At 54.5% G+C, this 42564-nt stretch carries 35 protein-coding genes and 1 pseudogene; 11 read left to right on the forward strand and 25 right to left on the reverse strand.

All coding sequences use genetic code 11. The features are described from left to right. Positions 1 to 367: 367 nt before the first annotated feature. From brxL to RT21_RS21380, 14 genes are all read right to left on the reverse strand, one after another. Positions 368 to 2446, reverse strand: coding sequence for a BREX system Lon protease-like protein BrxL (brxL, locus tag RT21_RS21310; protein ID WP_046164310.1), 2079 nt, complete (start codon positions 2444 to 2446; stop codon positions 368 to 370). Positions 2447 to 2458: 12 nt separating this feature from the next. Continuing rightward, positions 2459 to 4966, reverse strand: a complete 2508-nt coding sequence (gene pglZ, locus RT21_RS21315; protein WP_046164311.1) for a BREX-1 system phosphatase PglZ type A — start codon at positions 4964 to 4966, stop codon at positions 2459 to 2461. Beyond that, on the reverse strand, positions 4963 to 6837 hold the full coding sequence (locus RT21_RS21320) for a DUF262 domain-containing protein (RefSeq protein ID WP_046164312.1): 1875 nt from the start codon (positions 6835 to 6837) through the stop codon (positions 4963 to 4965). Before RT21_RS21320 ends, pglZ begins: the two co-directional genes overlap by 4 nt. A gap of 1 nt (position 6838) precedes the next feature. Next, on the reverse strand, positions 6839 to 8617 hold the full coding sequence (pglX, locus tag RT21_RS23700; protein WP_218186920.1) for a BREX-1 system adenine-specific DNA-methyltransferase PglX: 1779 nt from the start codon (positions 8615 to 8617) through the stop codon (positions 6839 to 6841). After that, positions 8610 to 10721 carry an ATP-binding protein gene (locus RT21_RS21330; protein WP_046164313.1) on the reverse strand — a complete coding sequence of 704 codons (2112 nt, stop codon included), beginning with the start codon at positions 10719 to 10721 and terminating at the stop codon, positions 8610 to 8612. Before RT21_RS21330 ends, pglX (RT21_RS23700) begins: the two co-directional genes overlap by 8 nt. Continuing rightward, on the reverse strand, positions 10718 to 12079 hold the full coding sequence (locus RT21_RS21335) for an SIR2 family protein (protein WP_046164314.1): 1362 nt from the start codon (positions 12077 to 12079) through the stop codon (positions 10718 to 10720). Before RT21_RS21335 ends, RT21_RS21330 begins: the two co-directional genes overlap by 4 nt. Positions 12080 to 12114: 35 nt before the next feature. Beyond that, on the reverse strand, positions 12115 to 12627 hold the full coding sequence (locus RT21_RS21340) for a hypothetical protein (protein WP_046164315.1): 513 nt from the start codon (positions 12625 to 12627) through the stop codon (positions 12115 to 12117). Beyond that, positions 12624 to 13766 carry an AAA family ATPase gene (locus tag RT21_RS21345; RefSeq protein ID WP_046164316.1) on the reverse strand — a complete coding sequence of 381 codons (1143 nt, stop codon included), beginning with the start codon at positions 13764 to 13766 and terminating at the stop codon, positions 12624 to 12626. The genes RT21_RS21340 and RT21_RS21345 overlap by 4 nt, the downstream gene beginning before the upstream one ends. Beyond that, entirely contained in the window at positions 13763 to 15571 is a 1809-nt protein-coding gene (gene pglX, locus RT21_RS21350; RefSeq protein WP_046164317.1) for a BREX-1 system adenine-specific DNA-methyltransferase PglX, read from the reverse strand. The genes RT21_RS21345 and pglX (RT21_RS21350) overlap by 4 nt, the downstream gene beginning before the upstream one ends. A 73-nt stretch (positions 15572 to 15644) precedes the next feature. Then, complete coding sequence (gene brxC / locus RT21_RS21355) at positions 15645 to 19205, reverse strand: BREX system P-loop protein BrxC (protein WP_046164318.1); 3561 nt, start codon at positions 19203 to 19205, stop codon at positions 15645 to 15647. Between the two features lie 11 nt (positions 19206 to 19216). After that, entirely contained in the window at positions 19217 to 19873 is a 657-nt protein-coding gene (locus RT21_RS21360; protein WP_046164319.1) for a DUF1788 domain-containing protein, read from the reverse strand. Beyond that, complete coding sequence (locus RT21_RS21365; RefSeq protein WP_046164320.1) at positions 19870 to 20481, reverse strand: DUF1819 family protein; 612 nt, start codon at positions 20479 to 20481, stop codon at positions 19870 to 19872. Before RT21_RS21365 ends, RT21_RS21360 begins: the two co-directional genes overlap by 4 nt. Continuing rightward, positions 20474 to 20677, reverse strand: coding sequence for a methylation-associated defense system helix-turn-helix domain-containing protein MAD1 (locus RT21_RS21370; RefSeq protein ID WP_046164321.1), 204 nt, complete (start codon positions 20675 to 20677; stop codon positions 20474 to 20476). The genes RT21_RS21365 and RT21_RS21370 overlap by 8 nt, the downstream gene beginning before the upstream one ends. 176 nt (positions 20678 to 20853) lie before the next feature. Then, positions 20854 to 21522, reverse strand: a complete 669-nt coding sequence (locus tag RT21_RS21380; RefSeq protein ID WP_046164323.1) for an OB-fold protein — start codon at positions 21520 to 21522, stop codon at positions 20854 to 20856. Between the two features lie 139 nt (positions 21523 to 21661). On the opposite strand from RT21_RS21380, the gene RT21_RS21385 reads away from it, so the two are divergent. The 4 genes from RT21_RS21385 to RT21_RS21400 all read left to right on the forward strand — a co-directional run bounded on the left by RT21_RS21385 (position 21662) and on the right by RT21_RS21400 (position 28866). Further along, positions 21662 to 22537, forward strand: a complete 876-nt coding sequence (locus RT21_RS21385; RefSeq protein WP_046164324.1) for a WYL domain-containing protein — start codon at positions 21662 to 21664, stop codon at positions 22535 to 22537. 641 nt (positions 22538 to 23178) lie between these two features. Beyond that, positions 23179 to 24882 (forward strand): dynamin family protein, encoded by a 1704-nt coding sequence (locus RT21_RS21390; RefSeq protein WP_046164325.1) that lies wholly within the window; start codon positions 23179 to 23181, stop codon positions 24880 to 24882. 13 nt (positions 24883 to 24895) lie between these two features. Next, complete coding sequence (locus RT21_RS21395) at positions 24896 to 27139, forward strand: dynamin family protein (protein WP_046164326.1); 2244 nt, start codon at positions 24896 to 24898, stop codon at positions 27137 to 27139. Further along, positions 27136 to 28866, forward strand: coding sequence for a dynamin family protein (locus tag RT21_RS21400; RefSeq protein WP_156155744.1), 1731 nt, complete (start codon positions 27136 to 27138; stop codon positions 28864 to 28866). Before RT21_RS21395 ends, RT21_RS21400 begins: the two co-directional genes overlap by 4 nt. A 105-nt stretch (positions 28867 to 28971) precedes the next feature. Here the strand turns inward: RT21_RS21400 and RT21_RS23395 are convergent, their stop codons facing one another. The 3 genes from RT21_RS23395 to RT21_RS21405 all read right to left on the reverse strand — a co-directional run bounded on the left by RT21_RS23395 (position 28972) and on the right by RT21_RS21405 (position 30754). Continuing rightward, positions 28972 to 29148, reverse strand: coding sequence for a YagK/YfjJ domain-containing protein (locus RT21_RS23395; RefSeq protein WP_371263637.1), 177 nt, complete (start codon positions 29146 to 29148; stop codon positions 28972 to 28974). Then, positions 29108 to 29245 carry a hypothetical protein gene (locus tag RT21_RS23705; protein ID WP_156155745.1) on the reverse strand — a complete coding sequence of 46 codons (138 nt, stop codon included), beginning with the start codon at positions 29243 to 29245 and terminating at the stop codon, positions 29108 to 29110. The genes RT21_RS23395 and RT21_RS23705 overlap by 41 nt, the downstream gene beginning before the upstream one ends. Before the next feature lie 346 nt (positions 29246 to 29591). Continuing rightward, positions 29592 to 30754 (reverse strand): IS3 family transposase gene (locus RT21_RS21405; RefSeq protein WP_156155746.1). Its coding sequence is split into 2 segments (ribosomal slippage): positions 29592 to 30499 and positions 30499 to 30754, totalling 1164 coding nucleotides; the frame shifts between segments, so codons are not numbered across the junction. A 406-nt stretch (positions 30755 to 31160) separates the two neighbouring features. On the opposite strand from RT21_RS21405, the gene RT21_RS24230 reads away from it, so the two are divergent. From RT21_RS24230 to RT21_RS21420, 3 genes are all read left to right on the forward strand, one after another. Continuing rightward, a complete protein-coding gene (locus RT21_RS24230; RefSeq protein ID WP_255830748.1) occupies positions 31161 to 31343 on the forward strand; it encodes a DUF4113 domain-containing protein in 183 nt (60 codons plus the stop codon). A 223-nt stretch (positions 31344 to 31566) separates the two neighbouring features. After that, entirely contained in the window at positions 31567 to 31776 is a 210-nt protein-coding gene (locus RT21_RS24495; RefSeq protein WP_082082207.1) for a hypothetical protein, read from the forward strand. Positions 31777 to 31840: 64 nt separating this feature from the next. Then, positions 31841 to 32809 carry a DUF932 domain-containing protein gene (locus RT21_RS21420; protein ID WP_046164329.1) on the forward strand — a complete coding sequence of 323 codons (969 nt, stop codon included), beginning with the start codon at positions 31841 to 31843 and terminating at the stop codon, positions 32807 to 32809. 86 nt (positions 32810 to 32895) lie between these two features. Here RT21_RS21420 and vapC read toward each other — a convergent pair whose 3' ends face one another. Further along, positions 32896 to 33300 carry a type II toxin-antitoxin system tRNA(fMet)-specific endonuclease VapC gene (gene vapC, locus RT21_RS21425; RefSeq protein ID WP_046164330.1) on the reverse strand — a complete coding sequence of 135 codons (405 nt, stop codon included), beginning with the start codon at positions 33298 to 33300 and terminating at the stop codon, positions 32896 to 32898. Further along, positions 33300 to 33530, reverse strand: a complete 231-nt coding sequence (gene vapB, locus RT21_RS21430; protein ID WP_046164331.1) for a type II toxin-antitoxin system VapB family antitoxin — start codon at positions 33528 to 33530, stop codon at positions 33300 to 33302. The genes vapC and vapB overlap by 1 nt, the downstream gene beginning before the upstream one ends. Positions 33531 to 33686: 156 nt before the next feature. Between vapB and RT21_RS21435 the strand changes: the two genes are divergently transcribed. The 3 genes from RT21_RS21435 to radC all read left to right on the forward strand — a co-directional run bounded on the left by RT21_RS21435 (position 33687) and on the right by radC (position 36209). Further along, on the forward strand, positions 33687 to 34691 hold the full coding sequence (locus tag RT21_RS21435) for a YqaJ viral recombinase family nuclease (protein ID WP_046164332.1): 1005 nt from the start codon (positions 33687 to 33689) through the stop codon (positions 34689 to 34691). An 88-nt stretch (positions 34692 to 34779) separates the two neighbouring features. Next, entirely contained in the window at positions 34780 to 35682 is a 903-nt protein-coding gene (locus RT21_RS21440; RefSeq protein ID WP_046164333.1) for a recombination directionality factor, read from the forward strand. Between the two features lie 29 nt (positions 35683 to 35711). After that, the gene (radC, locus tag RT21_RS21445) at positions 35712 to 36209 is read left to right on the forward strand and encodes a RadC family protein (RefSeq protein ID WP_046164334.1); all 498 of its coding nucleotides are present in this window, start codon (positions 35712 to 35714) and stop codon (positions 36207 to 36209) included. 406 nt (positions 36210 to 36615) lie between these two features. Here the strand turns inward: radC and RT21_RS21450 are convergent, their stop codons facing one another. Together RT21_RS21450 and RT21_RS23410 are read right to left on the reverse strand one after the other, a co-directional pair. Then, positions 36616 to 37596: an IS5-like element ISPst7 family transposase gene (locus RT21_RS21450; RefSeq protein ID WP_046164335.1), complete on the reverse strand. Its 981-nt coding sequence runs from the start codon at positions 37594 to 37596 to the stop codon at positions 36616 to 36618. 125 nt (positions 37597 to 37721) lie between these two features. Continuing rightward, positions 37722 to 37965: pseudogene (locus RT21_RS23410) on the reverse strand (type II toxin-antitoxin system RelE/ParE family toxin). 86 nt (positions 37966 to 38051) lie between these two features. Between RT21_RS23410 and RT21_RS21455 the strand changes: the two are divergent. Beyond that, positions 38052 to 39122 carry a hypothetical protein gene (locus RT21_RS21455; RefSeq protein ID WP_046164336.1) on the forward strand — a complete coding sequence of 357 codons (1071 nt, stop codon included), beginning with the start codon at positions 38052 to 38054 and terminating at the stop codon, positions 39120 to 39122. On the opposite strand, the gene RT21_RS21460 is transcribed toward RT21_RS21455, so the two are convergent. From RT21_RS21460 to RT21_RS23420, 4 genes are all read right to left on the reverse strand, one after another. Continuing rightward, positions 39111 to 40181 (reverse strand): YagK/YfjJ domain-containing protein, encoded by a 1071-nt coding sequence (locus tag RT21_RS21460; RefSeq protein WP_046164337.1) that lies wholly within the window; start codon positions 40179 to 40181, stop codon positions 39111 to 39113. The two genes, RT21_RS21455 and RT21_RS21460, sit on opposite strands and share 12 nt — an antisense overlap. A 246-nt stretch (positions 40182 to 40427) precedes the next feature. Then, the gene (locus RT21_RS23415; RefSeq protein WP_082082208.1) at positions 40428 to 41414 is read right to left on the reverse strand and encodes a DUF3987 domain-containing protein; all 987 of its coding nucleotides are present in this window, start codon (positions 41412 to 41414) and stop codon (positions 40428 to 40430) included. Beyond that, on the reverse strand, positions 41330 to 41989 hold the full coding sequence (locus RT21_RS23095; protein ID WP_177327116.1) for a DUF3987 domain-containing protein: 660 nt from the start codon (positions 41987 to 41989) through the stop codon (positions 41330 to 41332). The genes RT21_RS23415 and RT21_RS23095 overlap by 85 nt, the downstream gene beginning before the upstream one ends. A gap of 2 nt (positions 41990 to 41991) precedes the next feature. Beyond that, on the reverse strand, positions 41992 to 42282 hold the full coding sequence (locus RT21_RS23420) for a helix-turn-helix transcriptional regulator (RefSeq protein ID WP_313404754.1): 291 nt from the start codon (positions 42280 to 42282) through the stop codon (positions 41992 to 41994). Positions 42283 to 42564 lie beyond the last annotated feature (282 nt).

A 42564-nucleotide genomic window follows, 5' to 3' on the forward strand; every position in this document is an offset into this window, starting at 1 on the left:
GTTTTAGAAAGTCTTTTTCAGACGTTCCCTAAAGCGATCCACATCAAATCTCTCGGCTCTCAACAACCGGACAAAGCACTATGCGCTGAAGCCGTCGGGTACAGCGTGGCCGCGTCCCACTCCCCCGCTGCCCTCGTCCTCCTCCTCGAATGCCTACAGCACAGACCAGCGGGCAGCCAAAAGCTTGCTCACGCTGGTTGTTCAGTCATTTATTTTTTGTTCAATCTCTGTCCCGTTGCCACGCAATCAGAGACTGCTTCGATGACGTTCGTGCGGACATCACCCTCGGTTTGAACTGTCTGGAGTTTCCGGAGAGTTGCCTCTCGCATTAGAGCTTGCTTCAGTCACTCACAATCAGGCACAACATTCAAACCCGCACAAAAGTCACGCTGAACTCCTTGCACTGCCGGTGCTGCTGCAGTCGGTTGGCAAAGCTAAACGCATCATTCAACTCAAAGCGCTGAAAAACATCCAGACCACGACCAAGTACGACTTTCCAACCAGTATCGGTTGTGATGTCTCGATCATGCTTGGTACCGCTGGTGTCGTAAGCCCACGTAAATTGGATACCAACGGCCACACAAGCATCAGCAATTTTTTGTAGGCTTTCGGTCTGACGGTCACCGTTGAATTCATCTTCAACAGTCACAACATGCACAGCCACCTCGTCTTCAGCACCCTGAAGCTTGCTGATGGTTTCCATCAGCTCCATCAGGTTGCGCAACTGGTGGAACATGCGCAGATAGGGGTCGGTGATGATGACGCGTTTAGCCCCGGCCAAATACGGGCCAAACAGCTTATCGAAAGTCAGGCCACGCTGATTCTCATGGAAGACCAAATGCTGCTCTTTCAGTACCGGCTCCACAGACACAGAGCTACTCGGGATTGCAGCTGGCACTTGTGCGGCTGGAACTGCCTCGCTATCCGGTACATCGTCAGCTTGGGGTAAGTCTGCAGTGGAGACCTCGGTCGCTACCCGACGATGGTACTGATTGGGGTACTCATCCTCTTCCAGCGTGCGTACTAAACGCTCCTGGCCATCAGAAGCCTGGTAGGCAAAACGCACAGCAGGATACGTCGCGTCGATTCGTAACAACTGATCCTTCACCCGCTTACGCCCTTCAATTGCAGTGCGCAGCACGTCTTCCACTTCGGCGGCTGTCGCCTCGCCATGCGGGTATAGGATTTTCATCAAACCGGAAAAGGTCTTGTTGATGCCATCGCGGTCGCGGGTGGAAATCTCGTCGGACAGGGTGAATTGGCCCTTGTAGCGATCCGAGTAATCATGGCTACGCAGTGAGCGCAGGATCTCAGCCAGATAGTCCACTACGAAGCCATAGCCACTGGAAAACATCTCACCCCGGATCACATCCACTTCCCAGCCTGGGATGTAACTATGGATACGGTCCAAGAAGGCCGAGTCGTGGAACTTTTCCGGTAGAGGATCGAACAGATCGGAGTGCTTGAGCATGTAAGGCACGGTGTGATCAGTGTTGCCGACAAACACCATGCTGGCCTCTGCTCCCAGGGTTTCCACCCCCCGTGAGAACGACTTGTTGGCCATGTAGTTCTTCATGATGTCCACCAGCGCCTTGTCTACGCGCTTTTGCTTGCCGGCGAACTCATCGAAAGCGACTACATCCCAGTAACCCACCAGGCCCAACTTTCCTGTGCCGTTGTGGACGAACAACTTTGGCACCGTCACTTCACCACCGGAGATCAGAATGCCGTGGGGCGAGAACTCTGAATAAACGTGCGACTTGCCGGTACCCTTCGGCCCCAGTTCGATCAGGTTGTAATTGCGTTCACAGAAAGGAATCAGGCGGATAAGCTGCGCGAGCTTGTTGCGCCTGCCGAACATCTGCGGATTGAATCCGACGCTCTGGATCAGCAGGTCGATCCACTCATCTGTAGTGAACTGCTTGCGCGCGTCCAGATAGCCATCGAAATCAAAGCGGGAGATTTGAATCGGCTTAAGCGAAGCCAAGATCCACGGCGAGGCTGACTTATCCTCGGTGTATTCATACTCCACGTCCGCGATACACCAAACACCGCCTACCAGCAGTTTCTGGTGGGCCTTGACGGTGCTGGAGTCAATCAACACCTTCTTGATGCCCAGGTTGGCGAACTCAGCCTCGTAGACGTCGTCCTTGTCGTTCAATGAGACGCTAATGCGGTCGATGACCTTGTGCCTGCCCTTTTCCTTGATGGTCGAGCGCACCAGCCCCGCTTCGTTTCGGTGGACATAGTGCTTACGCAGGATCTCCTTGACCGTCTCGATACCGGTCTGGATTGTCGCCTCGTCATTGGTCGCGCAGTACTGGCCGAGCAAGTACTCCAGCACATAAGACGGCACAATAGCGTTGCCCTTCACGGCTTTGACCAGGTCTTTGCGCACCACCAGGCCGGCAAAGTACTGATTGATCTTGTCGTCGAGCTGACTCATTGAAGCTCCTGCTTAAAAGTCGAATTCACTGCTGAACGAGCGGCGGATGGTGTATCGCGCAGCCTTATACCGAGTGAAGTGTGAGGTGCCTCCCACGGCCTCCTCAAGGAGCAGCTCCACCTGCTGATTGTTTGCCTCATCAGCCTTGCGGCTGAGGATAAAGCGCACCGGCAACTCCCTTTCACGCGGATTACTGGAGCTGAAATCGAACAACAACTCATGCTGATCGGACACTAACTCGCCGTCCAGCGTGAACAGGCCTGCACGTAGCCGGCGCGACTGCAGTTTCTCGGTCACCGCCTCGGTTTGATAGAGCACCACGGCCAACTGCCCAGTGGTGATTGTCTTGCCGCCGCCACCAATGAACTCGACCTCCACCCGGCCTACATCACTCTGGCGCTTCTTGTTAATGCGAATGACCGGGATCACCACCTCTTGTAGGGTGGCCCCGCCGTGCACGAAGCGGCTACCTGAGCCCTTAAGTCGCAGACGGTTAATGGACTTGGGAATCTGCACCATCAACGTACCCGCAAGCCCAAGCTGCGCAGGGCTAAAGGTTTTAAAGCTGGCCCCCTCGCGCAAACCACGGCCCAGCACAAAACGCCGGTCGCGATAGAGAACCTCGTCGCCCTCTGGCTCACTGCTGAGAAAGTCGCTCTCTTGCAGAGGATGGTTTTGGTAGATAAAACCATGATCGGCAGTGATCAGCAGGTTACTGGCATTGGCGTTGGTTAGCTTCTTCACCAGACGGATCAGCTCACTGAGCGTTTCCTCGGCCGCCGCAAATACACGCTCCTCGGTGTCACGGGTGTCACCGGTTTTATCGATCAGGTTGTGATAGACATAAACCACCTCATTGTCGCGCAGCAACGCACGAGAATCGGCCTGATTCATCGCCAGAAGATCCTTGGCCAATACCACCTGGGATGCCGGCACCGTGGCAGCCAGAATTTTGCCCCGATTGATAGAGCCTTGAGCACTCTGGCCATCCACCAGGGCATCACCACTATCGTTGTCAGCCAATTGCAAATTGCTATTCGGCAGTAACGCCGCCATACCCAACTGGGTGTAGCTCGGCAGCATCGAGAGCATCGCCTCCAACTCAGCCTCGAAGCGATCCTCCTGGCGAATTAGGCTTTGCAGCTCCTCGCCTACCTCATAACGGAAGGCATCGGAAATCAGCACGCATACCTTGGTTTTACGTTCTAGAAAAGGCTTCACATAACGGCTGAAGAAATTGCGCTGCAGCACTACTGGCACGGCGTCCCACTGCTGCGCTGCATCCACGTGCTGCTGCCAGCGGTCGTTAAGCCGGTTCAGGTAGTTGTTGCCATACAGATTCTCTACCTGCATGGCCAAATCACTTAGTAGCGAAGCTTGACCGGATTCGCGCAGGTGAAAGACGAACTTGCGGTAGCGCTGATCCAGCCGGAACCACTGACTAGCGTACTTTTGTACGCCATCCGTTAGGGATTCCATCTGCAGCTGCGTGATATCCAGCATCTGAATGAACTGCGCCGCATACTCCAGCGCCAGGTACACATCCTTGAAGCGCTCAAACCAGTGGCTCTGACGGCGCTGACGGACCCACTGCTCCACTACCTGCGCGGTCACTGTACGGGCAACCACGGCACGTACCAGCTCACTGAGGATCTTGCGGTCAATCAGTTCGAAATAATCCAGTTCCAGCAGGCTCCGCCAGTCCAGGTTTTGCAGCTTGTCGTCGACCTGCAGCACCGCCGCGCACTGCTCTGAAAGTATCTCGAAGCTCTGCTCATGGGAGCGGCTGTCCTTCCAGCGTTTCAGAAACACCAATGCCTCGGCGGACAACTTCGCCTTGTACGCCGGATCGATGCCCAGCATGAAGCACGCCTTAAACAGCTCGATAACAAAATCGTGTAGCCCTGGCTGTTCGGAGCTATAACCATAGGCGCGCTTCACCTGCTCCCACAGATAGGTATTCAAGCCGCTGCTTTCGATCAGTTTGAGCCGCACATCTTTACCTGCAGCCAGATCACTCAGCAGGTTTTCCAGAATCACATCCAGGCGTGGCTCGTTACCGGCACACACGGCGAGCATCTTGCGTTGCAGCAGGTTCTGCGAATCTCCCGGCTCCAGCAATTTACTGAGCGCCTCGCGGCGTTTGGCAGATTCGAAAAACGCCACATGCGCTTCCAGCAGCGGATAGCAATCTGGCCCCAATTCCAGTTCTGCCAGCCACAAGGCAACCTGATCGGTACGGAAGCAATTGCCACTGGCCAGTCGCACATCCAGCAGCCAGTTATCCAGATGCGCGGGTTCCGCTCCTTCGCGGTAGAGCAGAAACTTCTGCTCTGGCTGCTCGCGCAGCACACGGTACTTCACACCGAACTCATTGTTAGCCAGCTCGATCTTCTCGACGCCCGGCAGCTCCAGCGTCTCGAACTCGGTGCGAAACTCCAAGCGCGTGTCATACCAGAAGACGATGCGCTGCTTGTCGAATAGATTGCTAAGAGCTTGGGTAATCTTGGGATTGCTCATGCCATGCTCTCGATTTCTTCTTCTTCGTCTAACACTTCTACATCCACCGAAAGCGTTCCGCTCATCACTACATTGCAGCGCAGCCGTTGCAGCAACGCTTGCCGGCGCTTTTCACAAAACAACTGGAAGTCAGCAAAATGTAGGCTGTCGTTATCACCCAACAGAAGATCAGCCGGCTTAAAGCCTGTGTGTTTCTCAGCCATCCATTCTATCAGCGACATATCTTTCTTTGAGCGATTCTGCGAGGCGTTCAGCAGGTGCAGGTTGGCGATGGAGTTCCAGTTGACGGGGCTCTGATAAAACACCTTCAGTTTGTCGTTTTCTTTGAGGAAGGCTTGCTGCTCGAGGGCTGCCCTGACAAAGGCGCTTTTGGGATGCAGGTGATCGATGTCTAACTGCAGGTTCTCATTGATCTCAGGAAAAAGCAGGCTCAGCACAGAACGGCACCTTGCGTCGTCATGCTGAATATCAAGCAACCCCCTCAGATAAGCCTCATCAAAACGAAGATCCTTGTTGGTTGCGGTGAAGGCCACAATGATCTCATCCAAGGGGAACAGGCCCTTGTCCAAATGCTTGCTCAGCAGCCGCTGCATCTTGGTCAGCACACCATCTGCTTGCCCGCCAAATACCCCTCGCAACAGCACCATGTGCAGCCAGCGGGACAGCTCTAGCCGCTCCTCACGCAGATAATTGATGTTGTTGATGGTTTGATAGAGCGGTTTGTCCCGGAAAGTCTGCTTGTACACATAGAACGCCAGCGGAATGACAGCATTCTTGGCTCTCAAGGACTGGTCGTTAAGGCCGAACTTGCGCAGCAATTTGAAGGTTGCAACCACGCAAGCTCTGATTTCCGGCCACTGTTGCTGGATGACGCTGACCTGATCGGAGTCGAAGTTCCTGACTCGGAACCGCACATCAACGCCAATCAACATCAGACAAGTCTTGAGGACCCAGTCTCGACCAATTGAGAACTGCATCTCTGGGCTTTGCCTAATCTCGGTCACTAGTTCGTCGATGTCTTTCCGGGCATCCCCCTCCCAGTTCGCAATAGCAATCGACATCAACAAATCCGAGAACGCCAGCGGTGTACCGCCACTGTTGGTGCGGATGAATACATCCAGAACGTGATCAATGTCCTGGCTTTCCTCGTTATAAAAGTGAATCACCTCTTCATGCCTGACAAGGTAATAAAGACGGGTCAACGCCTTGCGCGCAAAGCTGTTGGAGGCAAGGCCATTCTTCTCAAGGTAAGGCAGAACCACCTCAAAAGGAATCTCATCTACAGAGCGCACGTCAGGCAGGTTCAATACCTTGCCCACCTCAAACCAGCGCGAAGCCGGGTCATCGCTATACGTCGCCACCTGCTTCTCGGTAAGGAAACGGAAGTGATACTGGGCCATCGACTCGTTGTCATCACCGTCCAGCCCCTTTGCAAGATCCAAATAGAGTCGACGCGGCGGCAGCACTTGGTCGTTACGCGTATTCGGCCACCAGACACGGGGCTGCTTGTAGGCATAGGTTCCTTTTAGACCGATGTAAATCAAGGTCAGCCGCTGTTGCCCATCTATAACCGCCTTGAAGTCTTTGAAGTCCCCCTGGGTCGGGACATAGTCGTTAGACTCCTTGAAGCGCTGGCAGTAGTCGGTCAAAAAGCTGTAAAAGCGGTATTTATTCTTGATCTCGGGGCTCGTCACATCCCACATCATGAATGTGTTGATGGGGTACTCCCGCATCAGTGAGTCGAACAGCACGCAAATCTGCTGGGTCGACCAAACGAAGTTACGCTGAATCGCTGGCAGCAGAAAAGTCCGGTCATCAATGTTGCGTAACGCCTGGCGAATTGTGATCGCCTTTTCAAAACGGCCTGCCATCTCAGTCTTCCTTGGCTTCAAGTCCAACAATTTTCTTTAAAGCCGAGCCGAGTTTGAGGTAGTTGACCTTCACGCCATCGTCCAGATCCAGCGCCACCTGCTCGGTGGCCAGCGGGTACAAGGTTTCACGCTCGTAGTCGTCCAGTTCCAGCAGCTGCTTCTTGACGGTTTCTCCTTCCTTGATGGCCTTGGTCTTTTCGCTCTGGCTTGCAGAGGGATTAATGGCTACTTGCTGCAGATAATCCAGGCGCGAAGCGAGCTTTTTTCGGAAATCGCGCAGGTAGCTGAGCACTACGCTGACGGTGTCCGGACGGTAACGGTGTAGGTAGACCAATGCGCTGAAGGTGCCCTTGGGGCTGCTGAACAGCCAGTAGATGGGACGCTTCTTGTAGCGCTTCACATGGTCGGCATAGAACTCGCCCAGGAAGTAGTCGCGTAGGCTGTAGTTGCGCTTGCCCTTGACGTTGAGCGCCTGCTCGATGAAGGCCAGGTTGTCTTCGTAATGCGCATCGCCAAAGGCCACACGCAGGAACTGGCGGAAACGCAAGGTGATGTCGTCCGGGAACCAGTCGCCATCCAACAGCGGGATCACATTGTCGTCATCGGCCGGGAAGTTGGGCTGTGGTACCTGGGCCAGATAGTCCGCCAGCGTTTCACCCTGGTTCGCAAGGATCAGCCCCGGCTTGCCCAGGCTATAGCGGCCGAACATGCAGCCCACGGCATAGCTAACCAGCTCGCGCATGGTGTCGGCCAGAAGCAGTGCCTCCAGTTCGTCCTCGCTCTTCTCAGTGCCGTAGCGGTAGTGCGGATTGCAGGTAAGCGTGACCTCGTTCAGCGGCACCTCGGGCATTAGCTCGCCCTGAAGACGGTAGGCGTCGATAAAGATGCGATTGTTCTCCTCCTCCAGACGCTGCATTTCCAGCGTTATCTCGCGCCAATAGGCGCGTAGCTTCTGGTAGCTGGACTTGAGTGTGGGCTGGCAGTAGTCGTGGTGCAGCAACGGGAGGTTGGTGAAGCCCCAAGATGTTTCGTACGAGTTCCAATCATTCCGGCCAAGAGCAATAAGCTTATTGGCATTAGCCTCAACTTCTTGCCCACCTACTTCCGGAGAGACAAAAGGAACTCGGGACATATCCCCAACTTGAAACGTAGCTGTCGGATTGAGAATTCTCATAAATCCAAGCATCAGCTTGCTATTCATCAGACCAATTGCGAGATTTAAGACATTTTCGGCCGGGAACCCGGATGAGCCCTTGACATCAAAAATAAAGCCTTTGGGAGAAAATCTTGCAGCAAATGAACTTGTTGTTATATCAGCCCAGGTTATTCCTTCCTTGAAGTAAAAATCTGTATTTTGCGGTCGAGAGCGAACTTTACCATTATCGTCTTTGAAGTTTCGAATACGGCTTCCATCATCTTCCCAATCAACAACATACTCGCAGTTTCCGTACCATTTTCGCCAATCACCGCCTTTGTTATACGGAAACCACTTGAACTCTTCTTTAACTGCCTCTTCACGCGAACCGAGACTAAAGCCTATCTTTTTAATAGACAATTCATGCCAAGCTCTCATGAATTTTTCATTTGAGCCGGTTTGTAATCCAACTTTTGGCCTGATTACCTCGCCAAATGACGGTGCCTTATCAAACGCATCACGAATGGTCTCGCTAGCCCAATACGCAATGGGACTTCCCGGAATTTTCTTAAAATCCGCAGCAGACGCCCGGGAAAAATATCTTCCCACACTTTGTTCGACCTTACTTGTTTGGCTGTTACTCATCGCTGCTCTCCAAATCTTGTTCTTCAACCGGCGCATAGATCTGCTGCCAGTCATCAGTAATCGCTTTCCAATCGACAGTGCGCTCGACCGTATGGCCATCGCTGTCTCGCCCTGACCACACCCCCCAGAAATCCGGGTCGTCCGATTTCGGTCTGTGGTGCTCGGGCAGCGCATTCATCTGTACTAACACCGGCAGTTCGGAAGCCCAACCGAGCAAAATGGCGTGGCGGGAAGGCAGCGACGGCAAGTCACGCAGCAGGCCGCGCAGATTGTCGGGCACCAGCTTGTGCACAAGCTCCTGGTCTCGGTCGTTGCTGATTCGATGTAGCAGGTAGCTGTTGCACTGGGACAGCACGGTCGGCGACAGCTCACTCGGGCGCTGCGAGGACAGCACCAGTCCCAGCCCAAACTTGCGCCCTTCGCGAGCAATCTTTTCGAACACCTGGCAGCAGATGGCGGCCGAGCCCTGGTTTTCTGCGTCGTCCTTGTAGCGTTTGATGAAGGTATGCGCCTCTTCCATCACCAGCACGGTGGGCAGAGTCTTGCCGTGGTTCAGCTTGCGATAGCGCTGCAGGGCCTCTAGTGTCATACGGGCAATCACAGCCGTGATGATGTGCACCACTTCAGCTGGCACCAGCGAGAGGTCGATGACGGTGACGGTGCCATTGGAGGCTTGGTTATCGCCTATGTAGTTGCACAACCAGTCATCCAGTGTGAGATCCGTTGCATCGCCCGAAACAACCTTCATGCGACTGTCCGACAGTATGGTGCGGATGCGCATCTGCATGGTCTCGACGTACTCGGATACCCCAAGCAGCTCAGCTGTGGCTTCGAGGCTTCTCAGCAGTTGGTCACCCGTGAATTGGCGCGGCACATCGGCATCGATGGGCAGGGTATCGGTGTCGCTACCACCGAAGGTGGCGTGCGCTGCACAGATCACCGAAAGCAGCTCATCAGTCTCGCCGCGTGTGAAGTCATAGGTTGGGTATTGACCGCCGCGAGCATTGATCAAGGTCGTGAGTTTGTCCCTGACAGAACCGAGCACCGTCTTTTCATCTTCTGTGAAGGTGTCCTGATCATCCAGTCCTTCCTGCCACTTCTTGAGTTTTTCCAGGAAGTTCTTGGGATGGGGAAATTTCGCCCACGGGCTGCCGGCATTGCGTTCCAACTGCAAGATGCTGACTAAGGTGCGCAGATAACGACGCATCTCATGGCTTGGTGTTGCTGCGCCGGCAAGCACTCCTTCACGAACGGATCTCAACGCCTGCACCAAGGTCGGTCGTTGGGCCTTGGCGCTCGCTTGAGTAAACGCACTCCACTCAGCACTGTTCCAGAACCACAGGGGGATCTGCAATTGCTCCACCCCCTCGCTAGGCTCGACGCCGTACACACGCACCTTGCTCATGTCACGGAAGGTGTTCGCATACTCGCCGTTGGGATCGAGCACAATGAAACGGGCATTCGGGTCTGCTCCACCGCGTGCTTTGCGGGCCTCGTCCATGGACCAGCGAATCAGCCCAGCGACCGAACAGGATTTACCGCTACCCGTATTACCCAACACCGCCAGATGTCGCCCGAACAGGCGGTCGGGGTCGATCTTTACCTCAGCATTGGCGGCAAGCGGGCTGACTCCAATCTTCACGCGACGGTTGTCGCCGGACTCGACAATCGCGCGCAATTGGTTTTGCGTCGGCAGCAGCACAGCATCGCCGACGGTGGGGTAGCTTTCGACACCACGCCGGAAACGGTAGATCTCTTTGCCGTCGGCCCCACAGCCTTCATACATCAAGCAGCCCAATGGATTAAGGCTCATCTTGCGCAGAGGATAGGGTAAGTCCACCAGGCCAAAGTCCTGCATGCCCTTGCGCTTTGGGTATTGCGAGCGCTCGATGGTAATCCATTCGACCTGGGCGACCAGATGCCCCTCATCGCTGGGAATCAGCACATAACCGTTGATGCGCGGGAATGGGCGCGGAGTGCCGGTATTCAGCGCCACGCCGTCGGGGGCCTCGATGTCGATCAGCACCTTGATTTCATCGGGAGAGACGAAGTCGATGATGCCGATGCGCAGGGAGTCGGCATAAGCCAGCGGGGACACGCTCATATCAGATCACTCACATCCACGATGCCGACTTCAGCAGCAGGACTCTCCGCAGAGGTTTGACCTGCTCCCCAACGCTGCTTGAGTAATTCGCTCATGCGGAAGGTGGTCTTGTCGATAGCGGCCTTGGGCAGGTAGTTCTCAGTCAACGTGGTTAGATCAGCCAATGCGGGGCCGATCAGCAAGCTAATCTGCGATGGCCGGCCCATCTCCTCGTAGGTCTGCATGATGCGGCCGAGCGGATCGTCATACGAGATCACAACCAGATGCGTCGAGGGGATAGTGAGCATGTCGCGGATCACGCGATTAATGTGCTCATCGCCAAAGCTGTAGCCGTAGGTCACCAGCGTGCTGTTCGGGCGACACACAGCGGCCGCGAGATCACGAAAAAGCTCCACGTAGGGATAGTCGGCGGTCTCCCTATCCTTGGCTGCGTTGGGATAGATCATCAGCTGATGGGCGGTGGCTCCACCTAAGCCCGGCGCCTGCAGATAGGGCTCTACGCTATCCGCTCCAAACGGCAAGCCAATTCGGCGAATGTCCTTGCCCGTTTGCACCCAATCCACCGAGCCATGCAGTTTGGTGTAGCGCGCCACTCCCTCCAGGTAGCGCGGCTCACCGCGAATGCCAGGCGGGTTGTAGTGCATGTCCAGATCCAGCCGCGAGGAGCGGAAGATCGGCATGAGGTTACCCAAGAACCGATCCAGCAGATGCAGCCCGGCCAGCTCCGCCCCTGCCTCGATCAGCCGGTCGTAGTTGGTGGTGAAGATGTTCACCCGGTCACGCACGCCGGTGCGGCTGGCAAAGCTCATCAGGAAGGTGACCAGGGTATTGAAGGCCTGCTCGCGCTTGCCCTCTTCGGCGGTGGCAATGCCTGCTTCGCTGCCCAGAATCGACTTCGCGAAGTCCTGCATGCCGGCTTGAAGCTCGTTACGCAGGGCTTCGGCCTCGCTGTCCTTCTGCAGAATCTCCAGGCCACGCAGCAATTCGTTGGCAACGCGCAGCTGATCTTCCAGATTGCCCTTCTTGCGTCCGGCCGCTCCCGCTGCTTTCTCTGCAGCATGATTGATTTCGGCCTGGTGGTTACTCAGCGTCAAGTTGCCCATACCAGCAGCGCCTTTTCCGGCGGCCAGATAATGCACAGCATGGGTTAGCCCCGAGCCGGCCAGCAGCGAAAGGTGCTCCGATTGGAACAATGACGTCAGCCAAGGCTCGATGCGGCTGCGCAGCTCCTTATGACCGAAGGCTTCGCCGCTCAACCAGGAGGCCTCTGAACCTGCCTGAAGCTTGAACGTGTCGTCGTCTGCTCTGAACTGCAGCGGCACATGGTCATCCCGAGTTTTAAGCGTGTTGGTCGTCATAGCTACTCACCTTTCCCTTTGCGCGAGACCTTTACCTATGGAGCGATACGAGTCGCGGGCCATTTCGGGAAGCTGTCATTCCACAGGTCAATGTTGAAAACCTGGCAGTTCTCCACCAACTGCCGTTTCCAACGAGGCATGGCCTTCCCCATTGGGGGTAGCTTTCTTGCGATCTCGTCAGAGAAGTTGGGTAACAGCTCACTGTCTTCGAATGTGACCAGACTGATGTAATGCACGGGCTTTTGCAGAAGCTCCTCAGCCCATCGGTACAGGAAGGTATCAATGAACTTCGCCGCAAAGGTGTCGCCTAAAGTGCCGTCGTTAAGCTCACCATAAAATTTTTCCAACCCTTCAGCTTGCGCCCTAGGGTTACCTGGATCTTTAACCTCAACGAAGAGAATCGCCTCCTCCAGTTCCACCACAAAATCGACGCGGTGCATTTCTCCGATGCCGTGGTAGCCCGGTTTTTTCTTATTCATCTGATCAAAGACGATGGCGTCAATCGCATCGGTGAAGTCGATCTCTAAATCGCGCTCGCGCAACTTCATTTGCCCAAGCCTCCCATCTTGCGGGCAGCTTGCTCCCTGGTCAGTTCATTGAAGGTGTCGGCTATCGCATTCGGCTCAATGGCACGGTAGTCGTCCATGCTGTCTCGAAGTACTTGTCCCGTTTCCGCCTCGCGAGACAGCACGTGGAAACGCACCTGGTCGCCCTTGCCCTTGTCGATTAGCAGATCGAACCACTTGAGCAACACGTAGTCGTGAGTGGCAAGGATGACCTGCTGGCCGTTGCGCGCGAGTTCCAGCAGTGCCAGCACGAGATCCTTCATCAGCTTCGGGTTGAGGTTGGATTCGGGCTCGTCCCACAGCAACGGACCGGCTGTGCCAGGGTTGAGGCTACCGTTGCTGAGCAAGCGCTGTAGTACGCCGACCTTACGGAAGCCCTCGGCAGTCATGGTACTGGAGACAAGCCGCGATTTAGCCGACACAAACTGCAGCGTGGAGTCCTGAAAGCTCTGCGCGGCTTTCTCTGCCGAGCTGCTTTTGCCAAGCTTTTCCACGTACTTGCCAGCCTGAAAGCAGAATCGCCCCTCGTGTAGCTCGTAGCGTCCACCTATCAGGTTGGCGAGCTGAGGCACGATGCTGGCAAAGCGCGGGTCGAGCTGAATCTTAGCATCCAGATCATCAGCTCCTTCCTTGATAAGCTGACGGGCCAGATCCAGATAGCCATCGTCAAAGATGCGCTCGATAGTGGGCTGGTCAGGATCCTCGGCGGTAAGGCCGCGTACCAACGACAGAACCTCCTTCGTTGGAATGAAAATGGCTGCAGCAACGTCACCACCCTTGCTGGTATCGACTTTAGCTTCTGTGGCGGTGCCATTGAATCGGACGGTAACCTCTTGCCCGAGTGCAAAGTTGGCACTCAATAAGGCATCCCCGCGTGCGCCGGCACGACGTAGCTCCCCAACTTGATTGCTGAGTGGGTGGTAGAGACGGCAGAGCTTGCGAGCTAGCTGCTCGCCGGACTGTTCCGTGCGAGCCTCCGGCCCGCACAAGGCGAGAATGGCCTTAAGCAGCTGAGTTTTCCCCGTGCCATTTTCACCGATGATGATGTTGATACCCGGCGAGAAGTCGATAGCCAGATCGGTGAAGGCGACAAAGTTCTTGAGCTGGAGGCTGCTTATCATGCTGCCCTGCCTTGGGCGATAGCCTTGGCCAGCATCTCCATCTTCTCAGCCTCAGAGTTCCCGTCCACCAGCCGCATGTAAGCACCCCGGTAATCCGGCCTGTGAGCATTTCCCAGCACAAAGGCCGTGGTCGAAACGACCTCACCACCGATGCTATCGAAAGCTCTCGCCCCGAGATGCGCCATGGAGAGAATGGTGTGTTGATTGAGAATACGGCTGCGTAAAGCCTCGAATGAGGAAAGGAACATCCAACTCTGCATGGTGATCATGGCGACAGCCCCGCCCTTCACCGCTAGATCCAGATTGCGCTCGATGAACATCGCAAACAGGTCGGATTTGCTGCTGGGGAAATGCTCTTTGGCCCAAGTGCTCAAGCGCGAATTCATACCTTTGCCGCCCATATAAGGCGGGTTGGCCACGACCACTGCGTAACGCGGACTTAAGGCGTCAGCCATGCGTAGAACACTCAGCACCTTTTTATGAGTCTCGGCCAGGAACAGGTTGCTGCTCATGTCCTTGCTCTCAAGCGTGGCCAGAACATCGGCCACGTTGGCGACCTTGGGCACGATCAGTGAGCCGAAGTTGTCGACCTCGCTAAACTGCTGCAGCGTTTCACGAAGCCCGTGGGTAAACAGGTCACGACCCACTGCGGTCATGTATTCGTCCAGTTCTTCGCCGCTGAAGCTCACCTTTTCCAAAACGCAGATGTTGGGCCTAACTCGTTTATTGAAGAAGCGACGCTGACGAGAGCGGGCTTTCATGGTGAGCGCAAAGGCAGCCAGTTCTCCTGCACGCTCATCCAGCTCGATGCCGAAGAGGTTGTGAGTGAGGATCTTTTCCGGGATCTCCGCCGGGTCATGGCCCTCCTCTTCGTACATCGCATAAAGCAGGTCGAAGGCATAGGTAAGCATGTGGCCGGAGCCGCACGCCGGGTCACACACTTTGATCTCCTCCGGGCCGTTGATCTTGAGGAAAACGGTTTCTGGACTTGCAGGTGGTATGTAGTACTCCATCTGTTCTGCCAGTCGAGAACCTGGCCGATTGAGTAGCCAGAGGCGGCCCAGAGAGTTTTCCACCAGGTAACGCACGATCCAATGTGGGGTGAATAGCTGAGTGGCGGCGGGGATGTTTTCTGGCGTGATCTTCTGATTTTTCTTCAGCCCCTCAAATACCGCGTCTTTCTTCTCCGAGATGTAGAACTGGTATAGCCAGCCAATCACCTCGACATCCTTGCAGGCGTCTGGAGTCATGGCCTCACGCGTGTAGGCAAGGATGGAATTACCCGAGAGCAAATCGTCCGGCATCAGCAGCTCGGTGTAATCGTCGATACGACCAAACAGGAAAGGCATCGACTGGTGCCAGGCGTTGCATACGGCAACCAGCAGCAGGCGGTAGGCTTCGCCTTGCGGATCATTGCTCGGTGCGCGACCTGCGAGTAGATCAAGGACCTTCTGACGAACCTGGGGTGACACCATCTCTTCGTCGATGTGCCCCATCTTCGCTTCGGCCAGGATCTCGGGCTGGAACTGGCCCTCAGCCGGTGACACCACGCCGATGCGGGTGTAGCGGTTGACGTCCATAAAGCGCAGTGCGCAGAAACGGTTAAACCAGATGTAGGCAACACGCTCCTGCACATACTCACGACCGGAGCTATTGATCAGCTTCTCCAGCTCAGCCACAACCTGGGCCCGCTCGCGGCGTGCGGCACTGTGCGGCGCTAGTACCACATTTAATTTGCCTTTCACCTGCTCCAGCAAAGTGCGACGGGCGTATTGGGCAAATTTCTTGAGCTTGCTGGTATCCATCATTTTTCTCTTTCTATGGGCCCGCTCGATCATTTGCGTAACACCAGGCAAATGATCGAGGCGCTTGTCCGTTTTAGATCTGCACGCGGTTGCCGGCCTGAATTTCTTTCAGCCAGGCTTCGCGCTGCTGCTGCAGGTAATCATCCAGCTCGGCCTCAGTGGCCAGCCAAGGCTTGCTGTAACCCACCTTGATGGTGCGTGCTGGCACCAGACGCGGTTCGGTAATTTTTGGTGGATGCTCGACTGGAGCGGGTGGACTGTCGATACTCGATTTACCCGCTGCTGGGGGTGTCTGCACTGGCGGCACGGGAGCCGGCATTGGTTGAGGACGCGCCATTCGTTCCAACTTGAGTAGCAGCTGTGCGTATTGATTCTCCTCAAAAGCACGCAATTGATCACGGATCATGGCAATGCGTTTCTGCCCATGTATTGATTGCTGAGCTTCAACAAATGGTGCTGCGAGCTGAACCTGCTGCTCGGGCTTAAGGCCGCTGTACTCATCACTACCCTGCAGGCGCAGCTCCAGCTCGGCAAGCCGACTGACTGCAGTGGCTTTTTCGCTAGCTAGCTGATTAGCGATAGCTTGTTGCAGGCCCTCCAGCTGCGGCTTGGCCTGTTGTAGGCGGTTGCCCTGCCAGGGCTTATTTTCAGTGAGTAAGGTCTTGATGGCTTCAACTTCACCTATGTCGACATAGGCGAAATTGTCTTCCTGCTCCTGTACCAACTGGCGAGCCTGGTCGTAAATAGCTTTTTGCGGGCTGCCCATAAAGCGGCGCAGTGGGTCGATGATTTGCTCTTTGGCATCAAGCAGGGCATCGGAGGCGCGGGACAAGTCAGTGAGGAACCAGCTGGCGTTTTTTCCCGCGATTTCCTTGAGGGTGGCCATCACGCCATCCAGCACACTAAGAAACCCATAAAGGGCTTTTTGTCCGTGCAGGTCAGCCAGTTCGATCTCCAGCTCTTTGATTGCATCGATAGTTTCACGTGCCAGAGCACGGGCTTCGTTGCTGCTTGCTGGCCGGTCAAAAAAGTCGGCAAAGAACTCTTTGAGATGGCGTACCTGGGAGGCGCTGAACTCGATTTGCGGCTCCAATACCAGGCTGGGGTGGGCATTGGTGTTACGCAGGCTACGCTCCAGGCTGTCGCCCTCTAGCGGATTGCTGTCTTGCCGCACTTCTACCTTGCCACGGGCGCAAAGCAAGGCAAGGTTGCAGAGGATGGCGGCGTAGTACCAGCCGTAGTTCTTGCGCTCGAAGCGCTCCAGCAGCGTTTTGACAGTTGTGCGCACACCGCTGCGGGCGTTGCTCTGGATAAAGGCAAGCAGCTCCTGTTCCGGCTCGGTCAAGCTGGTGACATCGTTACCCAGCAAGCCGTCCTGGGCCTGGCGAAGGTACTTGCCGATATCGTTTTCACTGTACGGGACATCGCGCAGCATGCGCAGGTTTGGGTAGGTCGTTTCGATCAGCAGATAGAAACCCTTAAGAATGCGAGCCTGGCCGTCTGAGCTGGCAGCCTCCACGTCGGCGGCGTTAATAATCAAGTGTGCTTTGCCAAGCAGCTCCTTGGCACGATCCTGCAGATCGGCCAGACGCTCCGTGTTCTGGAAGCCCTTGGCATCGATGATGCGTTTGACTGCTTCCTGCTGGGTACCGCTGTTCTGGCGGATGTATTTCTCGGTGCGCTTGTGCAGGGTGAGATCCTGCATAAAGCGGGCATCGGCCGGTAGCACTACACGCAATTCATCACGGCCCATGCTCTGCATGCGCTGCACGGTGAGGTTGTCGAAGTTGTCGCTTAATGGAGTGACGATGTGGATGGCCAGTTCAGACTCACGACTCAGTGAGCGGTCATCCATCTTGCGGGTGTAGGCGTAATCCTGCCCGTTTTCATAGCGGATCTTGCGCTGCTTGATCACGCCGTCGAACAGCAGGGTTTCCAGCTCCTTGATGACATCCGCCGATTCGATCTCGGTATTCTTGATCTCCTCCTCGATGTCCTTTTCTTCGTCGGTCAGGTACTCGTAGAGTTCGCCATTGCGCTGGATATAGGTTTGCTGCTCCAGCAGATTGAGCGCCGCTTCCAGCTTTTTGCGCTGCGCGGGCATGTCTTCGCCAAAACGCTCCAGCATCAGCACATTGAGGTTGCGCAGAGTGGCCTTAAACTCCTTGACGTACTTGACCAAGAACAGGGCCTTAAGCACGCGCACCGCGTATGGGTCGCCAAGGTGGCGCTCGGCATTGTTGATGGCGCTTTGAATAGCGCTTTTCAGTGCGCCACGGATGCCTTCAAACATGCGGTCGAAAGTCGCCAGCTGTCCGACAAGCTCGTTGTCGATGGCCATGGCCACCTCGCGAAATACACCGAGCATGGAGCGCTCGCCCACCGAGTTGGCCTTGCCCTCAAAGCCGTTGTGCATGGATATGCCACGAATGGCTGACTGGAACAACGGGAACTGATACGGCACGAAGGGGTAGCAATAGGTGAAGTGCTCCAGATCGCGGAAGTTCTGGTAGTGCTGGCCACCCTCGGTAAAGTCGAACAGGGTTTTGAAGTTGTTGAATTGCTGGTCGTAGACGGTTTTCAGCAGCTCGACACCGGTATCGTTTTTGGTCAGCAGACGCTTCTGGATCACCTCGGCCACGTCGGCACTGGTGAGTTTGAGGCGGTTGGCAAAGCGCGCCTGGATCTTGGTGAAGTCGTTGCTTTGCTGCTTGCTCATGTCACCCATCACGGAATCCATATCCTCCTGTGCGGTGACGATGATCCAGGCCCTGCCCTGGCATTTGGTGGCCAAGCTTTCGGCCACGGTCTGCAGGTTGGTCATGAGTTTGGTGTTGTCGGCAATGTACTGACCAACCTCATCGACAAAGAAGTTCAAGCGAAAATTGGACGGCTGCTTATCCAGCCACTCCTTGACCTGGTTGCCGAAGTCCTCAATGGAGACGCTGTGCTGGGCGCGGTATTTGTCGAGGATACCTTTGGCCAGTGCCAGGTCTTCACCCGTGATCTGGGCGTAGGTCTTGGCGATGTTGCCGGACTCCAGCAACGCCTGTTCGCGACCGCGCTCCCAGGGCTTGTTGGCGATGCTCTGGTAGGCTTTCTTGAACGGCTGAAGCAGTTCGCGGCTGTCCAGATCGCGCTCAAACTGGGCGATATAGCCCTGTTTGCCGTAGTAACCGCACATCTCGTTAAAGACTTTGACGAACACCGAGAGCAAGGCGTCGATCTGGGTCTTGCTGATGATGTCGGCCTTCTGGTCGATGTTAAACAGGATGCTTTTCGAGGGGATGGCTACGGCTTTCTTGAGCTGGGCACGTAGCAGCTCATCATCTTCCTTGATCTTGGGCAGGAAAATATCCAGTGCAGTACTGCCGTCGACCTGGCGATTTTCCAGCAGCAGGGCGAGCATTTTCAGCAGGTGCGACTTACCCGAGCCGAAGAATCCGGAGACCCAGACGCCATTGGCATGGTGGTAGTCGGTATAGGCATCAAGGAAGTGCTCCAGACGTTTGGCGACTTCGTCAGTCAGGACGTATTCACTGAGCTCGCTGAACAAGCTCGCTTCGTCGTCGGCCTTGATGACGCCCTCAATCGGGCGACTGACTGGGCTCTTGAAAATTCCGTTGAGTTTCATCGACTGCTTCCTTACACCTGAGACTCGAAAATATTGAATGCACGGTAGTACTTGTCATCGTGCAGCAAGCCAAACAGCTCCAGAGATGCGCCTTGCTCCAGCGAATGTCGATACTCACCGGGGAAGAACATAACTGTGGGCTTGTCCTTGGCCGTGCTTTGCAGATTGTTGAGTACGTGGTGCGAGCGAATATAGGGGAACACTTCACCAATGCCGGAAAGAAACAACACGTCGTAATCAGCTTGAGCAATACGCTCGCCAATGGCCGGGATCAGGTGCTCCTTGATGTCGAGTACTCCCTGCAAAAGCTCCAGCAGAGCTTCTTTTTCCACATCAGGCTCAACCGCTCGGATCTGCTCCCACAAGTTGATGCCTTCGTCACTACCTTCACGTGCCTTTAGCAAGTCGATTGTCAGGTCATATAGGCTGACCTCTAGCACCTTTACACCACGGCCCTGCAGGCAATCGATACGCAAACCAGCCAACGTGTTAACCAGTTGCCGCTGCATGCGTTGTATCTCAAAGGCTTCAGCCGCCTTGAATTCGCAAATGTAGAACGGCAGATCATTATTCAGCCCCTTCATTTCCAGAAAGCGCTGACCGCTCATGACGCTCACTAGGTGCTCAAAGCGAGCTGCCAGCGGCTGCTGACTGATTTTTTGGCTCATTGCAGCCACCTTTTAATTTCATGGTCAGTTGCCGGGAATATCAGCAATTGCTCGTTGCCTTTGCGGGCCAGCAAACTCGCCAATGCTGGGGTAACCATGGCCGGCTGGATCTGGTGTTGGACGCTGACGAGATCTGCATCGCGTAACATGCGAAACAGGTTTTGCCGGAGCTTGCTATGCGTGGAGGCGGCCAGTTCATCCAACTCGGCATGCCACAAAGCTTTGGCATAGCAGAAGGCATCGTAATCGTTTGTCGTGAGCTGGCGGCGCATCAGTAGGAAATGCTCTCGCAGCACCTCACGAGCAAAGTCACTGATGAAGGCATAACGTCGGCATGTTGCAGCCCACAATAGGTAACCCTGCTCGCGCAGATTGCCGTCCGCGAGGAACTCCAACTCTTCGCTATCCAACAGCTCTAGACGTGCAATCAACTCTTTGCTGATGCGAGTGGATGCCGAGGCCGTGCGTACCTGCAGCAGGTTCTCGCTACGCACCTGCTGGCGGGTTTGCTCCCAGTCACGCAGCGTTAGATAGCGCTCCACAACCAGCGGTGCTTCCTGCAAAAACAGGCCGCCCGTGGTGAAAGAAAGACGATAACGCTCAGCCATCGCTTTGCACCGACGGCGAATCCTCACTGGCCCCGCCAGCTTTGACCCAGGTATCCACCTCAAGCTTCTGGAACTTCCACAGTCGACCAACCTTGTGGGCTGGCATGCTGCGTTTGGCAATCCATGCATAGACGGTGTCCTTGCTGATGCCGAGATGTTCGGCAATTTCATCAACGCTGAGCCAACGGTCGGTCATGACAAAGATTCGCAGGAAATATGAGCTGCTGATCTTATCCGGTTATGTCGGTTTTAATAAGGTTGATGCTGATGTTCACTATCCGCGTCAAGATCGCCGCTGGGTACTGCTGCCTTGGCCGCCGTCACCTCCCTGGCTGAGCTGCCTGCCTATAAACAAGCAGCTGATCTCGGTGATTAGTTAACCGGTACACACTCGTCTGACATGGGTATCTTCGCGACGTCGCCTCGCCCCTTGCAGGTCAGGGTAATCCGCATGCCCTGGGACAGACGGGCGGCATAGTCGCTGTACGTCTTTTCCAGCTCGAATTGCGGCTGCATAAACTGGTTAACCCCTCCACGCAGGGTGACGTAGGGGTCGCCGAACAGGTCGGTGTTGATGGAGTCCACCACGCCGGTGACCTTGAAGCGCTTGCCCTTGAACTGCTGATCGGCCGCAACGGTGTTGCGATCGTAGGCCTGAGCTAATTGCTGAGCGCTCACTTCAATCAACGGCTCGACCGGTGCAGCCACTTTGGCCGGCTGGCTCTGACTGCTGGAAGAGGAAGCAGGCTTACTCGAAGAGCCGTCCCCAGATGCCATCGCAACCAGCATCAGTGCTAGCCAGCCAAAGCCGATCACCCGGCTGGTCGTGCTGTGTCCTTGACGCAGCAAGAACCAGACAAAGACAACCGGGACAAGAAAAATACCCAAGCCGAGCCAGAAGCCCACGCTCCGATTGACTACCAACACCCGCTGCGCTTGAGCCGTGGCCGCCAGCCTGGCGATCGGCGCGCCGCAGTGTGGGCAGGCAGCTGCCTGGTCGCTTGCCATGCGGTCGCACTCGTTACAGGTGATTAATGCCATTTCACTACTCCTTGATGTGTACCTTCCGAGCTGGCCTGGGTCAGCCAGCTTGTTTGTCAGAATCAGGATATGTAGTGTTAGGCGACGTATCTAGAGTGTTTGCCTGTACAGGTAAAGTTTTCAAGCAGATGGAGGAGCAGTGAAACGCAAACAATCAATCGAGTCTGTGCGCTGGGATCTGGCACTGCGCTACCGCCTGATCGAGACCGTGGCCTGGTGGGAAGGCCGCCTGACCACGAATCACCTGATACAGAGCTTTGGCATTAGTCGTCAGCAGGCGTCGAAGGACATCAACTCCTATATCAGCGAGTACGCGCCAACGAACCTGGAATATGACAAGCATTTAAAGGGGTACGTGCCGAGCAAGCAGTTTGCCCCGCTGTTTATTGACGACAGCGCCAGCGCGTATTTGCACATGCTGAACCAGAACCACGACCGCGCGCCGCATATCGAGGGTCTGGCATTGGCCTATGCGCACACAGAAGTGCTGCAGGTGCCGGACCGCACGGTGCGCCCGGAACTGCTGCGCCCTCTTCTGCGCGCCTGCCGCGAAGGCCTCAGGCTGGAGTGCAACTATGTGTCGTTCAGCACCCCGAACGGCGAAACCCGGCTGATCGCCCCGCACACGCTGACCTACACCGGCATGCGTTGGCACGTGCGGGCGTATTGCGAGAAGAACAAGGATTACCGTGACTTCGTGCTCAGCCGCTTTCGTGGTGTGCCGGAGCTGATGGATGATGAGACCGAAAACACCCGAGAGCAAGATCCGGGCTGGACTACCCGGGTGCAGGTGATCATCGAACCGGACTCCCGCCTGAAAACCGATCAGCAAGCCATCATCGAAAGCGATTACGGCATGCAGGATGGCCGTCTGGTGATCGACACCCGTGGCGCGCTGGTGCAGTACGTACTGCAGCGCTATCAGATCGACCTGACCAAGGTGCATGCCAAAGCGACAGCGCAGCAGATTGTGGTTGTGAATTTGGATGAGCTGAAACAGTGGCTTTATCAGTAAGGAATTAAGATGACCATCAGGCCATGCTACTCACCAGCACATCCAGCGAAACCCATGGGCGAATCAGGGATAGCAGACTCCGGCAAGCTTGCGCATGCAAGTGATGGAGCGTGTTAACAGAGTCCATGCATACAGGTCAAGTTTCCAGGCAGACTTCACGCATATACGCTCTGTAATAGCCGTTCAAAACCCAAAAAAGATCCAAGGCATGCGCGTTTTGTTGACAGTTTACGACACGAAATCATAGTGCCATCATTGCCTCAAGGCATTGAGCTAAATTTAGGGCTCCAGCCCAACGCGATCTCATCCGGGAGCGCTAGTCAGTCCGGTCCCGCATCGATGCGGCACCGTAACAAACAAGGACATGCGCATGCCTTTGCCTCCCCCTCCCATGACCTTCAAGTGCAATCAATGTTCTTGGAGCAAGACCACGACACCGACCAGTGACGCACTGGGCCCCGGCGACTGGTACCAAAAATGCCCTAAATGCGGCAACCCGGATCTGCACCGTTCACGGGCCAGAATCCTTGCTGCGCTGCTGGCAAAGGCTGGCAAATACTTGAACATCTAAGTGCGTTCGGAACTCGATACCTCTCCCGATCCCTCCCGCGCTAACCATCAACACTTAAAGGATTATCACCATGCTTGAAAGCCAGAAAGAGTTCGCCACGTACTTGAAGAAAATGCAGGGGCTGCTCAATGGCCAGGAGTTTTCATTCGATCAGACATTGCTTCAAAAAGTGATGGAGACCGAGCTTGTAGTTCCCGTAATCGGTGCCTTCAGCGCCGGTAAGAGCTCTCTGCTGAATGCCCTGATGGGTAACGAAATATTGCCGGTGGGGATCGCCCCGGAAACTGAACTGGCGACCGAACTGCGTTACTCCTCCGAATCCTATCTGCTGGCTATCAAGCCCGATGGCGTGCAGGAACGTCTACCTATCGAAGCGTTGAGTTCAATCAATCATCGCTCCAGCGAGTTTTCACACTTGCGTCTGTACCTCGACAGCGAGGCGTTGAAAGCCATTGCGCCTCTGGTGCTGGTAGATATGCCTGGGTTTGGCTCCTCACTAGAAAACCATAATAAGGCGATCGCTTACTACCTGCCGCGCGGTGTGCACTTTGTAGTTCTGACAAGTATCGAGGACGGCAACATTACGCAGTCGATGCTGCGCAAACTCGACGAACTGAAAACCTACAACACCGATTTCACCTTCCTGCTGAGCAAGTGCAACCTGCGCGCCGCGGACCAGGTTAATGAGGTGCGAGCCTACATCGATGATCAACTCTCGGTGTATTTCGGCGAACACTGCACCTCAGTTGCCGTTGGCAATCGCGGTGGAGAGGAACTGACCCGGGCGCTGACCGCGTTGCAACCTGACGCGCTGTTTTCGCGCCTTTTTATCGACATCCTCAAAGATCAGAACTTCGACGTGCTGGCGCAAATCAACCTAGCGCTGAGCATGCTCAAAAAGGACAAGGCCGAAAGCGAACAAGCCGCTCGCTCGCTGGATCAGGCGCTGGCCAGCCTGCTGGAGCAACGCAAGGAGGTGGAGTCCGACCTCAAGGAGCGCTACTCGGGCAAAATGCTCGATCGTTGCCTGCGCGGCGTGGACAACGCACTCAACGATTCCTTAGAGGAACTGGTCAGCCTGGGCATGGGCCGGAACCAACAAACACTGTCCACCACCATTTCCGACATCATTCGCAGCAGCCTGGCCAGCAACATTAAGTCCGAAGTCCAGGAAATTTCCAGCAACATGGTTGACCGCATTGCCAGCAACTTGAGTGCCACGAGCAACCAAATGTCGACACTGGACATCAGCAGCAACTGGAGCGAAGAGCTCTCAAACAAGGTCAAGTTCTCGCTGGAACGAACCACTGAAATGTTGAGCGACTGGTCAGCGCGCCTGAGTAATCGCCCCGAGGCCGACAAGGACAGTGGAGCGATGCTGTATCGCGGTCTCTCAACCGTACTGGCTGTCACCACCGCCGTGGTCAATCCACTGCTGGAACTGGTGATCATCTTCCTGCCCGAGATCATCAAGATGTTCAACGGTGGCAACGAACGCGAGAAATTCCGGCAGAAACTGACCGGTGAAGTGTTCCCCAACATCAAGGCGGAGCTGCGCGGGAAGATTCCGGCGATCATCGACGAGCAACTCAATGCCATGCTGAAAAAAATCAGCGAAGGCTTCGAAGAGCAGATAAACAAACAAAAGCATGTGGTCGACACCATTGCCCAGGAAAACCTACTTCGTGAAGCAGAGATCAGCGAAAAAACCGCCGTCCTGGAAGGCCTCTCCCTTTCAGTGAAAAACACTGCGAACGAATACCTGTACAAGTAAGGTTGACGAACTCATGAATTACCGAGAACTCGTTGCTTTCAGCGAAAACCTGCATCAACTGGCAGAAAGCAATCAGGACCTATTCGGCCCCGAACTAGATCAGTTCAAGCGAACGAATGGAATCGACCAGCCGCAACAACTCGACCAAGCCTGCCAGACGCTGCAAGACCAGAACAGGCTGATGAATATCGGCATAGTCGGGCGCGTCAAAGCGGGTAAATCATCCTTGCTTAATGCATTAATATTCGACGGTGAGCCGATCTTGCCCAAAGCGGCAACCCCCATGACTGCGGCACTGACCACCATAACCTGGGGCGAAGTGTTCCAGGCCAAGGTCGAGTTCTACAGCGAGGCGGATATTGCCATTATCAAGAACAAGGCAAGTCAGTACGACCAACGCCTCGCTGTACGCAAGGTTCAGTGCCTGGACGAACTGGTGCAGCGCCGCCGGGCCCAAGCCAACGGTGCGCCCATCAACATCGAAGAGCTTACCGTTCTGGCCGATAAAAAAGCGCTGAGCGAACTGCAGCGCGACGAAGGACTGTTTGCCGCTCACGACCAGTATCAACGCATGCAGCGCTCGGGCCTGGAACTGTCCACCCTGCACTCCCAGAGTGAAATCCAGGCAAGCACACCCAAGGAACTAGCAGAGCGCTTGCACAACTACGTCGGCGCTTCTGGCAAGTTCATGCCATTCACCAAGACCGTGCATGTGTTCATGCCGCTCGAAGCACTGCGCGACATCTGTATCATCGACACGCCGGGGATGAACGATCCGGTGCAATCCCGTGAAGAGCGGACCGTCGAATTACTGAAAACCTGCGACGTGGTGTTCATCGTCAGTCCGGCCGGACAGTTCCTAAACGAGCAAGACCTTGAAGTTATGGGGCGCATTACTCAGAAGGAAGGCATTCAGGAATTGGTACTGGTCGCCAGCCAAGTAGACACCCAACTTTATGGCAGCGAAAAACGCGCGCGACTGAGTGATGCACTGGACGCAATCCGCTGCCAACTCTCGGCACGAGCGCAAAGCACTCTAGCTGACCTCAAGCAAAGCAGCCCGGAAGTCGGTGCCGTGTTCGACGGTCTTATCAGCTCCGTACACCGCAACCTGCTCCACAGCTCTGGTCTGTGCCACAGCCTCAACCGCCGTTTCGATACGCCTGAGAGCTGGGACTCCAACGAGCAGGTAACCTGGGAAAACCTGACCGGCGATTACCCTGATTACTTCACCCGCGATAACACTGACCTGTCACTGAGCAGCCTCGACAGCCTGGCGAACATAGAAGCAATCAAAGCCGTGCTCGCTCAGGTGCGTGAAAAGAAAGCCGAAATCACCCAACAAAAACTGGGCAACCTGACGGCCACCAAACAAAAGAATCTGGAAGCGTTCAAGGCCCAGATCATCAACCTGGCACGCAACCAGATCGCTCAAGTCAAAAACGCAAACATTGAGCAACTCGACGTGCAACTTGGCCTGCTGGAATCCAAGCGACTGGAGCTTTCTCTGGCCCTAGACTTCAGCTTCAAAGGCAGCATGCTCGATTACCGCCAGAAACTGCGTGACGATATGCGCAAGGTGGCAAGCACCCTGCTACGCGAGTCCGAGGCTGCAATCGACAAGGCGGAGGGTTCCTATACCACGACCGAGATCACCAATAATGCGGGTTGGGCCAGCAAGATTGCCAGAGCTATGTGGGGAGGTGGCACCACTGAGCGGACCGTGACACGTCCCAAGATCGTAAGCAGCCAGGTCGTATCGACGCTCAAAGGCTTCATGAATGACATTCAGGATGAGTTAGGTGCCAAGGTCGAAGGCTCCCATCGATGGTTAAACGAAGAATTGAGCAGAAGCCTGACGCCAAAAATTCGCGAAATTCTGGAAAAAGACACTAATGGGCAGATGATAAAACAGGCAATTCTTTCGGTTATTCAGTCGATTCCATACGATGACTTTAACCTGGGTATCGAACTGCCCGAGGAGCTGAAAAGTCGTGGAACGCTCAAGGACTCTGAGGCTGAAATCTTCAAAGATGCCGCAGACGACTTCGTGGGCTCGTTGGGTAGCAAGGTGAAAAGCAAAATCAGCGCCTTCATCGGTAATGTCGAGCGCAATGCCCCCACCACGATCTCGGACGCGTTCGTCGATGAGATACAGCGTAAGATCAGCGTGCTCAAGGATCAGGTCAACAACGCGGCACAAACCATCGACCGACTGGAACGTTTGGCACGCAAGACCGAAGAGGTTGCACTTTGATCAACCCTCCTCGTATCAATGAGCAAGCGTTGCCGACACTTGAATTGATCTCACGGTTCTGGCAATTCAAGCGCAAGAAACTGGCCGCAGAGCTTCAGGCTCACCTTCTCGACGCTCAAGACCAGCTCGATGGGTTGAACAACGTCAACCAAGAGCTGGCTGCACAGTGTGCCGCGCAAAATGACGATATCCGCTCACTACAATCGAACAGCGAGTCGCTCGCTGAGCAGTTGAAGGCTGAAATGGCCAGCTTGGTTTCGACATCCGGGGCGCTTGCCCAGGAAAAAATAAAACTGCAGAAAGCCATGGCCGCGCTGACCCAAGCCAAGGCCGACTCCAAAGAGTTAGAAGAGCGTCAGGCACAAGCCCTGGCGCAGATCACGGAACTGGAAGCCTTTCTTGAGGAACACAAAAACCAGCTGCTGTCCAAGGAGCAGAGCGTCACCTTACTGGAGAACCTGGCTGACCAGCTCAGGACCTCACACCAGCATCTGGAGACCAACTACGATGACATCAACCAGCGGCATCTGTCGCTGACCGAAAAATTCGCTCTGGTGAGTAAAGTGCTGGCCCAACAGCCGCCGCGCAATGACGCGCTGGCTGCGTTTGCCGAGCTGATCAACAACGACTACATGGACTTCGCCAATCGCGAATCGTCGCTAGCCGGTGAAGCTCAAGCCATGCTGGCGATGCAGGCGATCCTCGCCGAGATGCAGATGGTCATTAACTTTCCTAGCATCGCCGGCAAGACGATCCTAAGCATCGCTGGTGGCTTCAGTAGCGGTAAGTCGGCGTTCGTCAACAGTTTCATCAAGGATCAAAGCGTGCAACTGGCAACCGGCATCAACCCGGTAACCGTAGTACCCAGCTATGTGGTCTGCTCCGACGAAACCCGGATCAAAGGTTACTCATACAACGGCGGCTCAATCGACCTGGAGCCAAACCTTTATGCCTCCATGTCTCACGAATACGTCAAAGCCTTCGGCTTCGACCTGAGACGCATCCTGCCATTCATCAGCGTCAAAGTGCCGATGGAACCCGATCTGTTCGACAACCTGTGCATCATCGATACGCCAGGCTACAACCCAGGTACATTCGGTGGAGCGGCGGCCGCAGATCGTGGAACCGCGGCATCATTGGTCAACCAAGCATCAGCACTGGTCTGGGTGATTGGGCTCGACCCGGCCGGCACCATCGACCAGACCGACATCCAATTCATTGAAGCCACATCGTTTCGCAGTAATTCGCTGTACATCGTACTGAATAAAGCCGACGTGAAATCCACGCAAGACATTGATCTGATCATGCAGCAAGTCGCCGATGACCTAAGTTTTGCCGGTATCGACTTCGCGGGCATGTGCGCCTACTCGTCCACACGCAAGAAAGAATACGCGGCTAGCGGCAAAACATTTGCCGAGTTCCTGCGCTCCATTAACAGCAAGGTCGATGTTGTAGGCAAGATCGGCAGCAAGCTCGATGCAGTGTTCGACAAATACAAGCAAGCACTTGAGGCGGATATCGCAAAATTGGAAAGCCACAAAGGGGAACTCAACGCACTCAAGCTTGATGCGATGGAAATAGGTGGAACTGCATTATTCGACCGAATCGATCAGGCGTTACCGCTAACTGAGCAAATGTTTGAATCTTCAGGACTGGAAAAACTGGTGGGTGAATGCGAAAGCCTTCGCCGCTCGTTAAAACTAGCAGCTCAGCGAGCCTTGGCTTAACTTGCACTAAAGGCTGCTCATGAGCGAGTCACTGCTCCCTCGAACAGCCTAAAATCCATGTTATTGGCTATTTCCACCTGCAGGCTGCTTTATTAGTTTCAGCAGTCAGATTCGACTGCAGTCAAACCCATAACTGCCATCGCCAAAGACCTTGGTAGCCGCCTTGCAGAGGTAGCTGGCTCTATAGAAGAATGCGGCCTGCCCTTGTGGGTCGTCTCTGTGTAAGCGGTAAAGTGAATTGTCAGGCAGCAGTTTCAGCAGCAAGAGATTTTTTCCCCGCATCAGCCGCGTTCTGCGACTCCCTGGCCTTCAGGCTCGCTAGTTTTGCTAAGACCTCACGAACGCTGGAAACTTGACGACGATACATATCAACACTCATAGGCGCCCCCTACAGTTTTCAAAAGCAGCACAGCAGTTAAACGAGCCGAGTAGATTACATAAAAGCATGCCGGCTTAAGAGCCAGAGCCTGGACATAAACCAAGCGAAGGCAGGCACATGTTTACGTCGTTTTAGAGAGGGCCCAGCGTATTGGCATGGCGGAATATCAGCCCGACTGGCCAACATAGGCAACACGAACCAAACCCAGCATCAGGATCAAGGTCGCTATCAGCACAATATGTTCAGTCAGCGAACTCAGCATGATCATGGCGGATCTCCTCGGGTTGCAATGACCCAACCATAGGCGTCATTAGCCTCGAATACGATACGTAAACTTTTGTAGTGGTCAACTAATCCCGGACACTGCGTTAAGTTTTTCCTCAGCGACGGCGGGCGGTAGCCCGCCATTGAATTGATGTGGCCGTTGCCAGTTGTAGCGTTGCATCAGATACCGACCGATATCTTGCTGTGCCAGCGCAGGGCTCATGTAGCCTACGCTCGGCACCCACTCCGTTTTCAAGCTCCGGAACAACCGCTCCATTGGCGCGTTGTCATGGCAGTTTCCGCGCCGACTCATGCTCTGTTTGAACCGGTAACGCCACAGGCGCTGGCGGAAACTGCGGCTTCCATATTGGCTGCCCTGATCGCTATGAAACAGCACGTTTTGTGGGCGGCCACGCTGCTCGTAGGCCACATCCAACGCCTTGATGACCAGGTCGGCATCGGGCTTCGGTGAAAACGCCCAGCCCACTACGCGGCGGGAAAAGAGATCGAGCACAGCCGCCACATAGTGCCAACGGCCTTGAGCCCACACATACGTGATGTCACCGCACCAGACTTCATTCGGTGCGGATACGGTGAACTCCCGATCAAGTATGTTCGGGATATCCGGCCGCTCGACCGTCGCCTTTTTATAAGCGTGCGAACCGGGCTGCTTGCTGATTAGTTTCATCTCGCTCATCAGTTTACGTACCTTGAACCGTCCAATCTCGATCCCGTCTTCGCGCATCATGAACATGATGCTTCGGCTTCCCGCCGCACTGCGGCTTTGGGTAAAAAGCTCGTTCACGCGGCTTCGCAAAAGCAGCCGCTCAACGTCAGGAGATCGGCGCTTGCGGCAGTGCGCGTAATAGCAGGAACGGGGGACTTCAAACACCGAGCACAACAGATCAATCGCCTCTTCAGACCGGAACTGATCTATCAACGCGAACGCTCGTGCTCCTCGGCCATCAAGAGCGCGGTGGCCTTTTTTAGGATCGATTTCTCCCGTTCCAGGCGATTGATCCGGGCTTCCAGTTCCTGAATCTTTTGCTGCTCGGGCGTCAGCGCTTTGCTGGTCGGGGTAATGCCGTTTCGCTCTTCTTGGAGCTGACTAACCCATCGGCGTAGGGCCGATTCAACCAAACCGAGCGAGCGGGCTGCATCGGTATGGCTGTAGCCTTGGTCGAGCACCAGGCTGGCTGCCTCTCGCTTGAACTCGGGCGTGAACGTACGACGTTGTTTGCTCATTTAGACACCTCTTTCTATGGCGAGCATTCTCGCCTTAAATCGGTGTCCGGGTTTAGTAGACCACTACACTTTTGGCATCTAAACATTTATAACATACGCCGACCTGCGCCGATGAACGCGCCTTGCTGGGTCTCCTTGGCATTGTGCCGGCACACTCGCGTTAGCCTACGCACCGGCGTGTTCAACCCCACTGACGCCACGTACGCCAACGGCACTCTTTGCCAACTGCCCTACCCGATTGATGACAGCCGGCTGATCTTCCAGGCAGCCAAAACAGACTGAATCAGCTGTACCGGGAAGGCTTTAGCTACGCTAAGCCTAAGTATTGCTGCTGGGTCTCTGTCGAAAAATGAATACACGACGGATCTGTTTCCCCCTGAGCGCCCCCGTGAAATCCGAACAGCTGATGAGTACGCTGGAGGGAATCAACAATCGTTGGGGTCGAGGGACACTGCAGCCTGGACGCATTGCTAAACCAGCAGAGTGGGTCATGCGAAGAGAACTGCTATCACCCGCCTGCAACACTCGGTGTCTGAGCTATTGGCCGCAAAGGCCAACTAGATCGATAGAGGTACTCTTCCAGCGTTAACGCTACTGGATTCAAAAATATTTCAGACCTGTATTACCCACGGGAAGACGGGCACGAAAGGCTCGTTGCTACCTCTGGGTATTCTCTTTGAACAGGAGTCTGAATGATGAGTATTTGCTGTCCTTCCTGCGGTTCTCTTCGCGTTGTTGCTCGCAATCATGGTCGCAAAGTCGGTGGCGCTATTGGCGCCGTTGGTGGCACGGCGAGCGGAGCAGCAGGCGCTATGGCTGGCGCAAAAAGCGGCGCACTTATAGGGGCTTTCGCTGGCCCCGTGGGTATTACGCTGGGTAGCCTGGCTGGCGCGATTCTGGGCGGCCTGGCAGGTGGAACTGCCGGGGGGCTGGCCGGCGCCAAGATGGGTGAAGAGTTCGATTCTCACGTACTCGACAACTATGAATGTCATCACTGCGGTACTGCTTTTACAACAAACTGATCACTGATTCGCTGTGCCAAATAATGAAACGTTATTACGTTTAGATCGTATAAGGAGTACTGCAATGGCTCATCTCGTTGAAACAATGGCCTACGCTGGCGCTACCCCCTGGCATGGCCTGGGCAACAACCTGCCGCAGAAACAACCTATCGAGGTCTGGCAGCGTGAAGCCGGTATGGATTGGCAGATTTTTGAAAGCCCCGTTCATTTCAAATCGGACAGCATCGGTCATCTGGGCGCAATTCATTCCTACCCGGAACAGAAGGTGCTCTATCGCTCGGATACCAAGGCACCGCTGTCTGTTGTCTCCAAACGTTATCACACCGTGCAGCCTCGGGAGGTTTTGGAGTTTTACCGGGATCTCACCGAGGTCTCGGGATATGAGCTGGAAACCGCTGGCGTGCTCAAGAGTGGTCGCAAGTTCTGGGCATTGGCGCGCACCGGACAAGGCACAGCAATCAAGGGCAACGACCAGGTCAACGGTTACCTGCTGTTGGCTACATCGTGCGACGGCACCCTGGCCACAACCGCAACGCCGACCACGGTGCGCGTGGTCTGTAATAACACCCTGACCATCGCCTTGGACGGTACAAGTCGAGCCATCAAGGTGCCGCACAACACCCGCTTCGATCCGACGGTGGTGAAGAAGCAGCTCGGCATCGCCGTCTCGCAATGGGACGACTTCATGTATCGCATGCGCCATCTGGCTGAACGCAAGGTGCAGTGGCATGAGGCAATGGGCTTCTTCCTGAACGTTATGTGCGAGGTCAACCCAACCGGCCAGCTACCCGAACAACTGCCCAATGAACGCGCCCTGCGCAAGGTACAGGAGCTGTACGAAGGCCGTGGCCGGGGCAGTCAGCTGGAATCGGCAAAGGGCACCGCCTGGGGCCTGCTGAATGCCGTGACCGAATACGTAGATCACGAACGGCGTGCACGCAGCACCGAGTACCGGCTTGATTCTGCTTGGTTCGGCCAAGGCGCACAGATCAAGCAACGCGCCCTGGATGCAGCGCTGCAGCTCGCCGCTTAAAAGGCTGCTGCATAAACACAACCCCTGATCGCCATAAGGCAGATCAGGGGTTGTTCAACGGCTCTGCATTAAATGATCGCCATTACTCAGGCGCTCACCCAATCCTCGACACGCAACCCTGGGACTCGATCGAATTCACGAAGATTATTCGTCACCAGAATCAGTCCCTGGGCGCGTGCGTGTCCAGCAATCATCTGATCATACGGGCCAATAGGCTTTCCTATACGAGCCAGCTCAGCTCGCAATTGCCCAGAGTGAGCCGCTGCCTGCGTGTCGTAGGGCAGGACTTCCAGGCGCGCAGCGAAACCTTCAACGTCAGCCAGATTACGCTCGGGATTAGCAGACTTCTCTGCGCCGTAAATAAGCTCCATCAGGGTGACGGTACTGATACTTAACTGCCCCGAATGGCGCTTGAAGGCTTCACGCACCTTCTCGGGGCGATTCTTGATCGTGAAAATGCAGATATTGATATCGAGCATGAACTTCAGCATCAGAGCGCCTCGCGCTCTTGATCTGCAGGCTGTTCCCGATCGGCCATAAAGTCAGCGGTCACACCTTCGCCATCGAACCAGTTATCCCAGGCCTCGCCTGCCGGCGTGATGATTCGAGCTCGACCAATTACCACTACATCCACCCGCTTCACGTCCTCAGGCAGTGCTACCGCTTTGGGCAAACGGACCGCCTGACTGCGATTGCTCTGAAAAACTGCACCTTGTTCCATGGAAACCTCCTTGGGATATGCCTTACGTATATACCAGTCTGCCAGCGACGCGGGATATGTCAATGGCATATCCCCGGCTATTTGTCCGATTTATTACCGTAACGCCCGGTCAGCCTTGTGCTGGCTGGGCATCTTTATGTCTGCAGGAGAAGCATGATGAAAGCCACTTCATTGAACCGCAGCACCAGCAAACCCCGTCCGGCTCTGCGTCTGATCAGCACCAAGGAGTTGCCCCGCGAAGACTGGCTGGCCGTACGCAAGCAAGGTATCGGTAGTTCCGATGCTGCAGCTGCCGTGGGCCTCAACCCCTACAAGTCGCAGCTGGAGCTGTGGCTGGAAAAGACCGGGCGCGATACCGGACTACCGAAAACGGACCCCGATGACGAGGACAGCCCGATGTACTGGGGCAATGTTCTGGAGCCCATCGTGGCCTGGCACTACAGCAAGCGCACCAAGAACAAGGTTCGTCGCATCAATGCGGTGCTACAGCACCCGGATCCTGAGTTGCCCTGGATGCTGGCCAATATCGACCGGGAGGTGATCGGTGCCGACGACGTGCAGATCCTTGAATGCAAGACAGCCGGTATTAACGGGGCGCGCCTCTGGAAAGAAGGCGTGCCCGAGTATGTGCAATTGCAGGTGATGCACCAGCTAGCCGTTACCGGCAAGCAGGCAGCAGATGTCGCGGTTGTGCTCGGCGGTCAGCATCTGGAGATCCATCGCATCGAGCGCGACGAGCAAATGATTGCTCGCCTGATTGAGCTTGAGCGGCGTTTCTGGCAGTACGTGGAAACGGATACTCCACCACCCGCCGACGGCACAGCTTCCGCCGAGACCGCCCTGCGCTGCTTGTTCCCTACCGACTCGGGCGAAACAGTGGATTTCAGCGGTCATGCTGGATTGTCAACGGCCTACATCGAGCTCAAGGCTCTGCGCCAATCAATTACCGACAAGGAGAGGCGCGAAGCCCAGCTCAAGCAGATGCTGCAGCAAGCCATGGGCGATGCCAGTCGGGCGGAGTTCACCAACGGGTACATCAGTTGGCGTAAAGCCAAGGATAGCGCCGGCTTCGACGTGGCTCGATTACTCCAGGAAAGACCACACCTGAAAGCCAAATACACGCTGATCAAATCAGGAGCACGGCGCTTTCTGGTCGGTTGAATCAAATCTCTTCATTCCTCCCCTCCCTCTTGGCCAGCCCATGCAGTTCGAACTGCGTGGCTGGCCTTTTTTAATCAGGAGAACCACCATGCTCAAAGGTCTGGCTATCACCCCGCCGGTGCTCGGGCGGATTTCCATTGGCAAGGTCATCGAGAAGAACGGCAAACGCCTGCCGGAAAAAGATGACCAATTCACCATTACTTCACAGGTACAGAGCCGCGACGGCTGGCTGGTACACCCGCTCAATGATGAGCTGCGCCAAGGCAAGGACGACAAGCTCCGCAGCATTCCGGTACGGCTGCTATTCAACGAGCCGGAACTGAATTTCAGAGCTGACTACACGCTGTTCGACCGGCAAACCGGGCGACCCGTATGTGTGGGCAATGGCGAGACCTGCAAACGGGTCACCCAAGACGGTATGCAATCGCTTCCCTGCCCTTCACCGGATGCTTGCTCGCTGGCCAAGGGCGGTGCCTGCAAGCCCTATGGCCGGCTTAACGTGGCGATTGGCGATGAGGATCTGCTGGGTAGCTTTGTCTTCCGCACTACCGGCTTCAACAGCATCCGCACCCTGGCCGCTCGGCTGCATTACTTCCAGGCCATCTCGGGCAATCGCCTGGCCTGCCTGCCGCTGGAATTACGGCTGCGTGGCAAGTCCACCCGGCAGAGTCACGGCACACCGATCTTCTATACCGACCTGACCGTCCGCAGCAGAATGGACATGACCGAGGCGCTGCGTACGGCAAATGAGCTCGATGAACAGCGGCAAGCAGCGGGCTTCGATCAGAACGCGCTGGACGAAGCGGCAAGGCGCGGCTTCGGCAACGGTGCCTTCGAGGACAACGAGGAAGACGTCGGCGCCATCGTCGAGGAGTTCTTTCCCGTCGAGAGCGCCCACGAACAGTCGCTATCCAAAGCCACATCGCACCCGTCGGGCAAACCCAGCCTGGCTGAAAAGCTGAAAGCCCAGCACCAAACCCTGAATGCCTAAAACTGGCCACCCGGCCCATGGAGCTGAATATGCGATTGCACAAAATCAAGGCCGGTGAGACCGCAGGCACCTACCTGATCGAGTCACCGGTCACTGAAGCCGACATCCTGCTGATGGCCAACCAGCTGGCCAGCCGGCGCCTGCGCCGGGGACGGCAACTTACAGCGCCACAGGACGTATTTAGCCACCTGCAGACGCTACTTGAGGCCTATGAGTACGAAGTCTTTGCCCTGCTGATGCTGGACTGTAAGCATCGGGTCATTGCGTTTCACGAGCTGTTCCGGGGCACCTTGGACGGCGCAAGCGTCTATCCCAGGGAGGTCGTCAAGATCGCTTTGGAACACAACGCCGCCGCGATGATTCTGGTCCACAACCACCCCTCAGGCGACCCCGAGCCAAGCCAGGCGGATCGCACCCTGACCAACAAGCTGAAGGAGGCACTCAACCTGGTAGGCGTGCGCACGCTTGACCACATCGTTGTGGGCCATGAAGGCTGCGTGTCATTGGCGGAACTGGGTTACTTATAAGAAGGGGTGAAACGGGTGCTACGGATCTTTGCCGCCACATCGTGGCGCTACTCTTAGTGATTCAGTAGCTGGGCTAACCCCCTCGCGCTCTCGCGCTCGTACTGGCATGCTGGCTCTCGAAAACCAGGCAAAGCTGCGCATTTACCCAGCCCAATGAGCAATACAGTCGGGCAGCCGAAAGGCTGTCCCGCCTACTGCTGTGCCGCTTTTCTTTTGCTCTGTGCCCAATTGCCGCCAGAAGCGGGCGGCTGAAAGCTTAGGGATGGTCTGAAGTAGCCATGCATTTCTGGCTGACTTCAGCCTCCGCCGATTTTGAAAGCGGCAAACCGATCAAAAACGATCAGATAACCAGCTCATTTCGGTGTTTCTAGCCGCCGAGAACACCTCGCGGCGGCCATTTCCTGCATTACAGGCGCACCTCTCCTGCATTGGTCAGCAAATGTCGGCGGGCCATCCACAGGTTCGACAGCGCGAACAGCGTCACCAGTTGCGCAGTATTCTTGGCCAAGCCACGGAAGCGCGTCTTCACATAACCGAACTGCCGCTTGATCACCCTAAACGGGTGCTCAACCTTGGCCCGTACCTGAGCCTTGGCTTTCTCGATCTTGCGTCTGGCTTTGTACAGCGCGCTGCTCTTGCCCAGCTTTTTGTAAGTGCTACGCCGTGCTGCCACCTGCCAAATCACTTCGCGGCCATCATGCTCGGCACGCTTCTCGACGCCGGTATAACCCGCATCGGCGCAGACAACGTTTTCCTCGCCATGCAGCAACTTGTCGACCTGGGTGACGTCCGCCACGTTGGCCGCCGTACCTACAACGCTATGCACCAGGCCTGATTCGTCATCGACGCCGATGTGGGCCTTCATGCCAAAGTAATACTGGTTGCCCTTCTTGGTCTGGTGCATCTCTGGGTCGCGCTTGCCGTCTTTGTTCTTGGTCGAACTCGGCGCATTGATCAGCGTGGCATCGACGATGGTGCCTTGGCGCAGCGACAGGCCACGGTCACCCAGGTAGCCATTGATAACTGCCAGGATGCCAGCAGCCAGTTCGTGTTTCTCCAGCAGGCGACGGAAGTTGAGGATGGTGGTTTCGTCGGGGATACGCTCCAGGCTCAGCCCCGCGAACTGCCGCAGGATGGTGGTCTCGTACAGTGCCTCCTCCATCGCTGGATCGCTATAACCGAACCAGTTTTGCATTAGATGAACCCGCAGCATCGCCATCAACGGGTACGCCGGACGGCCACCTTCACCCTTGGGGTAATGCGGCTCGATCAAGGCAATCAACCCCTTCCACGGCACCCCCCGGTCCATCTCGATCAGGAACAGCTCTTTGCGGGTCTGCTTGCGCTTGCCGGCGTACTCGGCATCGGCGAAGGTCATCTGCTTCATCAGAAAACTCGGTGGGTGGCGTTCGGCTATTTTGCCAAAATCAGAAAGTCTTTTTCAGACTGTCCTTAGCGAATCCAACCCCGAGTATCCAATTCTGTCGGTCGCTAACGCTTCTTAGTCGACTGCTACGCCGCTCCTCGCTCGCGCTTGCCAACGGAAACTACGACCACAACCACGTGCTCCTCCACAACTCGATATACCAGCCGATAGCCGGAAAAGCGCAGTTCTAAATTTGAAGTGCCCCGCCATGTCGGGCAAAGCGTCAGCCTGCACCCGAGGCGCTTCCAGCCGCTCTCTAGGCTTCTTCTTGACCTCGCGCACCGTATGGCCAAGTTTCTCCCATTCCCTAGCATGGTGCCGCCGCCGTATCGTGCTTTAGCGCTTGAGCCCCATTGACAGCCCCAAAAAAACCTACTGTGCTTGACGAAGCCATGCTGTGCCCATAGGTACCGAGAATGTTAATTGACGAATGCGTTTCCACCCTTCCGATAAGCCGCCTAATCGATGATTTGAAGGTATCTAGAGATGCACTAAATGCACTACTAAGGGCTGCTGGGGTAACCCTCTTATTTCATCGTCCAAAAAATATCGATGTGTGGGTGTCAGCGCACGCTTTGGTGCTCGATAAAGCTGAACTCAAAGCATATCAAAGCCCATTCAGAGAAAAAGAGGGAACAACTTTCAGCGATGATCATAATCACTGTAAAAAAGTAAAAACAGAGATAAAACTCTTTCCAGTCGAGATTCCCGAATGGGAAGAGATTACAAAGACCGGACAGATTTTAAAGCGCAGCTTTAAAAAAGCCTTCGTTTTCAACCCCAGCGGATCGATCGTAGAAACTTTAGCCGCTGAGCAATTTAAAAACAGCATCAGCCCGTTGCGAGCTTTTGTTTCAACCGCAGACTTTTTTGTCGCAACAGCAACGACGGACCTTTCCCCAGAGGAAATAGCGGTATCTGAACGACAGATACTAATCCGACGAAATGACGCGCTAGATATCATCGAACAAATAGAAAAATCTGAAAAGATTAAAATAGAAAAACCTGAACAGATGCAAAAAGAAGAATGGATGTCACAAGACCTATACATTCTCAACAAGGCATCTAGTGAGCTAATCGCCGGGCAAACCATAACACCCGAGAACAAGGAGTTTGTAACCAAAAACATGGTGACTTGGCTGAAAAAAGAGTTTTCTAATACCGGAATTGATTTACTGCGTCAGGCAGCGCTTTCTGTGCTCCCACCCGAGCTTTACGACATGACCCCTGAACATGCTGTGCCGACGGATATCGTTGAGAAATACCCAGCGCATGCATCACCCTCATTAATCATGATCAACGAGGCCGCTATCCATTTTTGGAATCTTAGAAATGACAGCACTCAGAAACATTATGCTAAAAAAAATGAGGTCATTGAATATCTTACAAATAAATATCAAATGACAAAGCGGCTAGCGACTGCCGTTTTCACAATCATAAGGTTACCAGCTTTGAACATCACGCGCACGAACGATCTAGCCGTTTGATCTTTTGCGCCCTCTCCTAGTCGAGCTCAGCTTTGGGCTGTTGCCTTTAAAAAACGAGCGACCCACCGATGGAGACAAACGCACCCAATAATCGATCTTGGTAAGGTAAGCGGCAACCTTGTTTTTCAAAACCTCTATTCTGTCTTTCTGATCATATTTAATCATGCCAATCCCCACGTCCCTGTAACGCTGTTTATTCGAGTTGCAGTTATAGAACCGCCCCCGCTCTTCGGTTACGCTGTTTTGCCAATGCTCGCCAATCATCCGTGCCAAACCACCATCCTGACGATGCTCCGAACCGCTGTAAAAAAGCAGTAGATGGAAATGAAAGCCTTTCAGATGACCGTATTCGAGCTTACAAGCGAAACCTAGAAGACCACTGACAGGTTTTCCCTTATGAAGGTTTTTCTGCATTTTTGACCAATGTCGTTTAACTACTGATAGGTCGGAACCAAAATCAAGCCGACCACTTAGATAACCACTCTCATATGACAAGTCAATACGTAAAACCAACATCCTTGCATACTTTTGAAACAAATCATCAATGTAGCGCTCAAGCCCTTTAGTTCGTTTTAGGGAAGCTCTTTTGAAACGCCTCAATATTGACTTAAAGTCTGCACTTGAGAGCTCGCATCGAAGTTCTAATACGAGGTCGTTAGCAGCCAAAACAAAAGATTCCGCTACTTTCCCTCGCATGGCGTCAATTGGCCAAAATTCGCAGAACGATGAGAGCTTATCAACGTGCTTAAAATACACTTCTACATATGGATTCATCTCATGGTAGGGTAATGTATGCGTGATCGTAGCAACGCCCCTCCTCAGCACTGTGAATAGCCGCCGTCCATGATTCCGACAGACAACCGCTTCCTCTTTGCGCGGATTAAAAGAGAACAGCGGCTCTACGCTGCTTCCAATCATTTGCATTAGCCGCTCTATGTTCTTTACCTCTAATATCAAGCTCTCCTCTAGATGGAAGCATTCAGACCCCTTATGCTCTTCAAATACTAGTTTTTCAAGCTCTACACTAGCTAACCAGTCATTTCCATAGAGCATATTCATTATCCTTTATCCTTTATCCAACACGCAATATGGCTCTTAGAGGCCATATTGCTTGTGTAATAATAACATTGTACAAACACCACAAGCTTTGATTTACGCAATAACCCTTATACATCTACACGCATAAGGGTAACCATGCAAAGCATGTAACAGCAATCTTAACGTTAGTTACTGACTAGTATCTGCAATCAAATCAATTCAATTCAATTGGAGCTTAATCCTTAATTCCATTTACTCGATGCATGCTTAAATTGTACAGCCAGGCAGACGCTGACCGAAATTTAGTGCTGGGTGGCCGGCTGCTTGATTTCCATTGTCGTAATAGAAGTTAGTGACCTGTACTTGCGGCGGGTTTGGTGTAAGGAAAGGCATCCACGGGCAAGTATCTACGTATAGAGATTTGTCGCCAGCAAACGTGGCAGCTGCGATCTTCCCTTTATTCGCCAACCGGATAAGCACGGACTCCAAAGCGTCCTTATGCCTGAACCTGTTAGGGCCGAACTGCCTGATCACATTTCTTTTGATGAACCTTTGACCACTCGCTTGTGTTCTGGCCAGCCAGTTCAGCATGATTTCTTCATCGACGAGGTCCTTGTGGTCTTGACTGAAAAGCCGGATGAATTCCTCCGAGTAGAATCCGGCAATTTCCTCGGCTGTGTTCAACGTGGTAATCGATACATCTCCTTCGAATCCTTCAAAGCGATGTAAAAGCACCGCTAGGCGAGCAATGACGTCAGCCAGTTTAGATGCATGGTCCCCCAGGCAATGGAATTTCCCGCCAGCGCATATCTGCGCCTCAATTTGGTTAGATATCTGCACCCATCGCTGTACCGCTTCAGGAGTAAAGCCAACCAAACTGCGCTTTCTGGCGCATGCCTTGTACATGCGAAGGTTTTCCTCGAGCAATGAACCCAATCTCGAATTAAATGCCTCTTTCTTGATCCACGAATTTGTTACTGCACCAATATATCTAGTGCCTTGGGTAGAGTGAGGGTGGCATATCAAAAATCTCGCCCATAGCCCCGAACCTCTAGCCTGCTCGCCCCGCTGTTTCATATGTGCAAAAAAAGCGCTTTCCTGAACCATCAGAGACACGGTAAGCCTGGCGTCATTAAGCTGAAAACTGTCTACAGTTTTCCTATCTACGGTTATTGAATCACCGCTCCAGATCGCGTTTTGTTTTGAAAAATCATTGAAAGCGCGTCCTTCCAGTATCCCACCCCCTCGCTTGATATCAGTCCAGCAGTTGGGAGATCCTTGTGCATCCCATGAAACAACGCTTCAGGGGTAACATCCTCATAGAGAATTTTGAATTTTTTTGGCTTCGCCGGGCGCTCTCGTTCAATAGATAACAATGCTGCCTCTTCAGCTTTAGTCTGCAATCCTTTGGAACTCTTTTTTTTAATCTCCTTTACGATTGAGTACCGCCGTGCTGACCAAGCATCATTCTTGGCCTTCCAGTCACATATTTGCTCATTATGCTTTGGTTCCTGCTCGAACTGAAAATCTCTGAAAGGCTGCAAAAAAGCGTTCTCAGCTGTTGATTTCCTTTCGCCCGAGTTTGCAATTGCAAGCAGCATGAGAGAGCACGGCGTTACTTGCCCGTTTGGCTTCTGGACGTCAACTAATCCCTGAAGTGCAGTAGAAATCGCAGTCAGTACCGCGTTGAGAATGATCGCACGGGGGGCTTGTATATTAACTACCGCCTCGTTAACCGCGTCGCTTATCAAGGGGAGCGCCGCGAGAGATGGTTCGTTTCCCATCTTGAAATTTCGCATCCAAAACTGGTCATGGCTCTGGTCAAACATTTCTACCCCCTCTCCCAAGATGCACGTCGCCGTCCTTTTTCTGGACATTTTCCTGCATTAATTTGGCGGTACTGTCTAGAAATTTTTATGCACTCTTCAAGCCATAAACTAATTTCTGCCTCTATCCAGCGCACGGCGCCGCTTCCCAACTTAACTTGTTTAGGAAAGCTCGCATCGTAGCGAGGCGACCTTGAGTCAAGTTTGTTATATATAGTTGATCTACACAAACCAGTTCGCTTTGTAACCTCCTTTAATCGCAGCATTGTTAAGGGCATCGATTCTTGGCTGCTCATAGTTAACTTCCTCCGCGCTAGATGCGGAGAAAAAGATATAACCCCGACGTTAAAAATGGCAACGACGACATGGTAACGGAAAGGCCGTTACGGCCGTTACGGCTTGCCTCTTGACAGCGGCGTCGCGATAAGCTCGGCTCACCTGGGTCCGGCGTTCTGAGGCTTGGCGGCCATTGCTATTGCTGCTATCGATAGCGGAAATAGCAATGACCACCCTAAGGGCGCGGCGAGTTTGCTTTCTTCAATAGGGACGGCGGTTGCAGGAGCTGAGTGCAACACGGT

The sequence above is a fragment of the Pseudomonas sp. 10B238 genome, from assembly GCF_000970615.1.
Lineage (GTDB): Bacteria > Pseudomonadota > Gammaproteobacteria > Pseudomonadales > Pseudomonadaceae > Stutzerimonas.

Excerpts from the sequence above, each read along its gene's own strand:
- brxL (WP_046164310.1), bottom strand. The coding sequence starts at position 2,446 with ATGAGTCAGCTCGACGACAAGATCAATCAGTACTTTGCCGGCCTGGTG.
- pglZ (WP_046164311.1), bottom strand. The coding sequence starts at position 4,966 with ATGAGCAATCCCAAGATTACCCAAGCTCTTAGCAATCTATTCGACAAG.
- RT21_RS21320 (WP_046164312.1), bottom strand. The coding sequence starts at position 6,837 with ATGGCAGGCCGTTTTGAAAAGGCGATCACAATTCGCCAGGCGTTACGC.
- pglX (WP_218186920.1), bottom strand. The coding sequence starts at position 8,617 with ATGAGTAACAGCCAAACAAGTAAGGTCGAACAAAGTGTGGGAAGATAT.
- RT21_RS21330 (WP_046164313.1), bottom strand. The coding sequence starts at position 10,721 with ATGAGCGTGTCCCCGCTGGCTTATGCCGACTCCCTGCGCATCGGCATC.
- RT21_RS21335 (WP_046164314.1), bottom strand. The coding sequence starts at position 12,079 with ATGACGACCAACACGCTTAAAACTCGGGATGACCATGTGCCGCTGCAG.
- RT21_RS21340 (WP_046164315.1), bottom strand. The coding sequence starts at position 12,627 with ATGAAGTTGCGCGAGCGCGATTTAGAGATCGACTTCACCGATGCGATT.
- RT21_RS21345 (WP_046164316.1), bottom strand. The coding sequence starts at position 13,766 with ATGATAAGCAGCCTCCAGCTCAAGAACTTTGTCGCCTTCACCGATCTG.
- pglX (WP_046164317.1), bottom strand. The coding sequence starts at position 15,571 with ATGGATACCAGCAAGCTCAAGAAATTTGCCCAATACGCCCGTCGCACT.
- brxC (WP_046164318.1), bottom strand. The coding sequence starts at position 19,205 with ATGAAACTCAACGGAATTTTCAAGAGCCCAGTCAGTCGCCCGATTGAG.
- RT21_RS21360 (WP_046164319.1), bottom strand. The coding sequence starts at position 19,873 with ATGAGCCAAAAAATCAGTCAGCAGCCGCTGGCAGCTCGCTTTGAGCAC.
- RT21_RS21365 (WP_046164320.1), bottom strand. The coding sequence starts at position 20,481 with ATGGCTGAGCGTTATCGTCTTTCTTTCACCACGGGCGGCCTGTTTTTG.
- RT21_RS21370 (WP_046164321.1), bottom strand. The coding sequence starts at position 20,677 with ATGACCGACCGTTGGCTCAGCGTTGATGAAATTGCCGAACATCTCGGC.
- RT21_RS21380 (WP_046164323.1), bottom strand. The coding sequence starts at position 21,522 with ATGGCATTAATCACCTGTAACGAGTGCGACCGCATGGCAAGCGACCAG.
- RT21_RS21390 (WP_046164325.1), top strand. The coding sequence starts at position 23,179 with ATGCTTGAAAGCCAGAAAGAGTTCGCCACGTACTTGAAGAAAATGCAG.
- RT21_RS21395 (WP_046164326.1), top strand. The coding sequence starts at position 24,896 with ATGAATTACCGAGAACTCGTTGCTTTCAGCGAAAACCTGCATCAACTG.
- RT21_RS23395 (WP_371263637.1), bottom strand. The coding sequence starts at position 29,148 with ATGCGGGGAAAAAATCTCTTGCTGCTGAAACTGCTGCCTGACAATTCA.
- RT21_RS23705 (WP_156155745.1), bottom strand. The coding sequence starts at position 29,245 with ATGAGTGTTGATATGTATCGTCGTCAAGTTTCCAGCGTTCGTGAGGTC.
- RT21_RS24230 (WP_255830748.1), top strand. The coding sequence starts at position 31,161 with ATGAGTACGCTGGAGGGAATCAACAATCGTTGGGGTCGAGGGACACTG.
- RT21_RS24495 (WP_082082207.1), top strand. The coding sequence starts at position 31,567 with ATGGCTGGCGCAAAAAGCGGCGCACTTATAGGGGCTTTCGCTGGCCCC.
- RT21_RS21420 (WP_046164329.1), top strand. The coding sequence starts at position 31,841 with ATGGCTCATCTCGTTGAAACAATGGCCTACGCTGGCGCTACCCCCTGG.
- vapC (WP_046164330.1), bottom strand. The coding sequence starts at position 33,300 with ATGCTGAAGTTCATGCTCGATATCAATATCTGCATTTTCACGATCAAG.
- vapB (WP_046164331.1), bottom strand. The coding sequence starts at position 33,530 with ATGGAACAAGGTGCAGTTTTTCAGAGCAATCGCAGTCAGGCGGTCCGT.
- RT21_RS21435 (WP_046164332.1), top strand. The coding sequence starts at position 33,687 with ATGAAAGCCACTTCATTGAACCGCAGCACCAGCAAACCCCGTCCGGCT.
- RT21_RS21440 (WP_046164333.1), top strand. The coding sequence starts at position 34,780 with ATGCTCAAAGGTCTGGCTATCACCCCGCCGGTGCTCGGGCGGATTTCC.
- radC (WP_046164334.1), top strand. The coding sequence starts at position 35,712 with ATGCGATTGCACAAAATCAAGGCCGGTGAGACCGCAGGCACCTACCTG.
- RT21_RS21450 (WP_046164335.1), bottom strand. The coding sequence starts at position 37,596 with ATGAAGCAGATGACCTTCGCCGATGCCGAGTACGCCGGCAAGCGCAAG.
- RT21_RS21455 (WP_046164336.1), top strand. The coding sequence starts at position 38,052 with ATGTTAATTGACGAATGCGTTTCCACCCTTCCGATAAGCCGCCTAATC.
- RT21_RS21460 (WP_046164337.1), bottom strand. The coding sequence starts at position 40,181 with ATGAATATGCTCTATGGAAATGACTGGTTAGCTAGTGTAGAGCTTGAA.
- RT21_RS23095 (WP_177327116.1), bottom strand. The coding sequence starts at position 41,989 with ATGTTTGACCAGAGCCATGACCAGTTTTGGATGCGAAATTTCAAGATG.
- RT21_RS23420 (WP_313404754.1), bottom strand. The coding sequence starts at position 42,282 with ATGAGCAGCCAAGAATCGATGCCCTTAACAATGCTGCGATTAAAGGAG.